Annotated in this window: 55 protein-coding genes and 1 riboswitch (1 of these 56 running past the window's edge); of the genes, 34 read left to right on the top strand and 21 right to left on the bottom strand. The window is 68.2% G+C overall.

The genetic code is table 11. The features are described from left to right. A protein-coding gene (locus ACFFN1_RS16135; protein WP_376841963.1) for an amino-acid N-acetyltransferase crosses the window boundary here: on the top strand, positions 1-88 show its 3' end. 413 nt of this gene lie to the left of the window's left edge; only the last 88 of its 501 coding nucleotides appear in the window; its start codon lies beyond the left edge, outside the window; it ends in the stop codon at positions 86-88. Positions 89-118: 30 nt separating this feature from the next. On the opposite strand, the gene ACFFN1_RS16130 is transcribed toward ACFFN1_RS16135, so the two are convergent. Beyond that, entirely contained in the window at positions 119-1,123 is a 1,005-nt protein-coding gene (locus ACFFN1_RS16130; RefSeq protein ID WP_376841916.1) for an iron-sulfur binding domain-containing protein, read from the bottom strand. Positions 1,124-1,160: 37 nt separating this feature from the next. On the opposite strand from ACFFN1_RS16130, the gene ACFFN1_RS16125 reads away from it, so the two are divergent. Continuing rightward, entirely contained in the window at positions 1,161-1,886 is a 726-nt protein-coding gene (locus ACFFN1_RS16125; protein ID WP_376841915.1) for a hypothetical protein, read from the top strand. Positions 1,887-1,892: 6 nt separating this feature from the next. Here ACFFN1_RS16125 and disA read toward each other — a convergent pair whose 3' ends face one another. Further along, positions 1,893-2,996 carry a DNA integrity scanning diadenylate cyclase DisA gene (gene disA / locus ACFFN1_RS16120; protein WP_376841914.1) on the bottom strand — a complete coding sequence of 368 codons (1,104 nt, stop codon included), beginning with the start codon at positions 2,994-2,996 and terminating at the stop codon, positions 1,893-1,895. Between the two features lie 219 nt (positions 2,997-3,215). Continuing rightward, positions 3,216-4,607, bottom strand: coding sequence for a DNA repair protein RadA (radA, locus tag ACFFN1_RS16115; protein WP_376841913.1), 1,392 nt, complete (start codon positions 4,605-4,607; stop codon positions 3,216-3,218). A 331-nt stretch (positions 4,608-4,938) separates the two neighbouring features. On the opposite strand from radA, the gene ACFFN1_RS16110 reads away from it, so the two are divergent. Continuing rightward, the gene (locus tag ACFFN1_RS16110; protein WP_376841912.1) at positions 4,939-7,161 is read left to right on the top strand and encodes an HNH endonuclease signature motif containing protein; all 2,223 of its coding nucleotides are present in this window, start codon (positions 4,939-4,941) and stop codon (positions 7,159-7,161) included. Positions 7,162-7,261: 100 nt separating this feature from the next. Here the strand turns inward: ACFFN1_RS16110 and amaB are convergent, their stop codons facing one another. Both amaB and ACFFN1_RS16100 read right to left on the bottom strand, forming a co-directional pair. Beyond that, the gene (gene amaB, locus ACFFN1_RS16105; RefSeq protein WP_376841911.1) at positions 7,262-8,794 is read right to left on the bottom strand and encodes an L-piperidine-6-carboxylate dehydrogenase; all 1,533 of its coding nucleotides are present in this window, start codon (positions 8,792-8,794) and stop codon (positions 7,262-7,264) included. Between the two features lie 128 nt (positions 8,795-8,922). Next, a complete protein-coding gene (locus ACFFN1_RS16100; RefSeq protein WP_376841910.1) occupies positions 8,923-10,080 on the bottom strand; it encodes an NAD(P)/FAD-dependent oxidoreductase in 1,158 nt (385 codons plus the stop codon). Between the two features lie 243 nt (positions 10,081-10,323). Here ACFFN1_RS16100 and ACFFN1_RS16095 point away from each other — a divergent pair, with 243 nt between their 5' ends. Beyond that, the gene (locus tag ACFFN1_RS16095; protein ID WP_376841909.1) at positions 10,324-11,214 is read left to right on the top strand and encodes a LysR family transcriptional regulator; all 891 of its coding nucleotides are present in this window, start codon (positions 10,324-10,326) and stop codon (positions 11,212-11,214) included. A 4-nt stretch (positions 11,215-11,218) separates the two neighbouring features. Beyond that, positions 11,219-11,818, top strand: coding sequence for a class I SAM-dependent DNA methyltransferase (locus tag ACFFN1_RS16090; RefSeq protein ID WP_376841908.1), 600 nt, complete (start codon positions 11,219-11,221; stop codon positions 11,816-11,818). 12 nt (positions 11,819-11,830) lie between these two features. Here ACFFN1_RS16090 and ACFFN1_RS16085 read toward each other — a convergent pair whose 3' ends face one another. From ACFFN1_RS16085 to ACFFN1_RS16070, 4 genes are all read right to left on the bottom strand, one after another. Beyond that, positions 11,831-12,634: an energy-coupling factor transporter transmembrane component T family protein gene (locus ACFFN1_RS16085; protein WP_376841907.1), complete on the bottom strand. Its 804-nt coding sequence runs from the start codon at positions 12,632-12,634 to the stop codon at positions 11,831-11,833. Continuing rightward, entirely contained in the window at positions 12,631-14,115 is a 1,485-nt protein-coding gene (locus ACFFN1_RS16080; protein WP_376841906.1) for an ABC transporter ATP-binding protein, read from the bottom strand. The genes ACFFN1_RS16085 and ACFFN1_RS16080 overlap by 4 nt, the downstream gene beginning before the upstream one ends. Beyond that, positions 14,115-14,756: an ECF transporter S component gene (locus tag ACFFN1_RS16075; RefSeq protein ID WP_376841904.1), complete on the bottom strand. Its 642-nt coding sequence runs from the start codon at positions 14,754-14,756 to the stop codon at positions 14,115-14,117. Before ACFFN1_RS16075 ends, ACFFN1_RS16080 begins: the two co-directional genes overlap by 1 nt. Positions 14,757-14,785: 29 nt before the next feature. Beyond that, positions 14,786-14,891, bottom strand: a riboswitch (TPP riboswitch). Beyond that, the gene (locus tag ACFFN1_RS16070) at positions 14,892-15,431 is read right to left on the bottom strand and encodes a DUF4916 domain-containing protein (RefSeq protein WP_102161330.1); all 540 of its coding nucleotides are present in this window, start codon (positions 15,429-15,431) and stop codon (positions 14,892-14,894) included. It abuts the riboswitch before it with no gap. Positions 15,432-15,531: 100 nt separating this feature from the next. Here ACFFN1_RS16070 and ACFFN1_RS16065 point away from each other — a divergent pair, with 100 nt between their 5' ends. The 13 genes from ACFFN1_RS16065 to proC all read left to right on the top strand — a co-directional run bounded on the left by ACFFN1_RS16065 (position 15,532) and on the right by proC (position 27,993). After that, positions 15,532-16,473, top strand: coding sequence for a hypothetical protein (locus ACFFN1_RS16065; RefSeq protein WP_376841903.1), 942 nt, complete (start codon positions 15,532-15,534; stop codon positions 16,471-16,473). A gap of 271 nt (positions 16,474-16,744) precedes the next feature. Beyond that, on the top strand, positions 16,745-18,241 hold the full coding sequence (locus tag ACFFN1_RS16060; RefSeq protein ID WP_376841902.1) for an MmgE/PrpD family protein: 1,497 nt from the start codon (positions 16,745-16,747) through the stop codon (positions 18,239-18,241). Then, positions 18,241-19,146: a methylisocitrate lyase gene (gene prpB / locus ACFFN1_RS16055; RefSeq protein ID WP_376841901.1), complete on the top strand. Its 906-nt coding sequence runs from the start codon at positions 18,241-18,243 to the stop codon at positions 19,144-19,146. Before ACFFN1_RS16060 ends, prpB begins: the two co-directional genes overlap by 1 nt. Further along, the gene (locus ACFFN1_RS16050) at positions 19,143-20,267 is read left to right on the top strand and encodes a bifunctional 2-methylcitrate synthase/citrate synthase (protein ID WP_376841900.1); all 1,125 of its coding nucleotides are present in this window, start codon (positions 19,143-19,145) and stop codon (positions 20,265-20,267) included. The genes prpB and ACFFN1_RS16050 overlap by 4 nt, the downstream gene beginning before the upstream one ends. Before the next feature lies 1 nt (position 20,268). Further along, positions 20,269-21,060, top strand: coding sequence for an enoyl-CoA hydratase/isomerase family protein (locus tag ACFFN1_RS16045; protein ID WP_376841899.1), 792 nt, complete (start codon positions 20,269-20,271; stop codon positions 21,058-21,060). Between the two features lie 126 nt (positions 21,061-21,186). Further along, positions 21,187-21,561 carry a GntR family transcriptional regulator gene (locus ACFFN1_RS16040; RefSeq protein WP_376841898.1) on the top strand — a complete coding sequence of 125 codons (375 nt, stop codon included), beginning with the start codon at positions 21,187-21,189 and terminating at the stop codon, positions 21,559-21,561. Then, a complete protein-coding gene (locus tag ACFFN1_RS16035; protein ID WP_376841897.1) occupies positions 21,558-22,481 on the top strand; it encodes an ABC transporter ATP-binding protein in 924 nt (307 codons plus the stop codon). Before ACFFN1_RS16040 ends, ACFFN1_RS16035 begins: the two co-directional genes overlap by 4 nt. Then, complete coding sequence (locus ACFFN1_RS16030; RefSeq protein WP_376841896.1) at positions 22,478-23,173, top strand: hypothetical protein; 696 nt, start codon at positions 22,478-22,480, stop codon at positions 23,171-23,173. The genes ACFFN1_RS16035 and ACFFN1_RS16030 overlap by 4 nt, the downstream gene beginning before the upstream one ends. A gap of 107 nt (positions 23,174-23,280) precedes the next feature. After that, the gene (locus ACFFN1_RS16025) at positions 23,281-24,423 is read left to right on the top strand and encodes an AAA family ATPase (RefSeq protein WP_376841895.1); all 1,143 of its coding nucleotides are present in this window, start codon (positions 23,281-23,283) and stop codon (positions 24,421-24,423) included. Beyond that, entirely contained in the window at positions 24,401-25,090 is a 690-nt protein-coding gene (locus tag ACFFN1_RS16020) for a DUF4276 family protein (RefSeq protein WP_376841894.1), read from the top strand. The genes ACFFN1_RS16025 and ACFFN1_RS16020 overlap by 23 nt, the downstream gene beginning before the upstream one ends. A gap of 99 nt (positions 25,091-25,189) precedes the next feature. Then, positions 25,190-26,167 carry a Ppx/GppA phosphatase family protein gene (locus ACFFN1_RS16015; protein ID WP_376841893.1) on the top strand — a complete coding sequence of 326 codons (978 nt, stop codon included), beginning with the start codon at positions 25,190-25,192 and terminating at the stop codon, positions 26,165-26,167. 38 nt (positions 26,168-26,205) lie between these two features. Next, positions 26,206-27,135 (top strand): sugar phosphate isomerase/epimerase family protein, encoded by a 930-nt coding sequence (locus ACFFN1_RS16010; protein WP_376841892.1) that lies wholly within the window; start codon positions 26,206-26,208, stop codon positions 27,133-27,135. Between the two features lie 42 nt (positions 27,136-27,177). Continuing rightward, positions 27,178-27,993 (top strand): pyrroline-5-carboxylate reductase, encoded by an 816-nt coding sequence (proC, locus tag ACFFN1_RS16005; RefSeq protein ID WP_376841891.1) that lies wholly within the window; start codon positions 27,178-27,180, stop codon positions 27,991-27,993. A gap of 4 nt (positions 27,994-27,997) precedes the next feature. Here proC and ACFFN1_RS16000 read toward each other — a convergent pair whose 3' ends face one another. Together ACFFN1_RS16000 and ACFFN1_RS15995 are read right to left on the bottom strand one after the other, a co-directional pair. After that, a complete protein-coding gene (locus tag ACFFN1_RS16000; protein WP_376841890.1) occupies positions 27,998-28,675 on the bottom strand; it encodes a potassium channel family protein in 678 nt (225 codons plus the stop codon). Continuing rightward, positions 28,668-30,065: a TrkH family potassium uptake protein gene (locus tag ACFFN1_RS15995; protein WP_376841889.1), complete on the bottom strand. Its 1,398-nt coding sequence runs from the start codon at positions 30,063-30,065 to the stop codon at positions 28,668-28,670. Before ACFFN1_RS15995 ends, ACFFN1_RS16000 begins: the two co-directional genes overlap by 8 nt. A 62-nt stretch (positions 30,066-30,127) precedes the next feature. On the opposite strand from ACFFN1_RS15995, the gene ACFFN1_RS15990 reads away from it, so the two are divergent. The 14 genes from ACFFN1_RS15990 (at position 30,128) to ccsB (ending at position 44,460) form a co-directional block, all read left to right on the top strand. Further along, the gene (locus tag ACFFN1_RS15990; protein WP_376841888.1) at positions 30,128-31,330 is read left to right on the top strand and encodes an acetoin utilization protein AcuC; all 1,203 of its coding nucleotides are present in this window, start codon (positions 30,128-30,130) and stop codon (positions 31,328-31,330) included. 143 nt (positions 31,331-31,473) lie between these two features. Further along, positions 31,474-31,572 carry a 30S ribosomal protein bS22 gene (locus tag ACFFN1_RS15985; RefSeq protein ID WP_005504750.1) on the top strand — a complete coding sequence of 33 codons (99 nt, stop codon included), beginning with the start codon at positions 31,474-31,476 and terminating at the stop codon, positions 31,570-31,572. Positions 31,573-31,662: 90 nt separating this feature from the next. Continuing rightward, on the top strand, positions 31,663-31,929 hold the full coding sequence (locus ACFFN1_RS15980) for a glutaredoxin family protein (protein ID WP_175293095.1): 267 nt from the start codon (positions 31,663-31,665) through the stop codon (positions 31,927-31,929). A 61-nt stretch (positions 31,930-31,990) separates the two neighbouring features. Continuing rightward, positions 31,991-32,704, top strand: coding sequence for a redox-sensing transcriptional repressor Rex (locus ACFFN1_RS15975; protein ID WP_376841887.1), 714 nt, complete (start codon positions 31,991-31,993; stop codon positions 32,702-32,704). Beyond that, positions 32,701-35,202: a glutamyl-tRNA reductase gene (hemA, locus tag ACFFN1_RS15970; protein WP_376841886.1), complete on the top strand. Its 2,502-nt coding sequence runs from the start codon at positions 32,701-32,703 to the stop codon at positions 35,200-35,202. The genes ACFFN1_RS15975 and hemA overlap by 4 nt, the downstream gene beginning before the upstream one ends. Beyond that, the gene (locus ACFFN1_RS15965) at positions 35,199-36,803 is read left to right on the top strand and encodes a bifunctional uroporphyrinogen-III C-methyltransferase/uroporphyrinogen-III synthase (protein WP_376841885.1); all 1,605 of its coding nucleotides are present in this window, start codon (positions 35,199-35,201) and stop codon (positions 36,801-36,803) included. The genes hemA and ACFFN1_RS15965 overlap by 4 nt, the downstream gene beginning before the upstream one ends. 17 nt (positions 36,804-36,820) lie before the next feature. Beyond that, positions 36,821-37,867 (top strand): porphobilinogen synthase, encoded by a 1,047-nt coding sequence (gene hemB / locus ACFFN1_RS15960; RefSeq protein WP_376841962.1) that lies wholly within the window; start codon positions 36,821-36,823, stop codon positions 37,865-37,867. After that, complete coding sequence (locus tag ACFFN1_RS15955) at positions 37,864-38,394, top strand: MarR family winged helix-turn-helix transcriptional regulator (protein WP_376841884.1); 531 nt, start codon at positions 37,864-37,866, stop codon at positions 38,392-38,394. The genes hemB and ACFFN1_RS15955 overlap by 4 nt, the downstream gene beginning before the upstream one ends. A 65-nt stretch (positions 38,395-38,459) precedes the next feature. Further along, positions 38,460-39,815, top strand: a complete 1,356-nt coding sequence (gene hemL, locus ACFFN1_RS15950; protein WP_376841883.1) for a glutamate-1-semialdehyde 2,1-aminomutase — start codon at positions 38,460-38,462, stop codon at positions 39,813-39,815. Further along, complete coding sequence (locus tag ACFFN1_RS15945) at positions 39,812-40,483, top strand: histidine phosphatase family protein (protein WP_376841882.1); 672 nt, start codon at positions 39,812-39,814, stop codon at positions 40,481-40,483. Before hemL ends, ACFFN1_RS15945 begins: the two co-directional genes overlap by 4 nt. Next, positions 40,480-41,085: a TlpA family protein disulfide reductase gene (locus tag ACFFN1_RS15940; RefSeq protein WP_376841881.1), complete on the top strand. Its 606-nt coding sequence runs from the start codon at positions 40,480-40,482 to the stop codon at positions 41,083-41,085. The genes ACFFN1_RS15945 and ACFFN1_RS15940 overlap by 4 nt, the downstream gene beginning before the upstream one ends. Then, complete coding sequence (locus ACFFN1_RS15935) at positions 41,082-41,846, top strand: cytochrome c biogenesis CcdA family protein (protein ID WP_376841880.1); 765 nt, start codon at positions 41,082-41,084, stop codon at positions 41,844-41,846. Before ACFFN1_RS15940 ends, ACFFN1_RS15935 begins: the two co-directional genes overlap by 4 nt. Positions 41,847-41,879: 33 nt before the next feature. Then, on the top strand, positions 41,880-43,433 hold the full coding sequence (resB, locus tag ACFFN1_RS15930; protein WP_376841879.1) for a cytochrome c biogenesis protein ResB: 1,554 nt from the start codon (positions 41,880-41,882) through the stop codon (positions 43,431-43,433). A gap of 4 nt (positions 43,434-43,437) precedes the next feature. Further along, positions 43,438-44,460, top strand: coding sequence for a c-type cytochrome biogenesis protein CcsB (gene ccsB, locus ACFFN1_RS15925; protein WP_376841878.1), 1,023 nt, complete (start codon positions 43,438-43,440; stop codon positions 44,458-44,460). Positions 44,461-44,497: 37 nt separating this feature from the next. Here the strand turns inward: ccsB and ACFFN1_RS15920 are convergent, their stop codons facing one another. The 6 genes from ACFFN1_RS15920 to ACFFN1_RS15895 all read right to left on the bottom strand — a co-directional run bounded on the left by ACFFN1_RS15920 (position 44,498) and on the right by ACFFN1_RS15895 (position 49,762). Further along, positions 44,498-45,076, bottom strand: a complete 579-nt coding sequence (locus tag ACFFN1_RS15920) for a PLD nuclease N-terminal domain-containing protein (RefSeq protein ID WP_376841877.1) — start codon at positions 45,074-45,076, stop codon at positions 44,498-44,500. Positions 45,077-45,213: 137 nt separating this feature from the next. Then, positions 45,214-46,398, bottom strand: coding sequence for an ABC transporter permease (locus ACFFN1_RS15915; RefSeq protein ID WP_376841876.1), 1,185 nt, complete (start codon positions 46,396-46,398; stop codon positions 45,214-45,216). Next, complete coding sequence (locus ACFFN1_RS15910) at positions 46,395-47,081, bottom strand: ABC transporter ATP-binding protein (protein ID WP_376841875.1); 687 nt, start codon at positions 47,079-47,081, stop codon at positions 46,395-46,397. Before ACFFN1_RS15910 ends, ACFFN1_RS15915 begins: the two co-directional genes overlap by 4 nt. Beyond that, positions 47,062-48,261 (bottom strand): hypothetical protein, encoded by a 1,200-nt coding sequence (locus ACFFN1_RS15905; protein ID WP_376841874.1) that lies wholly within the window; start codon positions 48,259-48,261, stop codon positions 47,062-47,064. The genes ACFFN1_RS15910 and ACFFN1_RS15905 overlap by 20 nt, the downstream gene beginning before the upstream one ends. A 59-nt stretch (positions 48,262-48,320) precedes the next feature. Continuing rightward, positions 48,321-49,019 (bottom strand): hypothetical protein, encoded by a 699-nt coding sequence (locus ACFFN1_RS15900; RefSeq protein WP_376841873.1) that lies wholly within the window; start codon positions 49,017-49,019, stop codon positions 48,321-48,323. A 170-nt stretch (positions 49,020-49,189) separates the two neighbouring features. Continuing rightward, complete coding sequence (locus tag ACFFN1_RS15895; protein WP_376841872.1) at positions 49,190-49,762, bottom strand: peptidase inhibitor family I36 protein; 573 nt, start codon at positions 49,760-49,762, stop codon at positions 49,190-49,192. A gap of 99 nt (positions 49,763-49,861) precedes the next feature. Between ACFFN1_RS15895 and ACFFN1_RS15890 the strand changes: the two genes are divergently transcribed. Beyond that, positions 49,862-50,143, top strand: coding sequence for a DUF4229 domain-containing protein (locus tag ACFFN1_RS15890; RefSeq protein WP_376841871.1), 282 nt, complete (start codon positions 49,862-49,864; stop codon positions 50,141-50,143). Between the two features lie 45 nt (positions 50,144-50,188). Here ACFFN1_RS15890 and ACFFN1_RS15885 read toward each other — a convergent pair whose 3' ends face one another. The 3 genes from ACFFN1_RS15885 to ACFFN1_RS15875 all read right to left on the bottom strand — a co-directional run bounded on the left by ACFFN1_RS15885 (position 50,189) and on the right by ACFFN1_RS15875 (position 53,445). Beyond that, a complete protein-coding gene (locus ACFFN1_RS15885) occupies positions 50,189-51,124 on the bottom strand; it encodes a 1,4-dihydroxy-2-naphthoate polyprenyltransferase (protein ID WP_376841870.1) in 936 nt (311 codons plus the stop codon). A gap of 133 nt (positions 51,125-51,257) precedes the next feature. Then, entirely contained in the window at positions 51,258-52,508 is a 1,251-nt protein-coding gene (locus ACFFN1_RS15880) for an AMP-binding protein (RefSeq protein WP_376841869.1), read from the bottom strand. Between the two features lie 19 nt (positions 52,509-52,527). After that, positions 52,528-53,445 (bottom strand): 1,4-dihydroxy-2-naphthoyl-CoA synthase, encoded by a 918-nt coding sequence (locus tag ACFFN1_RS15875; RefSeq protein WP_376841868.1) that lies wholly within the window; start codon positions 53,443-53,445, stop codon positions 52,528-52,530. Positions 53,446-53,504: 59 nt separating this feature from the next. On the opposite strand from ACFFN1_RS15875, the gene ACFFN1_RS15870 reads away from it, so the two are divergent. Next, a complete protein-coding gene (locus ACFFN1_RS15870) occupies positions 53,505-54,590 on the top strand; it encodes an o-succinylbenzoate synthase (RefSeq protein WP_376841867.1) in 1,086 nt (361 codons plus the stop codon). A 9-nt stretch (positions 54,591-54,599) separates the two neighbouring features. On the opposite strand, the gene ACFFN1_RS15865 is transcribed toward ACFFN1_RS15870, so the two are convergent. Then, complete coding sequence (locus ACFFN1_RS15865) at positions 54,600-55,850, bottom strand: MFS transporter (protein WP_376841866.1); 1,251 nt, start codon at positions 55,848-55,850, stop codon at positions 54,600-54,602. Positions 55,851-56,225 lie beyond the last annotated feature (375 nt).

Here is a 56,225-nt window from a genome sequence, read left to right as displayed (position 1 = left end):
CCATGATGAGAACGTCGCTGAGTTCCTCGACCTGGCCCGCGTCAAGCCCAATACGCTCGGCAACACGCGCATGATGAAGCACTTCTGAGGCCGCGTCGGGCGGCGCCGCCCGGCCGTTTCAGTGCGGCAGGTGCAGCCTGCCCTCGGTTTCGGCGGCGAGCCCGTCGGCGATGAGAGCATCGACGAGCCGGCCGATCCGCTGCCCGTCGCCGAGCTCGCGCACCCGCAGGATCGCCGCCTCCACCGTCCCAGCGGCGAACCCCGGGTCGAACCACGGGTCGGACTCCGGGTCGAACTCCGCCGCCGAGGCGGTGAGCAGCTCGCGGGCGACCGGCGCCTCGGCGGCCTTGAGGACGGCCATGATCGCCCCGCGCAGCTGCCGGTCGGTGCCGTGCCACGCCTGGGTCTTGGGCTTGCGGGCCGGGTCGTCTCCTGCCGGGCGGCCGGCGGCCAGCCAGCGGCACTGCGCGGCGAGCGGGCAGACCTCGCACGCCGGGCTGCGCGAGGTGCACACGAGCGCGCCGAGCTCCATGACCCCGGCATTCCACGCCACGTGGCGGGCACCCGGGGCATCCGGTCCGGCGGGCACGAACTCGGCGGCCCAGGCGGTCTCGGACTTCGTCAGCGCACCCTTGGGGTGGGCGTGGCCGTCGAAGGCGCGCGCGAGCACCCGGCGGATGTTGACGTCGAGGACCGTCGTGCGCTGTCCGCACGCAAAGGAGGCGACCGCCGCGGCGGTGTAGGCGCCGATCCCCGGCAGCGTCAGCAGGGTCTCCTCATCACACGGCACCTGGTCGCTGTGCTCGGAGGCGATGACGGCCGCGCACTCCTTCAGCCGCAGGGCGCGGCGCGGGTAGCCGAGCGAATCCCAGGCGCGCAGCGCCTCGGCGGTGGGCGCGGCGGCGAGGTCGGACGGCGCCGGCCAGCGGGCCATCCAGTCCCGCCAGCGGGGCGCAACCCGGGCGACCGGGGTCTGCTGGGACATGATCTCGGAGACGAGCACCGCCCACGCCGAGGTGCCCGGCGCCCGCCACGGCAGGTCGCGGGCGTGGGCGTCGAACCAGGTGAGGACCGCCTCGTGCGCGGCGGCGAGGTCGGTTTCGGCAGGTGTCCGGTGTGTCATCGTCGTCGCTTCAGCTGCAGCCCGTAGGCTTCAGATGATGTCTCCTTCTGCGCGTGGTCAGAGTTCCCAGCGGCGCCGCCCCGGTGGCGGCGATCCCGGTGGCGGCGGTCCGCGCCGCCCCGGCCCTGCAGTCTACCGCCGCCGGCGCATCGTCGTCGGCGTGCTCGCGCTCATCGTCGTGTGCCTGCTCGTGCTCGGCGTCGTGCTCATGGTCAAGGCGGTGCAGAAGGTGCGCCAGGATTCCCGCGACAAGGCCGCAGCCGAGGCGGCAGCCGCCCAGTCGCCGGAGCCCACCCTCCCGGCCCCGACCGGGGACGAAGCCTCGGGCGCCTGCCCGGCTGATGCGGTGGAGATCATCGCCGGGACCGATGCGGATTCCTACGATCCCGGCGCCTCGGCGACTCTGGAGCTGACGGTCAAGAACAACAACGACGTCGCCTGTGCGATCTCGGTGGGCCCGGAGCATCAGGTCTTCGAGATCCGCCAGGACGGCAAGACGCAGTGGTCCTCGGAGTATTGCACGCCGGATGAGAAGGCGGCCGATGAGGATGTGCGCGTCTTCGCGCCGGGCACCGAGCGCAAGTCGACGCTCAAGTGGCAGATGATCCCGACGGACAAGAACTGCAACCGCACCGCCGACTCGTTCTCAGCCGGCGACTACGAGCTGGTGACGAAGCTCGGTGAGGTCGAGAGCAAGCCGGCGAAGTTCTCGGTGAAGGAGCCGGAGCCGGAGAAGTCGGAGAAGCCCGAAGACGAGGGCTGAGGCCCGTCAGTTCTCGTGGATCTCCTCTTCGATGCGGTTGAGGCCCTCGCGTACGATCCGCGCGCGGTGCTCGCCGACGCCCTCGACGGATTCGAGCTCTGAGAGCTCAGCAGCCAGCAGCTCGGTGAAGCGGCCGAAGTGCTCGGCGAGCCGGTCGACGACCACCGGGGGCACACGGCGGATCGTCGACAGCAGCCGGTAGCCGAGCGGGTAGACATAGCGGTCGAGGGATTCGCTGGCCGCCGAGGAACCGATCGTCTGGGCGACTTTGTCGATGTCGATGAGGTCGTGGCCGGGCAGCGCGGCGAGGTTCTGCAGCACATCGTCGATCGTGTCGTGCTCGGGCAGCGCGTCGATGTAGTCGCGCAGCAGGTTGTACTGGCTGTCGCTGCCGGGGCTGACGAGCTCATCGTGCTGCAGGGTGATGAGGCGGGCGTCTTCGCCGAGTTCGAGGATGTAGGTCTGGATCTCCTTCGAGATCCGGCGCATCATCTCCTGCCGCTGCAGGACGACGAGCATATCGGCCAGAGTCGCGCGGTCGACGATCTCCAGATAGGTGAGATTCGCCGTCACCTCATCGAGCCGGTGCTTATAGCGCTCCAGGGTGTCGAGCGCCTGGTTGGCGCGGGCCAGGATCCGGTCGGAGGTATCCAGGACGTGCCGGATGTTGTGGACGTAGACCTGGATGATCTGCATCGACTGGCTGACGGAGATGACCGGGAAGCCGGTCTGCTTGGCGACGCGTTCGGCGGTGCGGTGGCGGGTGCCTGACTCCTGGGTGTCGATCGAGGGATCCGGCAGCAGCTGCACGCCGGCAGTGTGGATGTGGGAGGCATCGCGGCTGAGCACGATCGCGCCGTCGAGCTTGGCGAGTTCGCGCAGGCGCGTGGCGGAGAAGTCGATGTCGATGGTGAACCCGCCGGTGGAGATGGAGTCGACCGCTTTCGAGTGGCCGAGCACGATGAGCGCGCCGGTGCGCCCGCGCAGAATCCGTTCGAGGCCGTCGCGCAGTTCGGTGCCCGGGGCGACGGCGGCCAGCGTGGAGAGAACCAGGTCGTAGCTGGTCTGATCAACCTCGCGCTGGTAGTCGAGGAAGAGGGGATTCGTCACCGCGCGCACCTGGCTCTCCGATCGATGTGGGCTGTACTTCCAGTAGGCTAGCGAAACTCATGGCGTCCTGTTGCGGATTCCGGTTGCGAATGGGCAACAGTTGTGTTGCTGATCTGCCGCAAAGCGTTCCGGCAAGACGCATTGCGGTTCCGGCGGTCGCGCGCCCCCTCGGGAACGGGACCCCGCCTCGGGAACGGGACCCCGCCTCGGGAACGGGGCTCACCGGGAGCGGCTGGTGAGCTCTAGACCCATCGCCGCCTCGACCGCCTGTCGGATGCTCTCGCACTGGGTGACGTGCATGCCGCGCGGGACGGTGACGCTCGTGAGGCCGCCGGCGGCGACGATCGCATGGGTCACGCCCTGCCGGTACGCCTCCTCCAGCCGCTGCTCGATGCCCGGGACATTGCGGATCTCGCCGGACAGGCTGATCTCGCCGATGCCGATGACGCGGTTCTCCAGCGCCCGGAACTGCCAGGCCGACTCCAGCGCCAGCGCGAGGGCGAGATCGGCCGCCGGCTCGATGACCTTCGCGCCGCCGACGGTGGAGGCGTAGACATCGCAGTCGGCGAATCCGTGGAGCATCGGCTCCGTGTTCAGCACTGCGAGCGTCATCGCCAGCCGGTTCGCGTCGAGGCCGCTGACCGTGCGCCGCGGCGCCCCCTTCGTCGACTTGTCCACCAGGGTCTGGATCTCGACGAGCAGATGCCGCTTGCCCTCCTGCACCACCGTCAGACACGACCCGGGTGCATGCCCGCTGCCGCGCGAGAGGAACAGCCCGGTGGGATCCGGGACCGACTGGATGCCGAGCTCCGTCATGTCGAAGCAGCCCACCTCGTCAGTAGGGCCGTAGCGGTTCTTCACCGCGCGCAGCAGGCGCAGGCGGGAGTGCTTATCGCCTTCGAACTCGCAGACGACGTCGACGAGATGCTCCAGCAGGCGCGGGCCGGCGACGGTGCCGTCCTTGGTGATGTGCCCGACGAGCACTGTGGGCACATTGAGCGACTTCGCCGCCCGGATGATCGCCGCCGCCACCTCGCGCACCTGCGTCACGCCGCCAGGCACGCCCTGCACGTCGGCGGAGGCCAGCGTCTGTACGGAGTCGATGATGAGCAGTTCGGGCTTGACCTCGACGATCATCCCGAGGACGGTCGCCAGATCGGACTCCGCCGCGAGCAGCAGGTCCGGATGCAGCGCGCCGGTACGCTCAGCGCGCAGCCGCACCTGCCCGGCCGATTCCTCGCCGGTGATGTAGAGGGCCTGCCGATCCTCGCCTGATTCGCGCGAAGCGCGCCCGGCCACATCGAGCAGCAGCGTCGACTTGCCGACTCCCGGCTCGCCGGCCAGCAGGATGACCGCGCCCGGGACGATGCCGCCGCCGAGGACCCGGTCCAGTTCCGAGACGCCGGTGCGGAAGGCCCGCGTGCGAGTGCCGTCGATCTCGGTGATCGGCTTGGCACCCCTGCCCGCCGGGACCTCTTTGGCCTGGGTCTTGATCGCTGTGGCGCTGTTGGGCGTGCCCGTCTCCTCGAGCGTTCCCCACTCGCCGCAGCGGGTGCATCTGCCGAGCCACTTGATGCTGCTGTAGCCGCATTCCGTACAGGTGTAAGACATGTTCCCAAGCATGGCACGACGCATGGACATCGCTCGTGCGAGTGTGGATTGTCGCAGGTCAGGAAGTGATGTCAGTGCCTCCGTCTAGTGTGGGAAGCACCTCATCGGATCGGCCTGGGGGCCGGGCTCGGCGCCGGGCTCGGTTTCCACGGCAGTGGCGGCGCCGGTGGGGGAGGGGATCTGGGTTCGCGAAGAATCCAGGGGTTCGCGAAGAATCCAGGGGTTCGCGAAGTATCCACAGATTGCCTCTGGACAACGGGCAGATATGCGAATATAATAGAAGCAACAAGCGGAAGAAGTCGCTTGATTGGCACCAAAGGAGGTGGAAGCCATGGATGAGACACAGCCTGAACAGCCGCGGTCTGGCGCTGAGGCGGCCTTCAGCGCGCACATGGCCCCCTTCGTTGCTGTCAATCCAGGTCGGTCGCTCACCGGCCGCCGCAACGCGCGCGAGGCGGTGCGCGGCACGCTCGATGACCGACTCAACCGGCTCCACGCCAGCCGTGTCGCCCAGGGGCTGCTCAAGGTGCACGAGTACGAGGATGTACTCGCCTTCTACAGCGCTCGCCTCGACCGTGAGCCCAAGCATCGGGATCTGGCAGAGCTGATCGACCGCGCCATCGCGTACCGGCCGGCGCGCCTCTACGGCCGCCCGCTCCCCGCGGTCCTGCCTCCGGCCAAGGCGGGCTCCGCGCTGCGGCCCCTCAAGGTCAGCGTCTCCCCGGAGTTCCGCGCTTATGAGGTGGAGTTCAACTGGGACAAGGGCCTTCCGAAAATGGACGATTCCTTCAGCGTGCACGCGCGCCTCGTCGATCAGAAGCGCCTCGGCGAGGATGCTTCGGACGCGCGGCCCGACCACCTCATGGGGCACAGCGCCCACGGCCGGTACTCGCGCGTCGGCGCCGTCTGCGCACACGATCGTGCCCACACGCGCCGGCCCAACCGCGAGGGCTTTCAGTCGGTCGGCGAGTTCGTCGACCCCGACTGCGCGAAGCAGTGGGCTGGTGCCCTCGCCGAGGTGGAGGACACCTTCTGTGCCGCGTTCCTCCTTGGCATCTCCGAACTCTACGACTGCACGACCCAGACTGCGGTGAACAAGGTCAGGCGGGCGGCTCGCGCGGTGCTGGGAATGCCGCGCATGCTCTCGATGGTGCGCGCCGGCGAGCTGTCCTTCGATCGGCTCGAATACGCTGTGCGGGCCTCCTGCAAGCTGCGGCCGGAGCTGATGCCGACCTTCGATGAGAAGATCGCCGCGTGCCGCGCCTCGAAGATGGTGTACTTCCGGCGCGCGGTCAACGAACTCATTGCCGCGCTCATGACCGATGAGGAGCGGAACGAGGATGCCTTCAGCCGCCGCCGCGTCGTCACCCACCACAACGCCAACGGCACGAGTGAGCTGACGCTCGTCGGGCCCACGCATGCGATCGCGCTGCTCGAAGCGCGCCTCGACGGCATGGCCAAGGCAATCCGCAAGGGTCAGCTGTCCGGCTTCGACGAGCAGCTGCCCAAGGACCATGTCCTGCTCGACGCGCGCACCCTCGAACAGCTGAAGTTCGATCTCATGGTGGGTGCCCTCATCGGGACTGAGTCGCCCTGCGCTCCCGCCGCCGAGGTGGGCGGCGAGTTCCTGCCGGGCGAGGAGCCCGGGCGCACGAGCGTCCGCTTCACGTGCCCGACCGATGCCGAATGGCTGCGTCGCCAGGCGCGCGTGAATATCACTGTGCCGATGATGACCCTTCTGTCTGAGGACGCCGACGTTCCCGGCAGCATCAACGGCATCCCGATCAATCCTGAAGCCGCACGCCGCATCGTCGGATCCGGCCCGAAGACCGCCTACCGGATCCTCACGGATCCGGAGACCGGTGCTGTGCGTGACTCGCAGGCGCAGAACTACACGATTCCCGAGCCGATGCGGGTGGCACTCGTCGAGAAATGGCAGTACTGCACTGCTCCCGGCTGTCACCAGCCGGCGCGGAAGGCTGAACTCGACCACCAGCGGCCCTTCGACCACAAGCATCCGGCAGCCGGTGGGCTCACGACGATGAAGAACCTCCACCCGCTGTGCAAGCTGCATCATCAGCTCAAGACAGAAGGGGTGCTGAGGCTCGCCACCAGTGGCCGCAGTGATCTGATCCTCTGGGAGATGGAGGGGCGCGAATGTGCGCCGGTCACGGTGCCTGAGAGTCTGTTCGGGGTCCTCAACGCTGAACACTTTGCGGCGATGGCGGAGGGCAGACTGCCCAATCCCAGTCCCGAACCGGTGCGGCGCATCCCCGATCGCTCCGATGGCACTGACCGCTCCAGCGGGGATGACGATCCCGACGATCAACGCACCAGTCTGCTCGCCGATCGGCCCACCCCTCCTGCTCCAGCGACCCCTCCGTCAGCTGGTAGTCCGGTGACCCCAGAACTGGAAGCGGCCACGAAACCGGAGCTGGAAACGCCTACGAAACCGGAGCCCCGGCCGGAGGCAGGACCGTCGAACATCTTCGACATGCTCGGCGGCGAACCCGAGGACGGCTGGCAGAACTCCGCTGACCCACCGCCGTTCTGATCGCCCCACGCGAATCGCCCCGGCCCGAGCACAATGCTCGAACCGGGGCGATATCGGACCGGCCAGCGGCTCCCATGAAGCCGCTGTCAGCGGATCCGGATCAGAGGAACTTCACACCCTGAGCCAGCGGCAGCTCGCCGGAGTAGTTGACGGTGTTCGTCGCCTGGCGCATGTAGGCCTGCCACGAATCAGCACCGGACTCGCGTCCGCCGCCGGTCTCCTTGGTGCCGCCGAAGGCACCGCCGATCTCCGCACCCGAGGTGCCGATGTTGACGTTGGCGATACCCGTGTCGGAACCGGCGAGGAAGCGCTCGGCCTCCGCCTGATCCTGCGTGAAGATCGCCGAGGACAAGCCCTGCGGCACGGCGTTGTTGAGCTCGATCGCATCGTCGAGGTCGGTGTACTCCATGACGTAGAGGATCGGAGCGAAGGTCTCCGCCTGCACGATCTCGGTCTGGCCCGGCATCTTCACAACGGCCGGCTCGACATAGTAGGCATCCGGTGCCTCGTCGGCGAGCACCCGGTTGCCGCCGCACAGCACCTCGCCGCCCTGGGCCTTCGCCGCCTCGAGCGCGGCCTGCATGTCATCGAAGGCCTTCTTGCCGATGAGCGGCCCCACGAGCACACCGTCGGCAGTCGGTGCACCGATGCTGAGCGTGCCGTAGGCATCGACGATCTTGCCGACGAGCTCCTCAGCGACATCCGCATGCACGATGAGGCGGCGCAGCGTCGTGCAGCGCTGACCGGCCGTTCCGGCGGCAGCGAACACCGCACCACGCAGCGACAGATCCATGTCCGCGCTCGGCGCGACGATCGCAGCATTGTTGCCGCCGAGCTCCAGCAGCAGCCGGCCGAAGCGCTGCTGCACCTTCGGTCCGACCGCACGGCCCATCGGCACCGAACCGGTCGCCGACAGCAGTGCCACGCGCTCATCCTCGACAAGCACCTCGCTGACGGTGCGATCACCGACGAGCAGCAGGTTGATGTTGTCTGGAGCGCCCTCCTCCTGCGCGGCCTGCGCCAGCAGCGCATTCGCGCCGAGAGCCGAGAGCGTCGACGCCTCCGACGGCTTCCAGATCACCGTGTCACCACAGGCGATCGCCAGCGCGGTGTTCCACGCATACGGCGCAACCGGGAAGTTGAAGGCGGTGATGATGCCGACAACTCCCAGCGGGTGCCAGGTTTCCATGAGGCGGTGCCCCGGGCGCTCACTCGGCATCGTCTTGCCGTACATCTGCCGCGACTGGCCGACCGCCAGCTCGCAGATGTCGATCATCTCCTGCACCTCGCCGGCGGCCTCCGAGGGTGTCTTGCCCGCCTCGACGGTCACCAGCTTGGCCAGTTCGTCCTTGTGCTCCTCGAGCAGGCGGCCCCAGCGCTGGACCACCTTGCCGCGCACCGGTGCCGGCACGTCCTTCCACTGACGGAACGCCTGCTGGGACTTCGCCACCGCCTCGGCGGCGGTCTCCGGGGTGTCAACGGCGATGTGGCCGAGCACCTGCCCGGTGATGGGGGAAGGCAGCGGCATCGTCTGCGCCGACTCCTCAGTCAGCAGCGCATCGAAGTCGATGCCGCAGGCAGCCAGTCCCTCGCGGGTGAGCTGAATGATGGCGTCCTGGCTGGGAAAGGTCATGGATGCTCCTTTTCGTGTGTGAGGGTGTGATCAGGATTGGGATGTGATCAGGATCGGGAACTGGTCAGGGTCGCGATGTGGTCAGGGTAACGCTGTCGCCTGCAGTCTGTCGCCTTCGGCCTCCGGGCTCAGACGACATTCATCTCCACGCGCAGCTCCTCCCGGTCGAAGCGCTCGACGCTCAGGCCGCTGACGTCGACGAACGGCTCGCGCCCGAGGCACAGGTCGCGCACCACCTCACCGACGGCCGGCCCCTGCAGGAACCCGTGGCCGGAGAACCCGGTCGCGTAGACGAAGCCGGGCAGCTGGGCGGCGGTGCCGATGATCGCATTGTGGTCCGGGGTGCATTCGTACAGGCCGGCCCAGCCCTTGCCGATCCCCACATCGCCGAGCGCCGGCGCGCGGTGTTCGATGAGCTCGGCCAGCCGGTTGAGCCAGCCCGGATCGGTGTGCAGATTGAAGTCGCGCACGTCCTCGGCCTCCGGCGCGCCCATGAGCAGCCCCTTGCCCTCGGAGTGGAAGTAGAACGAGGTGGAGAAGTCGATGGTGAACGGCAGCTTCGTCGCGTCGAAGCCGACCGGCTCAGTCACCGCCACATGCCGCCGCAGCGGAGTCACCGGCAGCTGCACGCCGGCCATCTCGCCCACCGCCTGCGACCATGCCCCGGCCGCGCACACCACGCGCGGGGCGGCGATGTCGCCCTTCGTCGTCGTCACCCCCTGGATCTCATCGCCGCTGGTGACGATGTCGGTGACCGCACAGCGCTGCACGAACGTCACCCCGAGCTTCCGGGCGGCAGAGGCGAACCCGGCCACCGCCGCCTCGGGCGTGCAGTGCGCGTCATCAGGGTTGAAAGCCGCAGCCACCAGGCCCGAGGGGTCGATGACCGGCGAGAGCTCCTGGGCTTCCGCGACGGTCAGCATCCGCGAGTTCTGGCCCAGCGACCGCTGCAGCTCGACATTGCGCTCGAAGGCCGCAGCATCGGCCTCATCGTCGATGAGGAACAGATAGCCGCTCGTGACGAGATCGAGGTCGGTGTTGAAATCGGTCTTGAACCGGCGGAATGTCTCCAGGCTGCGGGCGCCGAGCATGATGTTGGTCTCGTCGGAGAACTGAGTGCGCAGACCGCCGGCGGCCTTGCACGTCGACCCGGAGCCGAGCTGGTCGCGTTCGATGACGACGATGTCCTCGACGCCGGCCTCGGCCAGGTAGTACGCGGCTGCCACGCCCATGATGCCGCCGCCGATGATGACGATCGAGGCGCTCGGGGGCAGGGGAACAGTCATGGTGAACCTCCTCCTCTTCAGTCCGGCGCGGCCTGCCGGGACCGTGTGGGTCCGCCAGTCTGCGCCGGGAGCACAGGCCCGACGACTGTGTCGGGTCTCACAACTGCGTGTGCTTTCATCTTCCGCCAGCCAACCGGCTCCAGGCAACGTCCTGACAGCGATGAACTGTGAATGCAGCGTTTAGTATTACTGAAAGGTGGCCGGTGCGGCCGATGGAGAATGTGGCAGAACGGGGGAGTGCCGATGGCGATGAACTGGACGCTCGTGCAGCTGCGCGCCTTCGTCGCCGTCGCCGAGTTCGGCAGCATGAGCGCCGCTGCCCGCGCCCTCGGCTACACCCCCGGGGCGATCAGCCAGCATATGTCCAGCCTCCGCCGCATCGTCGGCACCGACCTGCTCGTCGCCGCCGGCCGCGGCTTCACCCTCACCGAGGCCGGCCGCACCCTGCTCGAACGGGCGCGGGCGGTCATCGCCGCTGAGGAGCAGGCCGCCGAGGCGGTGCGCGGCCAGGACTTCGGCCGCTTCGGCGCTGTGACGCTGGGAGTATTCGGCTCGGCCTCGGTCGTCGCCTTCGCCGCCGCGGCCAGCCGGTTGACCGGCTCGGGCGTGCAGGCCCGTGAGATCGATGTCGAGCACATGCCCGAGGCGGTGCTCGCCGGCCGCATCGACGTCGGCATCGGCATCGACTATCCGGCCGCCCCGCTCGCTCCGCAGCGCGGGCTGCGGGTCAAGCGCGTGCACAGCGAGGAGTTCTCCGTCGTCGCCCCGGGCGGTCAGGCGCCCACCCACGAGGCGCTCGCCGGGGCCAGCTGGATCCTGCCGCCCAGCCGCTCCCTGCAGGGCCGGGCAGTCCGCTTCGCGATCGCCGGCCTCGGGTTCGCCCCGCGCGAGACCCACATCATCACCGACACCACCGTTGCGCTGGCGATGGTGCGGTCCGGTCTCGGCTTCACGCTCGGCACCCCGATCATGATGGCGCTCGCCCCGGACGGGCTGCACCTCGTGCCCGGCACCGAGGCCGGCGGCCGGCACATCGTCGTCATCAGCCGCGAGGAGCTCGCCGACCGGCCCGACATCACCGCCGTCACCGATGTGCTCACCGAGGTCTTCACTTCCGGTGCGGGGATACGATGAGCCCATGAGCTACCAGCACCAGTGGGCGCAGATGATCGCCAAGGATCCCGAGCACTCGCACCGCTACGCCGAGCGCTGGCGCAGCCTCGCCGCCGCCGGCCACGACCTCGACGGCGAGGCCCGGCTCATCGACGCGATGGCCGAACGCGGAAGCCGCATCCTCGACGCCGGCTGCGGCACCGGCCGAGTCGGCGCATACCTGGCTGAGCGCGGCCACAGCATTGTCGGCATCGACCTCGACGAGGTGCTCATCAGCGAGGCGCGCGAGACCTGCCCGGCAGGCGAATGGCACGTCGGCGACCTCGCCGAGACCGGCCCCGAGCAGCTCGGCGACGGCTTCGACATCGCCGCCAGCGCCGGCAACGTCATGACCTTCCTCGACCCCGCCTCCCGCTCAGCCGTCATCGCGAACCTCGCCTCCGTGCTCGCCCCCGGCGGTCGGCTCATCACCGGCTTCGGCGCCGGCCGCGGCTACGACTTCGACGAATACGCCGACGACCTCATGCAGGCCGGCCTGCGCATCGAGCACCGCTTCGCGACCTGGACGCTGCAGCCGTTCGCAGCCGGCAGCGACTTCCTCGTCTGCGTCTCCGTCCGGGCCTGAACACGGCGGGTGTCACGACCCGATCGTGAAGATGAAGTTCCAGGTCCCAGCCGCCACCGCCGCACCGATCGTGACGGCAGCGGCGATGATCGCACCGGCGACGAGGGCTCCGTCGCGGGGATGGAATGTCGAGACCCGCGCCCACGTGCGGTTCTGCGCACCGAAGCCGCGGCCCTCCATCGCCATCGCCAGCCGGGTGCCGCGCCGGATCGCCTGCACGAGCAGTGCGAACGAGGTCTGGAAGAACCCGCCGATCCGGGCGAACACGTTCCCGCCGGCCACACCTCGGGCCCGGCGCGCCTGCGCAAGCGTCTGCCATTCGGCGATGAACAGGGTCACGAGCCGGGCGGCGGCGAGTGCCGCGAGCACGAAGGTCGCCGGCAGCCGCAGGTGCTGGATGAGGCTGTCGGCCAAGTCGGTCGGGTCGATCGTCGCGATGAGCATGACCGCCGGCAGCGCGAGCGCGAGCGCGCGCAGCGCCACCGCAGCACCCATCGTCAGCGAGTCGCTGGTGAGCAGCAGAGGGCCGGCATCGACGATGACGGTGCCGGTCTTCTGCGACAGCAGCGCGGTGCCCCAGCCGGCCATGAGCGCGGCCAGCGGCAGGAACCACAGCCGCTTGACGAGCACGGCCAGGTCGAGGCCGGTGAGCGGCAGCATGAGGATGACGAGTCCGAGCATGACCGCGGCGGAGACGACGTCGATGCTGAGCACGACCGCGATGGCGAGCACTGCACCGGCGGCGAGCTTGGCGACTGGATTGCAGCGCACGAGCGGGGTCTCCCGGAGGACGGGGACGAGGAGGTCGGCGTTCATGCGCGCACCGCCTGCCCGCGGCCGAAGAGCATCCGCTCAGCGGCGATCGCCTGGAGGAACTCCGCATCATGGCTGACGGTCAGCAGCGCGGTGCCGGCGTCGAGCAGCTCGCAGCTGAGCGCCGCAAGCTCCCGCCACGTGTTGGCATCCTGGCCGAAGGTCGGCTCGTCGATGATGAGCACCGGCGGGCGGGTCGCCATCATGCACGCCACCGACAGCCGCCGCTTCTCCCCACCGGAGAGCGTGTGCGGATGCGCATGCGCCAGCCGGGTCAGCCGGAGGCGTTCGAGCAGCTCGGCCACCCGCGCCTCGGTCTCGGCCTGCGGGCAGCCGGCCTGGCGCGGGCCCAGTCGCAGCTCATCGGCGACCGTGGTGGTGAGGAACTGATGCTCCGGCTCCTGGAACACCGTGCCGATCCGGGCGACGAGGTCGGCCGCCGGCCACCGGTGCGGGTCGCTGCGGCGGGGCGCACCGCGCCCGAGGTCGAGCAGCCGGTCCGTGGCCCTCACCCTCCCAGCGCGGGCAGGCAGCAGCCCGCCGAGGGTGAGCGCGGTCGTCGACTTGCCGGCGCCGTTGTGCCCGACGAGTGCGAGCGCCTGGCCTTCGGCGAGGTCGATGCTCAGGTCGCTGACGGCGACCGGACCGCGGCGGGCCCGGGCGACGGCGAGCTTCTCGGCCTCCAGCAGCACCGCACCCGCCGGCCGCGGGACGCGCGGCTGGGGGAGTGCGGCACCAGGCAGCCAGACCCCAGCGCCAGCCAGGGTGCCGCGCAGCGCCGGGTCGTGCAGCACCGCAGCCGGCGAGCCGTCGGCGACCAGCCCGGACTCGCCGAGCACGATGATCCGGTCGACGTGATCGGCCCAGATGTCGACCCGGTGTTCGACGATGAGCAGGGTCGCACCAGAGGCGGCCTGCGCGTCGAGAACCGCCTGGCACATCTCGGGAACGGCGGCCGGATCGATGTTGGCCGTCGGCTCGTCGAGGACCATGAGGCCAGGCGCCATGGCGAGCACGCCGGCCAGGGCGAGACGCTGCTTCTGCCCGCCGGACAGTGCTGAGGTCGGATGGTCCCACGGCAGGTCGAGGCCGACGGTGGCCAGCGCCTTGCGGGCGCGGGCGGGCATCGCGGCCGGGTCGACGCCGGTGTTCTCCATGCCGAAGCACACATCGTCGCCGAGCCGGGCGAGCACCACCTGCGCGTCCGGGTCCTGCAGGACGAGCCCAGTGGTGCCCGAGGTGGGATCCGGTGGGCGGCCGTCGACGAGCAGCTCGCCGGTCCGGTACCCGGATTCGGCCGGCAGGACTCCTGCGATCGCATGCAGCAGCGTCGACTTCCCGGCGCCCGAGGAGCCGAGCAGCAGGACGCGCTCACCGGCCTCGATGCGCAGGTCGATGTCGCTGACGGCGGCGCGCTTGCGGCCGGAGTGCCGCCAGCCGAAACCGCGGGCCAGGACGTCGACGCCGCGGGTCGCGGCTGCCATCAGACTTCTCGCGCGCTGCGTCCGGAGGCGAAGGCGCCCAACGCACCGGTGCGGGCGATCGCCTTGAGTGCGAACCACGACACGAGGCCGGCCAGGACCACGCCGGAGATGCCGGCGAAGACGGTGTAGAGCGCCTTGTGCTCAAACGTCCACGCAGCGTTGTAGAGGATGTTCTCGCCGATCGCCAGCGACAGCCCGGCACCCAGGCCGGCGAGCAGCGTGGCGATGAAGGTGTAGCGGCGGTAGCGCAGTGCGGCGAAGATGATCTCAGCGCCGAAGCCCTGGATGAGCCCGGTGACGATGACCATGAGCCCGAAGTAGTTGCCCGGCACCGCCGAGACGATCGCCGCGAGGACCTCGACGTACAGTGCCGCGCCGGGCTTGCGGATGATGAGCCCGCCGAGCACTCCGCCGAGCACCCACACGCCGGTCAGCAGGCCCTTGGTGGGCGGGTAGAGGGCCTGGAACGGGGCGCTGATCGTCTCCCAGGAGTTCGACCAGGCCCAGAACACGATGCCGATCGCGACGGCGAGCACCGAGGCGACGACGATGTCGACGACCCTCCAGCGCATCGTGGCCGGCACGCCGGCCGGAGTGGGGTTGGGTTCGGAATCGGTGTGGCGGGTCTGGACGTCAGACATCGCAAATCCTCCTTCAATCAGGCAAGGAGGGGTGAAGAGACTCGACTTCCTCCGGCGGTATGAACCGCGTCAGGTTCGAGGGTCTGCAACTGTGCACTCTCAGCGCTCCTCGTGAGCGCTCCCCTGTCGTCGCGTCTACGGTAGCAGACCCATGTACGCCAGGGCGGCTTTGACGATGTGCTCCTGTCCGTGGTTCATCTCCGCCACGATGTCCTCGCGCAGTGCTTCGTCAGGAGTGAGCCAGTCGAGGCTGAGCGCATCCTGGCGCGGTGTGCACTCACCCTGCACCGGCAGGATGTAGCACAGGGCGATCGCATGCTGGCGCGGATCGTGAAGCTTGGAGGCGCCCTCGGTCGGGAAGTACTCGGCGACGTGGAACGGGTTGAGCGAGCTCGGCAGCGACGGAAACGCCAGCGGCCCGAGGTCCTTCTCGGCATGGCGCATGAGCGCATCGCGCAGGGTCTCGTGGAAGCGCACCCGCCCGCCGATCACCTCGCGCACGAGCGAGCCGTCATCGCCGGTGCGCAACAGCAGCCCGACCTTCTCCGGCACACCGTGGTCGTCGAGCAGCACCGGCACCGCATTGATGTAGGCCATCGGCAGGCGTCTGCGCAGCCGGGCCAGCTCATCGGGTTCGAGCCAGTTCTCATCGAAAGCCAAAGCGGTGCGTGTCATAGTCCCATGGTTCCACACGGGCTCTGGTCAGGCCAGACTCCAGGCGCATGTCCCCAGGAGCGGGAGGCGTGAACCACCGGGGCTGCGATAGGTTCGGGGCATGAGCGATGACATGAACGAGCAGCACACCGGTCAGGATCAGCATCTCGCCGACGAGATCAACGCCCACTACCACCCGATCGCCATGACCCTCTTCGGCCTCCTGGACGCCGAGGATCAGATCGACCAGCCCGAATCCCAGGCCGTCGACGCCGCCCAGATCGCCGAGGTGTCGGTCGTGGCCGCCGCGCTGCGGATCTGGCACTGGGTCGCCTCCGGTCCGAACGCGCAGCGCCCGGCCGCCGAGACCGGCGAGCTGAGCGGTGAGGAGCTCGCCGCTGTCGCCGAACTCGCCGGACTCGAAGAGGCCGGTGGCGCCAAGACGCTGGCTGAGCTGCCGCTGACCGAGCGGGCCTGGGCGACGCTGCTGCTGACCGGCATGTTCGAACAGGCCGGGCCTGAGTCGGTGACGGTTGGTCTGCCTGAACTGTTCGGCCCCGTCGCCGAGGCGGTGGCTGCCGGCCGTGCGATCGAGCTCAGTGACGAGCAGGCTGGGGCGCTCGCCCGCTGGCTCAGCGTGTGGGCGCTCGCCGCGGCGAACCACTGGCAGCAGGTCAACACCCAGGTCACCGGTGCCGGTGACCTCGATATCCCGCTGTTCTCGACCCTGGCGATGTACCTCGGTGCCGGCGGGCGGGTGAGCCTGCCCGAATCCGAGCAGATCCACGCTGTGCTCGAGACCGACGAGCGGCTCAAGGCCCACACCGCCGAGTTCTTCCGGCTCCTCGGCTACGCCCCGGAGACGATCTCCGGGGAGAGCTTCGCCCATGCCGTGCTCGCCGGCACGTCTGAGACCCTGCTGCGGATCCTCGGCGACTGGCGCTCCGGCGGCGTGCTCACCGATGCCGGCGACGGCAAGCTCCGGGCGCATCCGGGAGCCCGGCTGTCGCTCATCACCCTCGTCTCGACCATCCAGGGCACCGGGCAGCCGGCAGAGGACTGAGCGAACAGGGGCATTAGCGCAGGCCAGCGGGCTGGCCGCGCAGCTGGGACGGGACCCGGTGAGCGAGGCCACATGTGCGCGTGGCATCCTAGAGAACGTACGGCGTTTGTGCTGCCCCTGCTCATGTTTTATCTTGATATCAAGATAAAGTGTGGCGTGGTGCTCAGCCCGTGCCGCTCATACAGTTGAATGCAGCCCGTGAGACGCTCGGGCACTGACGGTCAGCGTCGACGACCCATCGACGGCAGACGTCGAGACAAGGAGAATCTCCATGATCAACCATGAAGTCCGCACCTATAAGAGCTCGGAAGACCTCCCCCGCGAAGATCAGCTGGCCTGGAAGATCGCAGAAGTCGCATCCGATCCCGTCGCCGTCGACGCCGATGTGACGGACATGGTCATCAACCGCATCATCGACAACGCCGCCGTCGCCGCCGCCTCGGTCCGCCGCGCCGCCCCGACCCACGCACGCGAGCAGGCGCTGCCGCACAAGGCCGCCCCGGGCGCCACCGTCTTCGGCCAGCCGCTCGACGACACCGTCTCCCCGGAATGGGCTGCCTGGGCCAACGGCGTGGCCGTGCGCGAACTCGACTTCCACGACACCTTCCTCGCCAAGGACTATTCGCACCCCGGTGACAACATCCCGGCGATCCTCGCGGTCGCCCAGCACCTCGGCGTCGACGGCAAGGACCTCGTCAACGGCATCGCCACCGGCTACGAGATCCAGGTCGACCTCGTCAAGGGCATCTGCCTGCACGAGCACAAGATCGACCACGTCGCCCACCTCGGCCCCTCGGCGGCAGCCGGCATCGGTGCGATGCTGCACCTGCCCACCGAGGTGACCTTCCAGGCTGTGCAGCAGGCGCTGCACGTCACCACCGCCACCCGCCAGTCCCGCAAGGGCGAGATCTCCTCGTGGAAGGCCCACGCGCCGGCATTCGCCGGCAAGATGGCTGTCGAGGCCGTCGACCGTGCGATGCGCGGCGAAGGTGCGCCGAGCCCCATCTACGAAGGCGAAGACGGCTTCATCGCCTGGATCCTCTCCGGTCCCGAGGCCCGCTACACCGTGCCGCTGCCGGCCAAGGGCGAGGCCAAGCGCGCGATCCTCGACACCTACACCAAGGAGCACTCGGCTGAGTACCAGGCGCAGGCACTCATCGACCTCGCCCGCAAGATGGGCAGGGAGATCGACGATCTGACCGCGATCAAGAAGATCGTCATCCACACCTCGCACCACACCCACAACGTCATCGGCACCGGCGCCAACGACCCGCAGAAGATGGATCCGAAGGCCTCCCGCGAGACGCTGGACCACTCGATCATGTACATCTTCGCCGTCGCCATGGAGGACCAGGGCTGGCACCACGAGGACTCCTACGCCCCTGAGCGCGCCTCCCGCCCGGAGACCGTCGAACTGTGGCACAAGATCGAGACGACCGAAGATCCCGAGTGGACCCGCCGGTACCACTCGACCGATCCGGACGAGATGGCCTTCGGTGGCCGCGTCGAGATCGAATTTGAGGACGGCTCGACGATGGTCGACGAGATCGCCGTCGCCGACGCCCACCCGAATGGTGCGCGCCCGTTCGTCCGCGAGAACTACGTCGAGAAGTTCCGCACCCTCGCCAAGGGCATCATCGCCGAGGAGGAGCAGGACCGCTTCCTCGACCTCGTCCAGCGCCTGCCGGAGCTGTCCGCCGATGAGATCCGCGAACTGTCCTTCGTCGTCGAGGGCCTCGAGCACTCCGGCTCGAAGGGGATCTTCTGATGCTCGGCGCGACCACACCAGCAGCCCAGCGGCGCAAGCGGTTCCGCGAACTGCTCGCCGGCAGCGAGATCGTGCAGTTCCCGGGCGCGATCAACCCGATCAACGCCCAGATCATCGAGCAGCTCGGCTTCGAAGGCGTCTACATCTCCGGCGGTGCGTTCTCCGCAGCGCAGGGGCTGCCCGACATCGGGCTCACGACGCTCACCGAGGTCGTCGCCCACGGCCGGAACATCTCCCGGGTGACGAACCTGCCGACCTTCATCGACGCCGACACCGGCTGGGGTGAGGCGATGAATGTCGCCCGCACCGTCCAGGAGTTCGAGGACGCAGGCCTGGCGGGCATGCACCTGGAGGACCAGGTCAACCCCAAGCGCTGCGGCCACCTCGACGGCAAGGAGGTCGTCTCGACCGCCGAGATGGTCAAGCGGATCTCCGCGGCCGTCAAGGGCCGCCGGGATGAGAACTTCGTCATCTGCGCCCGCACCGACGCCCGCGCCGGAGAGGGCCTTGATGCCGCGATCGACCGGGCGAAGGCCTACGCCGATGCCGGGGCGGATCTCATCTTCCCCGAGGCCATGCGGGACCTGTCGGAGTTCGAGACCTTCGCCTCGGAGCTGGACGTGCCGATCCTGGCGAACATGACCGAATTCGGCAAGAGCGAGCTGTTCACCACCGAGCAGCTCGCCGGTGTCGGGGTGCGGCTCGTCATCTACCCGGTGACGACCCTGCGCATCGCGATGGGCGCGATCAAGCGCGGACTCGAGACGATCCGCGCCGAAGGCACCCAGGAAAGCATCGTCGAGGGCATGCAGACGCGCGCCGATCTGTACGAGACCATCGACTACGGTGCGTACAACGACTTCGATGCAGACATCTTCAACTTCTCACAGGAGGGTCACCAGTGACCGAGACCGACATCAAGAAGGGCCTGGCAGGCGTCGTCGTCGACACCACGGCTGTCTCCAAGGTCGTCCAGGAGACCAACTCGCTCACCTACCGCGGCTACCCCGTCCAGGAGCTCGCCGCGAACTGCAGCTTCGAGGAGGTCGCCTACCTCATCTGGAACGGCGAGCTGCCGAGTGCTGCCCAGCTGGAGGAGTTCACCGCCCGTGAGCGCAGCCAGCGCGCCATCGACGACACCCTCGTCGACCTCATCCTCGGCCTGCCGAAGGACTGCCACCCGATGCACGTCGTGCAGACCGCCGTCGCCTACCTCGGCGCCGTCGATCCCGAGGCCGATGTCGAGGGCGAGGAGGCCAACCGTGCGAAGGCCGAGCGGCTGTACGCACAGCTGCCGACGATCGTCGCGATCGACCACCGACGCCGCCACGGCCTCGACCCGGTCGCCCCGACGACCGATCTGTCGTATGCCGCGAACTTCTTCAAGATGGTCTTCGACGAGGTGCCGGCCGAGGAGGTCGTGCGCTGCTTCGACATCTCGATGATCCTCTACGCCGAGCACTCCTTCAACGCCTCGACGTTCACCGCCCGCGTCATCACCTCGACGACCTCGGACCTGTACTCGGCCGTCGCCGGTGCCGTCGGCGCCCTCAAGGGACCGCTGCACGGCGGTGCCAACGAGGCCGTCATGGCGATGCTCGAAGAGGTCGGCACCGCTGACAAAGCGGAGGCCTGGATCGACGATGCACTGGCCAACAAGCAGAAGATCATGGGCTTCGGCCACCGCGTCTACAAGAACGGCGACTCGCGCGTGCCCACCATGCGCGCCGCCTTCGAGGACATGGTCAAGGTCAAGGGAGCAGACGAGCTGCTCGCACTCTACAACACCTTCGAAGAGGACTTCGTGTCCCGCAAGGGCATCTACCCGAACCTCGACTACCCCTCAGGTCCGGCCTACCACCTCATGGGCTTCGACACCGAGCAGTTCACGCCGATCTTCGTGATGAGCCGCATCACCGGCTGGACCGCCCACATCATGGAGCAGCAGGCGTCCAACGCACTCATCCGCCCGCTCTCGGCCTACGACGGCGAAGAGCAGCGCGAAGTCCCGGCTGACCGCGGCTGACATGAGCACGCTGGACCAGCTGCGCCGGTCCATCGAGAGCATCGAGGGTTTCGGCTTCACCATCACCGGTGGAGTCGGAACCCTCGTCTTCGATCGACCGGCCAAGCGCAACGCCCTGTCCCGTCAGATGTGGCAGGCCCTGCCGGGGATCCTTGCGAGCATCGACGCCGCTGAGGAGCTGTCCGTGCTCATCCTCACCGGCGCCGGCGGGCACTTCTCTGCCGGCTCCGACATCCACGACCTCAACGTGCCGCTCGCGGACTTCTGGGAGACGAACTCCGCCGCCGAGGCGGCACTCGCCTCGGTCTCGATTCCCACCATTGCCGCGATCGAGGGCAACTGCGTGGGCGGCGGCACCGAGCTGGCGGCTGCCTGCGATGTGCGGGTCGCCGCGCCGAACACCATCTACGGGGTGACGGCTGCCAAGCTCGGCCTCGTCTACCCGCCGGGGCCGACGAAGCGGCTGGCGACGATCATCGGCGATGCGTGGGCGAAGTACTTCCTGCTCACCGCCGAGATCATCGACTTCGACCAGGCGCTCAACCTCGGCTTCATCCACACCGTCAGCGACACCCCGCTGGAGAAGGCGCACGAGATCGCCGGGACGATCGCCAGCCGCTCCCCGCTGTCCCAGACCGGAGCCAAGCAGATCCTTTCAGGCGCGGTGCCTGATGTCTCCGCCGGGTCCTGGCTGGCTGAGGCGTATGCCACCGAGATCGTCGAGGGGCAGGAGGCGTTCTTCGCCAAGCGCCGGCCCGACTTCTCCTTCACCCGCCGCGACTGGCAGGACTGAGCTGCCCCCGAGGCGTTTCTTGCCTCCCAGCGCACTGACGGCCCCGCATTTGTGCGGGGGCGTTCTTGCATCCCCCTGCGTTGAATGGTTTACTACTTTAGTAAGTAACCAAGGAGGGAGAGATCCGTGATCGAAGAAGAACGTGCGCTGTTCCTGCAGATCGCAGAGAGCATCGAGAACAGCATCGTCGACGGCTCACTGGCCGAGGAGTCCCGGGCACCGTCGACGAACGAGCTCGCCGCGTTCCACCGCGTCAACCCGGCCACCGCCGCCAAGGGGCTGACGATGCTCGCCGACAAGGGCCTGCTGACCAAGAAGCGGGGGATCGGCATGTTCGTCACCGCCGGCGCCCGCGAGAAGCTGCGCGCTGAGCGCCGCGCAGTCTTCGCCGCTCGCTTCGTCGAGCCGCTCATGGTCGAGGCCGCCACCATCGGGCTCAACGCCGGAGAGGTCATCGCCATGGTCAAGGACCGTGCCACGGCAGTCGGAGCGCAGTCATGAACCCCGTCGTCAGCGTCCGCGACCTCGTCAAGGCCTACCCGGCGGGCAATGCGCTCGACGGCGTGGGCTTCGATCTGGAGGCGAACACCATCTACGGCTTCCTCGGCCGCAACGGCGCCGGCAAGTCGACGACCATGTCGATCATCACCAGCCAGCTCTTCGCCACCTCGGGAACGGTGCGCGTCTTCGGCGAGGACCCCTACGAGAACCCGCGCGTGCTCGGCCGGATGTGCTTCGTGCGCGAGAACCAGAAGTATCCCGAATCGATGACCGCCGCGCACGCCCTGCGCGCAGCCAGCCTGTTCTACCCCGGCTGGGACCATGACGTCGCCGAGCAGCTCGTGGCCGACTTCCGGCTGCCGCTGAAGACGAAGGTCAAGAAGCTCTCACGCGGTCAGCTCTCGGCCGTCGGCGTCATCATCGGGCTGTGCTCGCGGGCCGAGATCACCTTCTTCGACGAGCCCTACCTCGGACTCGACGCGGTGGCCCGGCAGATCTTCTACGACTGGCTCATCGCCGACTACGCCGAGCACCCGCGCACCATCCTCATGTCCTCGCACCTCATCGACGAGATCGCCGACCTCATCGAGCGCGTCCTCGTCATCGACGGTGGCCGCATCATCATGGACGAGACCGTCGAGGAGGCGACCTCGGCGCTCACCCGAGCGACCGGACCCACCGCCGCACTCGACCGGCTGGCCCGCGGCCACCGGGTGCTCGAGCGCAGGACCATGGGCAGTGCCGGTGCTCTCGTCTTCCACGGCATCCCCAGTGCGGCCGAATCCGAGACCGCCTCCCATGCCGGCGTGCGCCTCGAGTCCGTCGGACTGCAGGAGTCGATCGTCCACCGCACTGCGGCCGCCGCGACGGCGACCGGCCCCGAGCTGTCCCCCTCGAGCATGGAAGGAGCACTGTCATGAGCCAGACTGCGCGCATCGCCAACGTCATCCGCCTGCAGTTCGTCAACCGGCATCCGTTCCTGTGGGTGCCGCTCCTCGTCTTCGGTCTCGCGGTTGCGCTGTCCCTCATGATCTACGCGATGATCCCCGAGTCCGGACCCAAGTACGGCGGCGCGGCTCAGGCGCCGATGTGGACCTTCCTGTTCGTCGGCGTATCCGCGATGACCCTGACCTTCCCGTTCTCCCAATCGGTGGGCCTGGCGCGCTGGGAGTTCTACCTCGGCAGCCTCGCCGCGGCAGCCGTCGGTGCTGCCGCGCTGGCCAGCGCGTTCATCGTCCAGGGATTCATCGAACAGGCCACCGACGGCTACGGCATGAACGGCTACGTCGCCCACCTGCCGTGGCTGTGGGAGTCGGGCTGGTGGGCTGCGTGGCTGACGTTCTTCGTCTTCACCCTCATGGCCTTCGTGCTCGGATTCTGGAGTGCGACCGTGTTCAAGCGCTGGGGCATGACGGTGCTCGTCGCTGTCCTCGGCGCCCTCGGTCTCGTGCTCGCCGGTGCGCTGCTCGTCGTCTCCCGCCGCGAAGCCTGGGGTGAGGTGATCGCCTGGTTCGCCACCGCCGGCTCCCTGCAGCTGACCGGCTGGCTCGCACTTCTGACCGCCGTGCTCGCCGGACTGTCCTACCTCACGCTGCGCCGCGCGGTGCCCTGAGCTGGTGTGTTGCATTGGGGGCCGCGCCCGAGGCGGTGGTGCCGGTAGACTCGGATCATGAGTCTTCTCCGTGGTCAGGGAACTACGACAGTCGTCTGGAGTCTGTGATGACGGCTGCACTGAGTTCGGTTCGCATTCAGGGGTTCAGGTCGATCGGCGATCTCACCCTTCCTCTGTCGAGCCCGGTAACCCTGCTCATCGGCGCGAACGGCTCGGGGAAGAGCAATATCGTCGACGCGTTCGAGCTGCTGGGATCGACGATCGATCAGAAGCTCCGAGGATACGTGCTCCGGTCCGGCGGATTCAGCGGCATGGTTCATCGCGGCTACGGTGCGCTGGCGGCAGAAGAGATCTCCCTCGAAGCATGGGGCCAGTGGTCGGGTCCACCTGAGGATGCCAGCAGGGTCCGGAACGGATACCGGATGCGTCTGCGGCCTGGGCCTGACGACACTGCCATGCTCAGCGAATGGACGTACACTCACAAAGCTCGGTTCGAGACTCCGTACGATGTGCCGCTGGGCGAATCGCGCGAGAGCAGTCTCGCCGCACGCCGCGATGAGCATCGGGCCCACGGTTACTTGCTCGACGTTCTGACCGGCTGCCGTGTCTTCCATTTCGACGACACCAGCAGCGACGCGCCCCCGCTTCGACGCACAGATATTGCAGACAGCGCTTCGCTTCACAGCGACGGGCGAAATCTCGCTGCCGTCCTGTACGCGTTGAAGGAGCGTGACCCCGAGCGGTACGGGAGGATCGTGCGGTCGGTGCGGACCGTTGCTCCGTTCTTCGACGATTTTGCCTTCGACCAGCACGGTGACACCGTGCTGCTGCAGTGGCAGGAGCGGCAGATCGACGGAACGTTCTCCGGTTCTGCGCTGAGCTCAGGAACGCTGCGCTTCATCTGCCTGGCAACTCTGTTCCTACAGCCGCATCCACCGGCGACGATCGTGCTCGATGAGCCTGAGCTCGGCTTGCACCCGGTCGCTGTGGAGCATCTGACCGAGCTGATGCGTTCGGCCTCCCGGGACTGCCGGATTCTCGCGGCGACGCAGTCGGTGGGCCTCCTGTCGCGGTTCGAGCTTGACGAGGTGGCCGTGGTCGAGCGAGTGAAGGGCGCCACCGTCGTCGACCGGCCGGATAGGGAACGGCTTGCGCAGTGGCTGGACGACTACTCGCTCGGCGAGCTCTGGGAGATGAATCTCCTGGGCGGCAGGCCACGCCCATCCGATGCTCCGCGGCGGAGCTGGTGACGAGGCGTCTGTTCTCATGCGCTTGGTGGCGATCATGGTCGAAGGCAGAACTGAGGAGCGGTTCGTCGAGGAGATTCTGCAGGGCTTCGTGGGTGACGATGTGTGGCTCAGACCGATCGTGGGCCACACGAAGCGAGTTTCTGGGCAGAAGGCGAAGCGAGGCGGGGCGGCCTGGAAGCACTACCGCAGCCATCTCCGGAATCTCTGCTCCCAACCGCAGTGGTCGGCAGTGACGACGCTCATCGACCTCTACGGCTTCCCCGCTGACATCCGGTTGGCTGAGCCATTGGCCACCAGCGGCGGGCACGCTGCAGCAGCGCAGCTGTGCGAGGTGATGACACGCGAGGTCGATGATGCGCGCTTCATCCCGTTCGCCATGGTGCATGAGTTCGAGGCTCTCGTCATCGCTGCCGGTGCCCACCTCCCATCGGTCTTCGGTCAGGCCCGTGCTGCGCACGAGTTCCAGAAGCTGCTGGCAGAGCACGATGGCAACGCCGAACTCATCGACAGTCACCCTCATTCCTCGCCCGCCGCACGGGTGGAGGGAATCATCGCGGAGTATTCGAAAGTCCGCGACGGCATCGACATTATCGAGCAGGCTGGCCTGCGCAGCTGCCTCCACGCCTGCCCCCAGCTGGCCGCGTGGATCCAGCGGCTTCGCGGCTGAGGCCGGCCCCGAGGCGGTGGGTGCCTGCGCAGATGGGCAGGCCGCCTTGTGCGACGGGCACCGGATGAGCGGAGGACCATGTGACGGTAGGATGAATCCGTGCGTCTTGCAGTTCTCGATATCGGATCCAACAGCATCCACCTCCTCGTCGTGGATGCACACGTCGGCGCCCCGCCGCTGCCGGCGACCTCCCACAAAGAGGTCCTGCGCTTAGCCGAGCACCTCAAGGACGACGGATCGATCACCTCCTACGGCCAGCAGCGCCTCGTCGACTTCTGCAGGGAGTCGATCACGATCGCCGAAGAGCAGGGCTCCGAGCAGATCCTCGCCTTCGCCACCTCGGCGATCCGCAGCGCCCCCAACGGCGACGAGACGATCGAGCGCATCCACCGGGAATCCGGGCTCACCCTCAACGTCATGAGCGGGGAGGAGGAGGCCCGCATCACCTTCCTCGCCGCCCGCCGCTGGTTCGGCTGGTCGGCCGGCAATATCCTGCTCCTCGACATCGGCGGCGGCTCCCTGGAGATCGCCGCCGGCCGGGACGAGTACCCCGACATCGCCCTGTCCCTGCCGCTGGGCGCCGGGCGCATGCACAGCCGGTTCCTCTCCGCCGACCAGCCCAGCGAGGACGACATCGCCGCCCTGCGCCACCTGGCCCGCAAGGAGATCGGCCGGATCGCCGGAGACGTCAACCGCGTCGGCAAGCCGGAGAAGATCGTCGGCTCGTCGAAGACCTTCCGGTCGCTGGCGCGCATCGCCGGGGCTGCGCCGAGCGGTGACGGCATCTACGTGCCGCGCAAGCTGCAGCGCAAGGACATGCCCGGCATCATCGACACCCTGCTCTCGCGCACTCCCGCGCAGCGCGCCGAGCTGCCCGGCGTCTCCGCGGCCCGCTCCGGGCAGGTGCTCGCCGGCGCGATCGTCGCGGATGTCGCCTTCACGATCTTCGGCATCGAATCGATGAAAATCAGCCCGTGGGCGCTGCGCGAGGGCATCATCATGCGCAAGCTCGACCTGCTCGACTCCTCGGAGTCCGTGTCCATCCCGCGCGGCCGCCCGCTCGCCCTCGACCTGTAGGCCTGCCGGCTGGGAGCCCGCGTACTAGACTGTTCGGTGTGACACCGAGAGCATCGCGACCCCGACGGACGTTCCGCAAGGCGCTGACGACGCCGAACTCCGCGCGCGCGAACTCCCGCCGGCACCGCGAGTACTTCGAGCGCGTCCCGGTCTACGAACACGGTGTCCGGCACGTCTCCGACAACCAGATCCGGCTGGGGCTCTCGACCTCCTCGGTCTATCCGATGACGGTCACCACCTGCTTCGACACCGCCGCCCGCCTCGGCTACGAGGGCGTCGAGATCATGATCACCAACAGCGCCGAGACTCAGGACGTCGACTTCATCCGCTCCGAAGTGCAGCGCACCGGCCTGCCCGTGCTGTCCCTGCACGCCCCGACCCTGCTGTTCATGCCGCGGGTGATGACGAGCGACCACTGGGAGAAGCTGCGCATCACCTGCCGGATCGCCGCCGAGGTGGGGGCCCGGACGGTCGTCCTCCACCCGCCGTTCCGCTGGCAGGGCGACTACGCCCGCAACTTCGTCACCGGGGTGCGTGAGATCAGCGAGGAGACCGGCATCACCCTGGCGGTGGAGAACATGTATCCGTGGCGGGCCGGCATCCGGGAAGTCCAGGTCTACCTGCCGGACTGGAACCCGATCGGCTACGACTACGACGCCGTCACCTTCGACTTCTCACACGCCGCGACCGCCGGGATGAACGCACTCGAAGCGGTCCAGGAGCTGTTCGGCCGGCTGCACCACATCCACCTGACCGACGGAGCCGGATCACTCAAGGACGAACACCTCGTGCCCGGTCGCGGCCATATGCCCGTCGCCGAGGTGCTGCAGTACCTGGCCAAGGAGAACTGGTCCGGCGATGTCGTCGTCGAGGTCAACACCCGCTTCACCACCAGCTCCCGCAAGCGCGAGGAGATGCTCATCGAATCGCTCGAATTCGCCAAACGCCATCTGGGCATGCACGACTGAGCCCGCACCGGCGCGCACGGATCGGACTAGGAGGATACGACCATGAGACTCGCCTTCATCGGCACCGGATCGATGGGCTCAGCCCTGCTCGCCGGCGTCATCGCCGGCGGCTGCGATCCCGCCGACATCATCGCCACCACCCACTCGGCCGCATCCGCCCGGGCACTCGCCGCCGAGCACGGCATCCGGACCATCGCCGTCGCCGAGGATTCGGCTGCCAACCGGCGTGCCGCCTCGGGCGCGGATTACGTCTTCCTGGGCGTCAAGCCCTGGGCGATCAAGGACACCGCCGCCGAGGTGGGGGCCGAGCTGGGTGCCGAAGCCGTGCTCGTGTCGATGGCCGCCGGGATCACCCTGGAGCAGCTGGCCGCCTCCGCCGGGCACGAGGCGGTGGTGCGGATCATGCCGAACACGCCGAGCCGGATCGGCTGCGGGGTCATCTCGGTCTCCCCAGCCGAGGCGGTCGCCGCCGCGCAGGTCGCGCCGCTCACCGCGCTGCTCGCCGGGGCCGGGCAGGTGTTCGAGCTCGACGAAGAGCTCATCCCCGCGATGACGGGGATCTCCGGCTCCGGAGTCGCCTACTTCTTCCTGCTTGCCGAGGAGATGGTGCGTGCTGGCACCGCCATGGGCCTCGACGCCGAGACTGCCGCTGCGATGGTCGTGAAGACCGCGGAGGGCGCCGGCCGGCTGCTCGCCGCCGACCCCGATCCCGCGGCGCTGCGCCAGGCGGTCACGAGCAAGGGCGGCACAACGCATGCCGCGATCACGACCTTCCAGGACGCCGGCTTCGCCGCGCTCGTCGAACGCGCCGCGCAGGCCGCCGGACAGCGGGCGATCGCGATGGCCGAGGAGTACTGAGCTGTCAGGGCCGGCCGGCGAAGCGGCCGAGCAGCTCGACGTGCCCGGCGACGATGAGCACATCCTGGCTGCCGACGCGTGAGGACGGTTCGGCGTAGGTGAAGTCGCGGCCGGGGCTCTTGATGCCGACGACGGTGACGCCGTAGGTGTCGCGGATGCCGGATTCGGCCAGCGTGAAGCCCTGCACCTCCTTGGGCGGGCGCATCTTCACGACCGCGAAGTGGCCGTCGTCGAACTCGATGTAGTCGAGCATCTGCGAGGACACGAGATGGGCGACGCGCGCGCCGGCCTCCGATTCGGGGAACAGCACATGCTCGGCGCCGATGCGGCGCAGGATCTTGCCGTGCGAGTTCGAGATCGCCTTCGCCCACACCTGGTCGATGCCGAGATCGACGAGATTCGCCGTCGTCAGCACGCTCGCCTCGATCGAGGTGCCGATGCCGACGACCGCGGTGGAGAAGTCCTGCACGCCGAGCTGGCGCAGCGCCTCGATGTTGGTGGCATCGGCTTCGACGACATGGGTGAGCCGGCCGGACCACTCCTGGACCATATCCGGATTGCGTTCGACGGCCATCACCTCGCGGCCGAGCTTCGTGAGGTTCTCCGCCGTTGAGGCGCCGAACCGGCCGAGGCCGATGACGAGGATCGCATCGTGGGCGGGCTTTCCCGACTGCTTAGCCAATGATCGGCCTCTCCTCCGGATAGCGGAACAAGCGTTGCTGGTGGCTGGTCGACAGCGAGGCAGCCAAGGTAATCGTACCGAGCCGGCCGAGGAACATGAGCGCACTGAGCACATAGAGTCCGGCAGCGGGGGACTGCTCGGTCACCCCGGAGGACATTCCGCAGGTGGCGAAGGCGGAGATGGCGTCGAAGAGCACCGCATCGAGCGGCATCCGGGTGATGTGCAGCAGCGCGAGCGTGCCGGCGAGCACGAGCCCGGTGCCGGCCAGCGTGATCGAGATCGCCACCCGCACGGTCGCCGGGTCGATGCGCCGGTGGAACACGGTGACGTCCTTGAGTCCGCGCGCCTCGGCCAGCGCAGCGAGCACGAGCACCGCGATCGTCGTGACCTTGATGCCGCCGGCCGTCGAGGACGAGCCGCCGCCGATGAACATGAGCACGTCGATGAGCAGATGGCTGGTGCCGTGCATATCGGAGACATCGACCGAGGCCATCCCGCCGGAGCGCGGCATCGCGGCCATGAACAGAGTGTTCGTGATCCCGTGGCCGAAGCTCATCCCGCCGATCGTGCGCTCATTGCTCGACTCGAAGAGGTACAGCAGCGCAAAGGACAGCACGAAGAGGATGCCCGTCGTCGCCAGGGTCAGCTTCGTATGCAGATCCCAGCCGCGCGGGCGGTTCCACGTCACCGCGACCATGAGCACGACCGGGAAGCCGAGCGAGCCGATGAGCATCGAGATCATGACGACCATGAGGATCCACGGATCCTCCGAGAAGAACACGGCACCGCCGGAGTGGAGGGTGAACCCGGCGTTGTTGAAGGAGCTGACGGCGTAGAAGATGCTGTGCCACAGCGCATCGCCGAAGCTGTCGCCACGCTGCAGGAAGCGCGGCAGCAGCAGCGCCATGATGACGGCCTCGACGGAGAGGCTCGTGATGATGACCGCCCGCATGAGCGTGCCGACCTGCCCGACCTGGAAGGTGTTCGTCGCCTGCGCGGCGATGAGCCGCTGGCGCACGCCCAGCCGCTTCGACACCGCCATGCCCAGCAGCGAGGCCAGGGTGAGGATGCCGAGACCGCCCACCTGCATCGAGGCGACCATCACCCAGTGGCCGAAGGTTGTCCAGTACTCCTCGGTCACGACCGGCGACAGGCCGGTGACGCAGATCGTCGAGACCGCGACGAAGAGGCTGTTGGCGAAGGAGTGCTCGCCGGGGTTCTGATGCGCGATCGGCAGGGACAGCAGCACGGTGAAGACCGCGGTCGCGACGATGAAGGAGGCCATCGCCAGCCGGGCGGGGGATGCCTCGGCGACATCGTCGAGGACATCACGCAGGCGCCGGCCCGGGTGCAGAACCCGGTCGGTGAAACTCCGCGGCTGTGATGTCACCTCGACAGTGTAGCCCGCCCTGCGTGTTTCCCAGCTCACAGTGAGCGGTTAGAGTTGTGGCCATGGCCAAGCGAGAGACCGAGGTCTTCGTCATCTGGGACGAATCCTTCACGCAGTACAACTTCGGACCGACCCATCCGATGAATCCGCTGCGCCTGGATCTGACCGCCAGACTCGCCACCGAGTTCGGCCTCTTCGACCACCCCCGGATCCACATCTCTGGCGTCGGCGGCATCGACGAGGAGGCGCTGGCCGCACTGCACACACAGGAGTTCATCGACGCGGTCAAGCGCGCCGAGACGACCACGGACATCCCGGCCGAGGACGCCGCGGCCTTCGGCGTCGGCACCGAGGACGTGCCGCGCTTCGACCGGATCCACGAAGCCTCCGGCCGGATCTTCCAGGGCAGCCTCGAAGCGGCCCGGGCCATCACCTCGGGACGTTATGAGCGCGCCGTCAACTTCTGCGGCGGCATGCACCATGCGATGCCCGGCCGGGCCGCCGGGTTCTGCGTCTACAACGACCTGGCCGCGGCCATCCAGCACTTCCTCGACAGCGGCTATGAGCGCATCTGCTACATCGACCTCGACGCCCACCACGGCGACGGCACGGAGCGCTTCTACTGGGACGACCCGCGGGTGCTGACGATCTCCGTGCATGAGAACGGCCGCTTCCTGTTCCCGGGCACCGGCTTCGCCAACGACGTCGGCGGACTCGACGCCGCCGCCTCGGCGGTCAACATCGCCCTGCCCCCGCGCACCGACGACCACGACTGGCTGCGCGCCCTCGACGCCGTCGTGCCGGCGGTCATCCGGGAGTTCTCCCCGCAGGTCATCGTCAGTCAGCACGGCTGCGACGGCCACTCCGCCGATCCGCTCACCCACCTGCGGCTCAGCGTCGATGCGATGCGGGTGGCCACCCAGTGGGTGCGCGATCTCGCCGACGACTACACCGAGGGCCGCTGGCTGGCCACCGGCGGAGGCGGCTACGCGCTCGTCGAGGTGGTGCCGCGGGCGTGGACGAACCTCGTGGCGATCGCCGCCGGAGCCGATATCGACCCCACGCGCGAGCTGCCCGAACGCTGGCGCACCTATGTCGAGGACGTCACCCGGATCACCGCCCCGTACATGATGACCGACGGCCACGACGGCACCTTCGACCCCTGGGCCAACGGCTACGACCCCGAATCCGACCTCGACCGCACCGTCATGTCGACGCGGAAGAACATCTTCCCCTTCTACGGTCTCGACGCCCATTTCGACTGACATCCGACCCGCCGCGCAGGCGGCCTCCTTGACTCGAGTGAGCAGTTTTGGAATAGCTCGAGGCAACGATAGAATTAAGCGGTTACGTCTGACAGGCGAACGAACAGTGTTCGCCCCGATCTCCTACCCGTGAGGATTTATCTATGGGCTCAGTCATCAAGAAGCGCCGCAAGCGGATGTCGAAGAAGAAGCACCGGAAGCTTCTGCGCAAGACCCGCCACCAGCGCCGCAACAAGAAGTAAGCGGCTGCGTGCGTCCCCGTCGTTTCGAGCGGCGGGGTTTCGTGCTGATATGGCCCCGGCACGCAGGCCGACAGCGAGGAGGATGACCGGATGAGCGTCGAGCTGACGTTCCTCACCCGCCCCGGATGCGGGCTGTGCGTCACCGCCATGGACGTCATCGAGGACACCCTCGGCGAGCACATCGCCGCAGGCGACGTCACGGTCACCGCCGTCGACATCGAAACCGACGCCGACCTTCTCGCCCAGCACGAATGGGACATCCCCGTCGTGCTGCTCAACGGCCGCAGGCACGCCAAGCACCGCATCGACGGGACCCGGCTGAGGCGCACCGTCGAGACACTGCTCGCCCGCGGCTGAGGCCGCCCGGCGGGCCACACACCATACGGCATCGTGACACAGACAGGGGGTGAGGTCGTTGGTGAGCACCGCTTCGCAATCCGGCGGCACCGGACTGACCTCCGTGCCTGCCCCGGTCGTCGCCCGCATGCCCGGCTACCTGCAGGCCCTTGACGAACTCGCCGCCGCCGGTCAGCAGACCGTCTCCAGCGAGGAGCTCGCCGGCCGCTGCTCCGTCGGCTCGGCGATCCTGCGCCGCGACCTGTCCCACCTCGACTTCGCCGGCCGCCGCGGCGTCGGCTACGACACCGTCGCACTCGGTACCGCGGTGCGCCGCTTCCTCGGCCTCGACCGCACCCGCCGCATCGCCATCGCCGGTGCCGGCCGCCTCGGCTCGGCGATCGCCGACTACGCCGCCGTGCGCTTCAGCGGATTCGAGCTGACCGCCGTGTTCGACACCGCGCCCGAGGTGGTGGGCACCACCGTGGGCGGCGCACCTGTGCTGCCGATCGAGCAGCTGCCCGCTGCCGCGGCCGAGGACGGCATCGAGATGCTCATCATCGCCGTACCCGCCCCGGCCGCCCAGACCGTCGCCGAGGCGGCCGTCGCCGCCGGCATCACCGGCCTGCTGAACTTCGCCCCCACCATGGTCACCGTGCCCGAGGGCGTGCACGTGCGCCATGTCGACCTCGCCTCCGAGCTGCGGGTGCTCGCGCACTACACCGCGCCGGCCCAACCGGCCGGAATCGACTCGACCGACCTCCGCAACACACGTCCTAGGGAGCATGCACTGTGACCATCCTCGTGCTCGGGATCTCACATCGGTCCGCACCGATGTCCGTCCTCGATGCCATCGCCCTCGACTCACACGGAGTCGAGGCATTGGCCTCCGGGGTGCGCGCCGGTGACTACGTCGACGGCGCCTGCGTGCTCTCGACCTGCAACCGGCTCGAGGTCATCGCCGACGCCTCGGCCTTCCACGGCGGCCTGGCCGATATCGGCTCCGCGCTCGTCGACGCCACCGGCCTCGACTGGACCGAGCTGTCCGAGCACGTCTACGTCTACTACGACGAGAAGGCCGTCGAGCACCTGCTGACGCTCGCCTGCGGACTCGACTCGATGGCCGTCGGCGAGGCTCAGATCCTCGGCCAGCTGCGCAGCGCCTATGTCGAGGCGCAGCAGGCCGGTCAGCTGACGAAGGAACTCGGCATCGTGCTGCAGCAGGCGCTGCGGGTCGGCAAGCGGGCGCATGCCGAAACCGAACTCGACTCCGTCTCCCAGTCCCTGCTCGACAAGGCGCTCACCTCCGCCGAAGCGCACATCGGCAGCCTGGAGCGGGCCCGCGCTCTCGTCGTCGGCGCCGGGGCGATGTCCGGGCTCACCGTCGCGACCCTGCACCGGGCAGGCGTCGCCCGCATCACCGTGATGAACCGGACGGTGGAGAAGGCCGAACGGCTCGTCGCCCCGGTCGGCGGCCGTGCCGTCGAGCTGACCTCGGAGAAGCTCATCACCGAGATCGCTGATGCCGATCTCATCGTCTCCGTCACCGGGTCGCGCGGCACCGTGCTCACCCGCGAGGACATCATCACCGGCATGCAGGCCGACTTCGACCAGCAGCCCAACAAGTTCCTCGTCGACCTGGCACTCCCGCATGACATCGACCCGAGCGTGCGGGAACTGCCCCACATCCGGCTCATCGGCCTCGCAGAGCTCTCAGAGATGTTCGCCGAATCCGATCTGCGCAGCCCGTCCGGTGTCGTCGAGATCGTCGCGGAAGTCCGCAGCATCATCCGCGACGAGCTCGCCGCCTACCGCGCCGAGCACAAGGCCCGCTCGGTCGCACCGACCGTCACCGCGCTGCGCTCGCATGCCGAGACCACTGTGGCCGGCGAGTTCGAGCGGCTGAGCCGCAAGATCGGCGCGAAGGTCGACGCTGAGGTCCTCGACGAGATCCGCACCGCGCTCAAACGCACCGCCGACAAGCTCGTCCACACCCCGACGGTGCGGGTCAAGCAGCTGTCGGTGCAGGACTCCGACGTCGACTACGCCGCCGCCCTGACTCAGCTGTTCGACCTGAGTGCGACCTCCGGCCGCCGCACCGAGCCCCAGCGCATCGACCGCTCGAAGGTCTCCGTCACCGCCCCCGGGGTCGCGCCGGTCACCGCGCGCGGCGACCACCATGTCGAAGCCGATGGCCTGCGCCCGGTCGCCGACCACACTCTCGACGTCGTCGAACCGGCCCACTTCACCGGCCGCACCGTCAGACTCGGCACCCGCCGCTCCCGGCTCGCCCGCTCCCAGTCGACGGCCGTCGCCCAGCAGATCGCCGCCCAGACCGGCTGGCGGGTCGAGATCGTCGAGGTCGTCACCGAAGGCGATGTGAATATGAGCCCGCTCGCCTCGATGGGCGGCTCCGGGGTCTTCGTCTCCGCGGTGCGCACTGCGCTGCTGACCGGGAAGATCGACATCGCCGTCCACTCGCTCAAGGACCTGCCGACCGCCCCGGCCGCCGGCATCGACCTCGTCGCCGTGCCCCCGCGCGTCGACCCCTCCGATGTGCTCATCGCCCGCGACGGCATGACGCTCGCCGAGCTGCCCGCCGGCTCCGTGCTCGGCACCGGATCGCCGCGGCGCGCCGCCCAGCTGCGCGCCGCCCGCCCCGATATCGAGGTCCGCGGCGTGCGCGGCAATGTCGACACCCGCATCAAGCACGTCACCGAGGGCCGCCTCGACGGCGTCGTCCTCGCCGCCGCCGGTGTGCGCCGGATCGGCCGGCTGGCCGAAGTCACCGATGTGCTCGACGCCGCGATCATGCTCCCGGCCCCCGGTCAGGGAGCGCTCGCCGTCGAATGCCGGTCCGCGAATGCCGATGTCGGCGAGTTCGACGATGAGCTGCGGGCGGCACTCTGCGGTATCCACGACTCGGACACCGGTCTGACCTGCGAAGCCGAGCGCGCGATCCTCGCCCATGCCGAGGCCGGCTGCTCCGCGCCGATCGGCGCCCTCGCGACGATCAGCGGCAATGCCCTCACCCTCACCGGCGTCATGGCCGATGACTCCGGCCGCCTGCAGCGGGCGACCCGCACGGCGGACCTGGCCGCCGCCTCGGCGCCGGAGCAGCGCCCGGTCATCGCCAAGGAGCTCGGCAGCCGGATCGCCGAGGAACTGCTCGACATCCTCGGCGTCGTCCCCGACACCGTCACCGGCGCCAATGCGCCGCGCGAGCACATCGACCCGCGCAGTGAGCACACTGCGGCAGCAGACCGGCAGTCCGTGAGCGAGGTGAGCCGATGAGCCGGGATTCCTGTCCCGAGGCGCAGGCCGCCGCCCGCCCGATCGTCCACTTCCTCGGCGCCGGACCCGGCGATCCGGGCCTCATGACGTACCGGGGCGCTGAGCTGCTCGAACGCGCCACCCTCGTCGTCTACGACGCCGGCGAGCACGATGCCATCGTCGACGTCTACGTGCCGGAGAGCGCCACCCGCATCGACGCCGCCGAACTCGGCGTCGCCGCCACCACCCGCGGCCGCAAGCTCGCCCAGCTCGCCCGCGAACACACCCGCGTCGTGCGGATCGTCCCGCATGACGGCGTGCTGTTCTCCACCACCACCGATGAGGCCGCCGGCTGCAAGCGCAACGGCGTCGACTTCGAGATCGTGCCCGGGGTCGGACTCACCTCCTCGACCTCGGCCTACACCGGCACCCCGATCACGACGAACCGGGTGCGCTCGGTGCGCTTCATCGAAGCGAGCGCGCAGACCTATGTCGATGTCGCCCGCCACCGCAACACCGGCCATGTCATCACCGGCAGCGTCGATGACGTCTCCGCTGCCGTGGCCGGGCTGCTCGGCGACGACTGGGAGCCGGAGACCCCGATCCTCATGACGATCGAGGTCTCGACCCTGCAGCAGGTCTCCGTCGAGACGACGCTGGCCGAGGCCGATGCCCACCTCGCGCGCGCCGGCCGCAACCAGCGGGTCATCATGCTCATGGGCCAGGGCATCGAGATGCGCAAGGAGCTGTCCTGGTTCGAGACGAAGCCGCTGTTCGGCTGGAAGGTGCTCATCCCGCGCACCCGCGAACAGGCCGCCGCCACCCAGGAGCTGCTGGCCGAATACGGGGCCGAGGGCACGATCGTGCCGACGATCGCGATCCAGCCACCGCGCACCCCCAACCAGATGGAGAAGGCGATCCGCGCGCTCGTCGACGGCGACTACCAGTGGGTCGGCTTCACCTCCGTCAATGCGGTCGCCGTCGTGCGCACCTGGCTCGAAGACCTCGGCCTCGACGCCCGCTGCCTGGCCGGGGTGCGGGTCGCCGCGGTCGGCGATCAGACCGCCGCCTGCCTGCAGGAATGGGGCGTCATCCCGGACCTCGTGCCCTCCGGTGAGCAGTCCGCCCGCGGGATGCTCGACGACTGGCCGCCGTTCGACGACAGCCACGACGCGATGAACCGGGTGCTCCTGCCGCGCGCCGATATCGCCGGTGAGGTGCTCGTCACCGGGCTGCGCGAAGAGGGCTGGGACGTCGACGATGTCACCGCCTACCGGACTGTGCGCGCCTCGCCGCCGCCGGCGCCTGTGCGCGAGGCGATCAAGCGCGGCGACTTCGATGCGGTGCTCTTCACCTCCTCGTCGACGGTGCGCAATCTCGTCGGCATCGCCGGCAAGCCCTTCCACACCACCGTCGTCGCCTGTATCGGCCCGGCCACCGCGCAGACTGCTGCAGACCACGGCCTGCGTGTCGACGTCCAGGCCCCGGAGGCCAGCCTCGGCTCGCTCGTCTCCGCGCTCGTCGAGTTCGCTCGGGAGCGCCGGGATGAGATGCTCAATGCAGGCACCACCCCGCTGCGTCCCTCGCAGATCCGCCGCCGCAGCGCTCGCCGCAGGAAGTGAGGATGCCCATGACGCCGATGCCCATGAACTCAGAGAATCAGCATGCGCCCGCGGCTGCCACGGCGCCGGGCATGATCCGCCCGCGCCGCCTGCGCAGCACCCCGGCCCTGCGCCGCCTCGTCGCCGAACACCGCCTCGATCCCGCTCAGCTCATCCTGCCGATGTTCGTCAAGGAGACCCTGGACGCCCCGGCTGAGCTGCAGGGCATGCCCGGCGTCGTGCAGCACACCCTCGACTCCCTCGTCGCAGCCGCCCGCGAGGCGGTGGCGGCCGGCGTCGGCGGGCTCATGCTCTTCGGCATCCCCGCCGAACGCGATCCCGAGGGCAGCCAGGCCTGGGCCCCGGATGGGATCCTCAACCGGGCGATCGCCGCCCTCGCCGAGGCGGTCGGCACCGAGACCGTCATCATGGCCGATCTGTGCCTCGATGAGTTCACCTCCCACGGCCACTGCGGTGTGCTCGCCGCCGACGGCAGCGTCGACAATGACGCCACCCTCGCCCGCTACGCCCAGATGGCGCTCGCGCAGGCCCGGGCAGGGGCGCATGTGCTCGGACTCTCGGGCATGATGGACGGCCAGGTCGCGGCCGTGCGCGCCACCCTCGACGCCGCCGGATTCACCGATGTCGTGGTGCTCGGCTACACCGCCAAATACTCCTCGGCCTTCTACGGGCCCTTCCGCGAAGCCGTGGAATCCCAGCTCGAGGGCGACCGCCGCACCTACCAGCAGGACCCGGCCAACGGCCGCGAGGCGATGCGCGAACTCGAACTCGACTTGGCCGAAGGCGCCGACATCGTCATGGTCAAGCCCGGCCTGCCCTATCTCGACGTCCTCGCCCAGGTCGCCGAGGCCTCCCCGGTGCCGGTGTGGGCCTACCAGATCTCCGGCGAATACGCGATGGTCGAATTCGCTGCCCGCGCAGGGGCCATCGACCGGATGCCGGCGATCCTCGAAAGCCTCACCTGCTTCGTGCGCGCCGGCGCCGATGCGGTGCTCACCTACTGGGCGACCGAGGTCGCCGAGCACCTCAACGCCGCGGCCGCCGGCAGGGCGGGCAGGCGATGATGATGGAACGCGACCGGCTGCGCGACAGCGAGCGGGTGCCGCACATCTCACCGGTGACCGAGGCGCCGGCTGAGCCGCGCTGGCTCAGCGAGGACCAGCAGGTCGCCTGGCGCAGCTTCCTCATCGCCCACCAGCTGCTCATGAGCCAGCTCGACAAGGAGCTGCGCCAGACCCACGGCATCGGGCTGCCCGAATACGAAGTCCTCGTCCACCTCTCCGAACAGGCGGGCCGCTGCATGCGCATGGCGCTGCTCGCCGACGACATGGGCATGAGCCGGTCCCGGCTGACCCACATCGTGTCCCGGATGGAAAAGCGCGGACTCGTCGGGCGCACCGCGATCGCCGAGGACGGCCGCGGCATCAACTGCTCCCTCACCGACGACGGCTGGACGCTGCTCAAGCGCTCGGCCCCGCTGCACGTCGAAGGCGTGCGCCAGCACCTCATCGACCTGCTCGATGACAGCGAGATCAAGACGATGCGCTCGATCTTCCTCAAAGTGAATTCCCATATGCGTGACGTACCGTAAGTGCCGCGTGCGCCCTGGCCAGCGGCCGGGAACCTGACTGTGACGAACTGCCGAAAAGGAGCTCCATGACCACGCAGAACCTGACAGCCTCCCAGCAGCTCTTCGACCGGGCGCTGGCCGTCACCCCCGGCGGCGTCAACTCCCCGGTCAGGGCCTTCGGAGCTGTCGGCGGCACCCCGCGCTTCATCGACTCGGCACAGGGTGCGACGCTGCGCGATGTCGACGGCAACGACTACATCGACCTCATCGGCTCCTGGGGGCCGATGATCCTCGGCCACGCCCACCCTCAGGTGCTCGCCGCCGTCACCGAGGCCGCGCAGAAGGGCTTCTCCTTCGGCACCCCCTCGGCCAACGAGGTGGCACTGGCTGAGGAGATCGTCGCGCGCGTCGAACCGGTCGACGAGGCCCGCCTCGTGTCCTCCGGCACCGAGGCGACGATGTCGGCGATCCGCCTGGCCCGCGGTTACACCGGCCGGGCGAAGGTCGTGAAGTTCGCCGGCTGCTACCACGGGCACGTCGACGCGCTGCTCGCCGCCGCCGGCTCCGGACTGGCGACCTTCTCCCTGCCCGACACCCCCGGCGTCACCGGTGCGAGTGCCGCCGACACGATCGTGCTGCCCTACAACGACCCAGACGCCCTGGCTGCCGCCTTCGCCGAACACGGCGCCGACATCGCCTGCGTCATCACCGAAGCCAGCCCCGGCAACATGGGTGTGGTGCCGCCGCGTGACGGCTTCACCCAGACGATCCGGTCGCTGACCCGCCAGCACGGGGCGCTCATGATCTCCGATGAGGTCATGACCGGCTTCCGCGTCTCGGCCGCCGGCTGGTACGGCTACGAATCGGCCACCGCCGGCTACCCGGAGGGCCCGGCCGACCTGTTCACCTTCGGCAAGGTGATGGGCGGCGGCTTCCCGGCTGCGGCCTTCGGCGGGCGTGCGGAGATCATGCAGCACCTCGCTCCGGCCGGACCTGTCTACCAGGCCGGCACCCTGTCCGGTAACCCGGTCGCCACCGCCGCCGGTGTCACCACGCTGAAGCTCACGACCGAACTCGACGTCTACTCCCACCTCGAACGCGCCGCCGACATCCTCCGCCCGGCGATCGGCGAAGCGCTCAGCGCCGCCGGTGTCCCGCACCGGATCCAGAGCGCGAACTCGATGTTCTCGGTGTTCTTCACCGAGCACGAGGTGCGCAGCTACGATGATGCGCGGGCGCAGGACTCCGGCGCCTACGGCGCCTTCTTCACGAGCATGCTCGAATCCGGCGTCCACCTGCCGCCGAGCGCCTTCGAAGCCTGGTTCCTGTCGCTCGCCCACACCGACGAGGTGCTCGAGCGGATCATCGCCGCGCTGCCGGCCGCCGCCTCGGCTGCGGCTGCCCACCAGCAGCGCGCCGCGCACGAGGGAGGCGAGGCGTGACCCAGCTGCGCATCCACCTCACCCGGCACGGTGAGGTCCACAATCCGGAGGGCCTGCTCTACGGCCGGCTGCCCGGCTACGGGCTTTCGGAGCGCGGCCATGAGATGGCCGCCCGGCTGGCCGAGCACTTCACCAGCGGCGACTACCGCGTCGCTGCGCTCGTCGCCTCACCGCTGCAGCGGGCGCAGGAGACGATCGCCCCGCTGGCCGCGGCCCTGGAGATGACCCCGCAGACCGATGAGCGCGTGATCGAAGCCGCCAACCGCTTCGAAGGCGCGGTCCTCAACCGCGACTACCTCACCCAGCCGCGCAACCTCGTGCGCCTGTACAATCCGCTGCGCCCCTCCTGGGGTGAGCCGTACACGGCACAGGTCGTGCGGATGCGGGCCGCGATCGCGAGCCTGCGCCGCCGGCTCGAACCGCTCGCCGGCGAGGCTGCCGAGGAAGCCGGCGAGGCGGTCGACGGTGTCATCGTCTCCCATCAGCTGCCGATCTGGGTGACCCGCCGGGCGGCCGAGGGCCACCGCCTGTGGCACGACCCGCGCGACCGCGAATGCGCGCTCGCCTCCGTCACCACCTTCACCTACGCCGGCGGTGCGCTCACCGACATCGCCTACACCGATGTGTGCGCTGATCTGCAGGCGCAGAAGGCGGTGCCCGGAGCATGAGCGATGAGATCGAGACCCGCGGCCTGACCCGGCGGGGCCTGCTGAGCCTGGCCGCCTCGGCCGGGGCGCTCGCGCTGGCCGGCTGCTCCCGGGAGAACGATGAGCTCGCCCAGCAGGCCGGCAGCGACCAGGGCTATGTCTCCGGCTCCGGCGTCATCACCCAGGTGGCCCCGGCCGACCGCGGCGCACCGCTCGAACTCGACTTCGAGACCCTCGACGGTGAGACCCTGTCCCTGGCCGAGCTGCGCCCCACGCTCGTCGTCATCAACCTGTGGTACGCCGCCTGCCCGCCGTGCCGCAAGGAGGCTCCGGACCTCATCTCCGTCTCCGAGGAGTTCAGCGAGGACGCCGTGTTCATCGGCGCCAATGTCCGCGACCAGGCCGGTGCCGCTGAGGCGTTCATCTCGAACTTCGAGGTGCCGTACCCCAATATGCTCGACACCGACGGGGCGATGGTCGCTCTGCTGTCCGACATCCTGCCGCCGCAGGCGACCCCCTCGACCGTCATCCTCGACGCTGAGGGCCGCGCCGCCGCCCGAGTCGTCGGCGCGGTCGACGCCTCGACCCTGCGCGGGATGATCGAAGACGTGCGAGACGAATGAGCGATATCGGCCAGACCTTCGCGCAGGCGATCCTCGACGGTCCGCTCATCATCGCGATGCTCGTGGCAGCCCTGGCCGGAGCGGTGTCCTTCGCCTCCCCGTGCGTGCTGCCGCTCGTGCCCGGCTACATCGGCTATGTCACCGGCCTGACCGGCACCGCGATCGAGGAGAAGCGCGGCTCCCATGTGCTCGGGGGAGTGGCGCTCTTCGTCCTCGGCTTCGCCGTCGTCTTCGTCGCCATCGGCACCGTCTTCTCCGGGCTTGGCGCAGCAGCAGGGGAGTGGATCGGCCTGCTCACCCGGATCATGGGCGCGGTCGTCATCATCGCCGGCATCGTCTTCATGGGCGGCATCCCCGGGCTGCAGCGCGACCGCCGCATGCAGATCAAACCCAAGGCCGGCCTGTGGGGCGCCCCCGTGCTCGGGGCGACCTTCGCGCTCGGCTGGGCGCCGTGCGTCGGCCCCACCCTGGCTGCCGTGCTCGCGCTGTCGACCGGCTTCGGCGCCGATGGGCAGGTGTGGCGCGGCACCCTGCTCACCTTCGTCTACTGCCTCGGCCTCGGCATCCCGTTCCTCATCGTCGCCTTCCTGCTTCACCGCGGCGCCGGCCGGCTGGCCTGGGTGCGCCGCCACCAGCAGACGATCGTGCGGATCGGCGGCATCATGCTCATCCTGCTCGGACTGCTGCTCGTGACCGGCGTGTGGAACGCCTGGATCCAGCAGCTGCAGGGCACCATCAACGGCTTCGACCTGCTGATCTGACGGCCCCGACCATCTGCCACACTTGACGAGGATATGAGTACCACGACTGCGAAAAAAGCCCCGGCCGACATCGGCTTCATCGGCATGCTCCGCTGGGCCTGGCGCCAGCTCACGACGATGCGCAGCGCCCTCATCCTGCTGCTCATCCTCGCCCTCGCAGCGATCCCCGGCTCCCTGCTGCCCCAACGCATCCAGGACCCGGCCAAGGTCACCCAGTTCATCGAGGACAATCCCGGCATCGGCCCGGTGCTCGACGCCGTGCAGCTCTTCGACGTCTACGCCTCGGTGTGGTTCGCCGCGATCTACATCCTGCTCATGATCTCCCTCGTCGGCTGCATCGTGCCGCGCAGCAGGCAGCACTGGAAAGCGATGCGCCAGGCCCCGCCCCGGGCTCCCAGACGCATGACCCGGCTGCCGGGGTACCAGGCCTTCACCGCCTCGGGAACGGCAGAGGACCTGCTCACCGCCGCCGAGGCGCGGCTGCGGAAGCTCGGCTACCGCACCACCCGGCACGGGAACGCGGTCGCCGCCGAGCGCGGCTACCTGCGCGAGACCGGCAACCTCCTCTTCCACCTCAGCCTGCTCGGCGTCACCGTCACGATGGCGGTGAGCGCGCTCGTCGGCTACTCCGGGCAGCGGATCCTCGTCGAAGGCGACACCTTCACGAATTCGCTCGTCGCCTATGACTCCTTCGAACCCGGCTCCTACTTCTCCGCCGACCGGCTCGACGACTACCGGCTGCGCCTCGACAGCTTCGACGCAAGCTTCGACGGGACCGCTGCAGGCAACCAGTTCGGTCAGCCGCGCTCCTTCGAAGCCGAGGTCACCACCATCCAGGGCGATGCGGAGACCGCACGCACCCTGCGCGTCAACGAGCCGATCCGCATCGACGGCTCCCGCGTCTACCTCACCGGCAACGGCTACGCCCCCGACATCACCGTGCGCGACGGCGAGGGCAATGTCACCTACTCCGGGCCGGTCGTGTTCCTGCCCCAGGACGGCGTCTACACCTCCCGCGGCGTCGTCAAGGTCCCCGATGCCGCACCAGACCAGCTCGGCTTCATCGGCATCCTGCTGCCGACCGCAGCGCAGAACTCCGAGGGCGAACTCGTCTCGCAGTTCGCCGAGCTGCGCAATCCCTACCTCGTCATGAACGTCTTCGCCGGCGACCTCGGCCTCGACTCCGGCATCGCGCAGTCCGTGTACGAGCTCGACACCGATGGGCTCGACCAGCTCGCCGCTGCTGACGGCCAGCCGCTGCAGCTCTACCTCAAGCCGGGGGAGACCGCGGAGCTGCCCGACGGCCTCGGCAGCGTCGAACTCACCGACATCAAGCGCTATGTCGCCCTCGACATCCGCCACGACCCCACGCAGGGGGTGATGCTCGTCTGCACGGTGCTGCTGCTCATCGGCCTGGGACTGTCGCTGTTCATCCCGCGCCGGCGCATGTGGGTGCGCGCAACGGATGAGGACGGCGAGGTGTCGGCCGAGGTGGGTGCGCTGGCCCGCAGCGAAGACCCGAGGGTGGCGCAGGCGGCCGAGAGCCTTGCAGTAGAATTGAACAACTCACCGAGTCGAAAGGCCTGACCCCATGGACGTCAATGTCACGCTTGCGACGTGGTCGAACCTCCTCATCTATTCGGCGATGGCCGTCTACGCGATCGCCTTCCTGCTGTACTCCAACGACCTCTTCGGCGGCCGGAAGCTCGCAGCAGAGCAGCAGACGACCGCTGCGCGGCGCTCCGCAGCGAAAGCAGGCCGTCCGGTTCGCACCTCCCGCAGCTCCGTCGCGGTCCTCGACCGCGATGACGATGACGCCTCCGAGGAGGCGGGCCCGGTGCGCGAGGCCGCTGCGCCCGGCCGGCGCACATCGGCCCGGATGGCGACGAGCCTGACGGTGCTCGCCGCCGCCCTGCACGTGGCGGCGGTGCTGACGCGGGCGATCTCGGTCATGCGCGTGCCGTGGGGCAACATGATGGAGTACGCGCTCACCGCCTCGGCGCTGGCGATGCTCGTCTACATCATCGTGCTGTACTTCTCTGACATCCGATACCTCGGCACCTTCGTCTCCGGCGGTGTGCTCATCACCCTCGGCCTGTGCATCACCGTCTTCTACACCCCGGCCGCGCAGCTCGTGCCGGCGCTGCAGTCGTACTGGATCTGGATCCACGTGCCGATCGCGATCCTCTCGACCGCGCTGCTGAGCGTCTCAGCGATCCTGGCGCTGTTCCAGATCCTCAAGGCCCGCACGGAGAAGAAGGATCTGACGACCGGCCTGTGGTCGATGTTCGCCCGCGTGCCGGCCAGCGAGGTCGTCGAGCAGCTGTCCTACCGGATCGCCGCCGTCGGCTTCATCACCTGGACCTTCACCGTCATCGCCGGTGCGATCTGGGCCGAGGTGGCCTGGGGCCGGCCGTGGGGCTGGGACTCCAAGGAGATCTGGTCCTTCGTCGTGTGGGTCGTCTACGCCGCCTATCTGCACTCGCGTGCGACCCGCGGCTGGTCGGCCACCCAGGTGGCGGTGCTCAACATCCTGGGCTTCGGCACCCTGCTGTTCAACTTCGCCGTCGTCAACGTCTACTTCGACGGCCTGCACGCCTACTCCGGGCTGTGAGCGTGGCGTGAGCTGAAGGCAGATGAGTTCTTGCGGCTTATGAGCGGCCGTTGGCGGAGTTGGCGCCGTTCTCGCCGCTCTCCGGGTGATCATCCGGAGTCTCGCGTGCCGTCTGCTCCTCGCGTTCGCGTTCGGCCAGCCAGCGCTCGAACTGCTCGTGCGGGCTCAGCTCCTCAGCAGCGGCCTCCGGCTCGGCTGCCGGTTCGGCTGCTGGTTCGTCAGCGGGCTGGGGTGTCGCCGGTGCGTCGACGTCCTCCTGCGACTGGGCCTGGGCGCCGTGCGCTGCGGCAGTGCTGCCGGTGGACCTGCGGCGGCGCTCGAGCTCCTCGCGGCGCTTGCGGCGTTCGGCCTGTTCGACCTCATCGGCGATCTTCTTTAGGTAGTCCGGATCATCATCCGGGGCGACCGGGCCGGCGGAGCGGCGCTGGCCGAAGCTGGAGCGGCCGAACAGGAACCACAGCAGCAACCCGAAGACCGGGACGAAGAGGATGACGAGCAGCCAGCCCCATCTGGGCAGGACTCGAATGTGGGCGCGGTCGCGGACGACGCAGTCGAAGAAGCTGTACAGCGTGACAGCGACGAGAATCAGTGCGGCGGCTACCAGAATCCTTGTCATATTGCCTACCAGGATAGTCGATCGGCGCAGGCTGACGGAAACGTGCCAGCGTCTCAGATGCGGCCTCCCAGCGCGGACTCAGGTGCGCCTGGGCGCCGCGGGTGCTGGTGGGTCAGCCGACCCTTGCGCTGTGGGTGTCAGTCGCTGCGCACCGCCTCTGAGGGGCGCACTCTCGACGCCCGCCATGCGGGGTACGCTGCAGCCGCGATACCGGTGAGGGCGCCGAGTGCAGGCCCGGCAGCGGCGAGCCAGATCGGGAACTGGGGAGTCCAGCCGAAGATCGTGGCGACGCCGACGGCTGCAGCGCAGCCCAGACCGATTCCACCGAGCCCGCCGAGTACACCGACGACAGTCGCTTCTGCAGTGAATTTGGCGGCGATGTCTCCGCGCGAGAATCCGAGTGCGCGTCGCAGCCCGATTTCGGGTGTCCGGCTCATGACGGTGGTCACCATCGTATTCGTGACGATCATGAGCGTGAGCAGCCACAGCATGATGCCAAGGCTGCGCAGCAGCCCGTCGAGGCTGGTCGAGACTCCGCGCCTGAGTTCGCCGAATCCTTCGGCGCCCCGGGTGGTCAGGGCGCTCGGGTTGGCAGGGGACAGGACCTTCGGGAGCACGGAGGCAACCGGTGTCGAGGCACCTGGCGTGGTGCGCACGACTACTTCAGGGCGGTTGCTCCCTGCCATCGGCGCAGCGGCCTCATAGGGGATGTAGACAGAGCGGTTGACCTCTGGGTTCGTTTTGCTGTCGGCAGTGGCAAGGACACTGTACGGATCGCTGCCGATGTGGATCGTGGCGCCGGCACCTGCGGTGACGCCGAGCTGCTCTGCAGCTGCTGTGCCGACGATGGCGACCCGTCGTGCGCTCAGTGAGCTCCAGGCGCCGGTGACATGCTGTGGAGAGAGTGTCGCATCCATGATAAAGAAGAGCGTCTCACCGGTGCCGATGACGGCGATGTCGTCGGAGATCCGGCTGTGAGCCAACCGGCGCACTGGATGGTCATCGGTCTGGACAGCGATGGTGGTCTGCGCTGCGAGCACCTGGGTGACGTCTGCTGCCGACTGCGCGGACTCCGGCGTGAGCACAGCGTGGCCTTCAGACTTCTGAGCGACCGTGACGTGTTCCAGTGCGGTGGACGCAAGCTGGTCGGTGATCTGTTTGGCTGAGGAGGCGCTCACGGCTTCGGCAGCGATGAGACTGCCGACGCTCACCGCGATCGCCACGAGCATGATCGCCAGGCGAGCGGGTTTGGCCGACAGGTCCTCAGCGACGTCGGAGATGAGGTCTCGCAGTCGGTGCAGTCGAAAGCGCGGCAGTCTCATCGTGTCTCCGTCAATGTGCCGGCTGACAACGTGAAGACTCGGTCGACCTCGGCGGCATGTCGCTTGTCGTGGGTGATCATGACAACGGCTGCTCCGCGGGCGGCTGCTCTCTGCAGCAGCTGCATGACGACCGCCGAGTTCTCGTCATCGAGGTTGCCGGTGGGCTCATCTGCCAGTACGACTGCTGGATCGGTTACGAGTGCTCGTGCAATGGCCAAACGCTGACGTTCGCCGCCGGAAAGCGATCGACCCGCGCTGTCGGCGCGGTGAGCCAGGCCCACCTCGTCGAGGGCCGCAGCGATCCGCCTGCCGCGAGAGTGGCGTGACGTTCTGCGGGCGGCGAGTGCAAGCTCGAGGTTGTCGGTGACGCGTCGTGCCGGGAGGACGTGCGCATCCTGGAAGACGAACCCAAGGACATCTGCGCGCAGCCTGTTGAGATGAGACTCCTGTGCGCCGATCGTCTCTTCACCTGCCAGACGGTAGGTTCCGCTGTCAGGCCGATCAAGCAGTCCGAGAATATTCAGCAGCGTTGACTTTCCGGCACCGGAGGGACCGAGAACGGCAGCGAACTCACCAGCGGAGATCTGCAGGGACGCGTCTGCAAGCGCAACGGCGCTGGCCGAGTAGCGGCGGCTGATGCCGTGTGCGTCGATGACAGGCCGGTCAGCTGTCGACGGCGACACGAGTTCCCTCGTCAGCACACGCTCGGTCCGGCTCGATGGCGACGACGCCGCCGGCATCCTTGCCGAGTCTGACGGCACAGCGGCGCTCGGAGTCACCTTCGAGCACGAGGAGGAAATCACCCTTTCCATCGCTGCGCACAGCGATGAGCGGCACGACAAGTGAGTCATCTTCGGCCTCGGAGGCGAACCGGGCAGTGACAGAACTGTCATCGGACACGCCGTCGATGTCATCACGGACCGCGATGGTCACATCGTATCCAGCCTTCTCCTCGCCGTCCGGCGGGGCGTCTGTGAACTCGGAGATCCCGGTGACAGCACCGGTGAGCGAGCTGCCTGCGCTATCGTCGGCAGCGTGCAGGCTGAGTGCTACCGTCTTGGATTCCTCCTGGTAGGACTTGACGGTGTCGATAGCGGCGAGGTCGACGCGCAGCTTCACGAATGGACTGCCGCTGCGCAGCTCGGCGAGGGCGTCATCGTCGCCCAGCTCGGCCCCGACTCCCTGAATTGAGGCGATTGTCGTGTCATCGCTTCGCAGCCGATAGAAGTGCTGCGGAACCGCGATCACCGAAGTCTCGTGTGCAGCGACTGATCGACCGGACTGGCCAGGTTCTCCATGAGAACGGGAATTCGCGGCTCCATCGGCAGGTCTGCCGTCGTGATCGGATCCGCCGTGGGACTCATCGGGTGACTCTTCAGCGCTCTCTTTCGGCACGGTCTGTCCGCGGTCCCGATAGAACGATGTCAGGCCGGCAGCCGTTCGATCCGTGAAAGTGCGTCCGTTCCCGGCGGCGTAACCCAGTGAACTGAGAAGCTGGTTGAGCGCCTCAACATCGTCTCCGCTGTCACCGCTGCGCATCTCGCGATAAAACGGGAACGGGATGTCGACGGCGAAGACGGGTGTGCCAGAGACGAGCGCGAGAAGAGCACCCGACGAGACTCTGTCACCGGGCTTTACCTTGGCAGCAGTCACCACCTTCTTCCCGTCACCGGGAGCCGGCACTTTCTCGACGGTCCCTGAGTGGAACGTGCCGACAGCCGTATGCTCGGCGGTCAGAGCCTGTCGGGTGACCTCGACAGTGCCGCGCGCTCTGGATTCCTCGGCTGCCGAGAGCGTTCGTTCGTCGGCTCGCATAGTGAAGCCCACAGCCCATCCGCCTGCTGCGAGAATGAGGCTGCTCACGGCCCAGAGCGCGAGCAGCCGGTGTCGTCTCAGAGACGTGAGGATCGACATGGCTGGGATTACTTCCCGAAGCTTTTGACAATTTCGTCAGCGGCACGGAGCGTGTCCGCGTGCTTGTCACGAAGCGTTGAGATCGCGCTGGCGTTCTTCTCCAGATAGTCGACCTGCTGGTCCGACACGACGGCGACCCACGTCTGGGCAAGGGAGGTCTTCTTCGCACAGGCAGCATGATCGAGCGCCACCCGAAGCTCTGCCTCCCGATCGGACGTTGCCGCCTCGGCGGGGATGACGGTGTCGTCATCTCCGCCAAAGGAGTAGCCTTCGTCGGTCATGCATGACCGAAAGTCATTCATTGCGCGATCAAGGTACTGCTGGTTGCGATCGCTGTAGGACACCTCATCCCGAGCAAGCTGGAGTTCGTCAACCGCGTGGAGGGTCGCCTCCAGCCGAGGATCTTTGCGTCCGCATTCGACGAGGCGCTGCGACTCGGCTGGAGAGTCGTCGCCAGCGATCAGAGCTTCCTTTTCGGCGGAATCTGCTGGACGTTGGTAGCCGTACGTTGCAGCCATGTCCTCAGTCCACGGCCCGATGTCGAAGAAGAGCTTCTCGTTGAGTTCCTCGCCGCGGTTGTACGGCTTCGGCTGCGGGAAGCCGCCGGACTCAAGACACTGGGTGCGCAGGATATCGCGAGCGTACCCGAGAGTTGCTTCCTCTTGCCACGTGAGAATCGCGTTGTGGGCGGCATCGGAGATCGTCATCTCCTCTGGATCAGCGTTGAAGCGATACCCATGAGACGAAGCGTAGTCGCCGGGTTGTTCATCGGCCGACGTTCCGCTCCCTGAACAACCACTGGCGACGAGAGCGAGCGATACTGCAATGCCGAAAGCAGCCGTCGCAAGGGCAGCGGTTCGGAGGATTGACACTGGTCTCACTTCTTGCAGTTGGTCCAGGAGAGGGAGCTGGCTCGATCAGACCAATTCTCCCTATTGACTGATTTTCCACCGGCGTGGGAGTAGCCGCCGCCGTTCTTCAGATATGGGTCAGCACTGATTCCGCCTTTGGCAGGTCGGTTGAAGCGAATAGCTTTGCCGCCGTGGCCAACGTGTTCCCACAGCACTGCATCGCATCGTTTTCCACGGGTTTTAAAGGAATCTGCTTTGTCGTTCACGGAAGGTCCCTTTCCCGTCGTATTGCCGTCCCAGCGCACAGTTTTGAAGTTCTTGATCGCATACGCGGAGAACATGCTTTTGCCGGAATAGTCCTTATTCTCCCATATGCACGCGTTGCCATCTTTGCATGAAGATGCGTGCGCGGAAGGGGGATTGACGAATCCACTGGCAGTGAAAGCAGCAGCCGCAATGACGGTGGCGATTACCTTATGAAGGGGGGGGCATGAAGTTGTATCTCGCTTCTGAACTAGCTGGGGTTGATGACAAGAGGATATCGCTTGTTCCCGCGACTGTTCGGCGATTGCGTTGCGGTTGAGTAACAAGATGGTCACGGGTGCGGATGAGAACCACAGTGGATGCTCTCAGCATGATTCAGGTTCCCGGATTCAGCACGCAGGCCCACATGGATCACCGGTACACTGGAGGGCATCATGCGTGACTATCTGATGTACCTCCTCGCCCGCCTCGCTGTGCTCATGGGCACGATCGTCGTCGTCTGGTGGATCGCAGGCCCCGGACTCATCTCGACGATCGCGGCGATCATCATCTCCGCTCTCATCAGCTACCTGGCGCTCAGGCCGCTGCGCGATTCGGCGACCGGTTCGCTCATCGCCTGGCAGGAGCGCCGCCGGGCCCGCAGCGGGAAGGTCAAGGCACGCACTGTGAAGAAGGGCAGCGACGAGGACCTGGAGGACCGGGAACTCGACCGCTGAGATCCTGACCGCTGACGTCTGCGGGCCCAACAGCCGTCTGCAGACCTACAGCGCCAGGCCGAGCGCCAGCAGCGCGGCATAGGCCAGTGCCGCGAGCCCCGTGTGCTTGATCGGCGGGATGAGTGCTGTGCCCTCCGAACCGGAGAGCACCACCTGCAGCGGTGAGATCGAGAGCACCAGCGACAGCGCCGCCAGCACCGCAGCCGGATGCCCGGTGAGAATCGGCACGAGCAGCAGCGCATATGGGATGAACACGAGCAGCGTATAGGCCAGCCGCGCCCGCTTCTCACCCAGCAGCACCGCCAAAGTCAGTTTGTCGGCCTGCCGGTCGGTGGGGATGTCGCGCAGGTTGTTGACCATGAGCACCGCACAGGCGAACAGCCCGATCGCGACCGCACCGGCGATCGCGGCCGCTGAGATCGTCGAGACGAGCGCATAGGTCGTCCCGAGCGTGGCGACGAGGCCGAAGAAGATGAAGACGAACAGCTCGCCCATCGCCCGGTAGCCGTAGGGCTTCGAACCGCCGGTGTAGAACCAGGCCGCCCAGATCGCGGCGGCACCGACCGGGATCAGCCACCACGCCTGGGAGATGATGACGAGGATCGCACCGGCGGCCACAGCGACACCGAAGCTGATGAACGCCGCCCGCTTCACCGCCTCGGGCGGGGCCGCCCCGGAGGCGGTCAGCCGCAGCGGCCCGACCCGCACGTCATCGGTGCCGCGCACGCCGTCGGAGTAGTCATTGGCGTAGTTCGACCCGATCTGCAGGGCCAGGGACACGATGAGTGCGAGCGCCGCCTTGAGCAGCAGGAACGACAGTGAGACATCGGGGTTCGGGGCGTCGAGCACGCTGCCGATGACGAGGGCCGACAGTCCGCCGAGCACGCCGAGCGCGGCTCCGGTTCCCAGCAGCACGGGGGCGACAGCCAGCGGCAGGGTGCGCAGCCGAGCTCCCTCGACCCACTGCTGGAAGGTTGCCATCGGAGTCCTCAATGTCATTCAGATCATGCCATGGTCAGTGCGCTGGCCAGCAGTTTCGCCGGCCTGCAGACCAGTCTAGTCTGCCACTGCGTCAGGCCGTTTCCCAGCGCGGCGCATCACAACTCGGTTGCAGTCAGGTGCGCTCGGCCAGCCCGAGACGCTCAGCCAGCCGGTGGCGCAGGGCGCGCCTGTCCGGTTTGCCCAGACCGGTGGCCGGCAGCGCATCGAGTTCGACCGCATAGACCGGCCGGTGCAGGCTCGGCAGTTCCGGCACCGAGGCGGCGAGCCGGTCGGCGAGCGCGCGTGCGGCGGCGACGGGGTCTCCGTCAGTCGTGCCGGGGCGGTCGGTGACGATCGCGCAGGCGAGCACCTCACCCCATTCGGCATCCGGCACCCCGGTGACGAGCACCTCGCGAACGCCAGTGGTTTCGAGGGCGGCAAGCAGCGTGTTCTCGACGGCCAGCGGGCTGATGTTCTCCCCACCGGAGATGACGACGTCATCGGCCCGGCCGAGGACGCTCAATACCCCGTCGGTGATCGTCCCGAGATCACTGGTGACGAACCGGCGGATCCCGTCGTCACCGGTGGTGAACCCGCTGCCGGTGACCGCCTCGGGATCGGGGAGTGCGCGCAGCTGGCCGCCGGTGACATCGACGTAGCCGTCGGCGAGCACAGCGCCGGAAAGCACCACCCGGCCGGCGTCGTTGATGCTGACGTCGACGTCTGCGAAGGGGATTCCGTCGTAGACGCAGCCCCCGCACGTCTCGCTCATCCCGTAGGTGCGCACGATGGTCAGGCCGGCTGATGCGGCGCGGGTGAGTAGGCCGGGGGAGATCGCCGCCCCGCCGAGCAGGATCGCATCGAAGGCGCGTGCGAGCTCAGCGGCGACCGGGTCGGCCATGATGCGGGTGAGCTGGGTGGGCACGAGCGCAGTGTAGAGCGGCCCGGCCGGGCCGGAGGAAGCGATCATGTGCAGGGCCGCCTCCTGCAGTGCCATGACATCGGCGGTGAAGGACTGCGCGGTGAACGGTCCGCGGGCAGCGAACGGCACCGTCTGGGCCTGCAGCGAGCGCAGCACCACCTGGGCGCCGGCGATGTGGTTGACCGGCAGGGTCAGGTACCAGCGGCCGGGCCCGCCGAGGATCGCCTCGGTCGCCGTCGCCGAGGCGGTGAGCGCCTGAGCGGAGAGCGCCACCCCTTTGGCCGGTCCGGTGGTGCCCGAGGTGTGCACGACGAGGGCTGGGGGTCTGCGGCCGGTGCCGGCGTCGTCGTAGCGGTGCGGGTCGATGACCGAGACCTGCCCGTCGCGGGTGGGCGGCAGCACGACGGTGTGTGCGCCGGCCAGCGCCCGGCGCAGCAGTTCGGCGAGTTCGGTGTGGTCCATCGAGCGGGCCCTCACCGGCTCAGTAGTACCAGGGGAAGGGCGACCAGTCCGGGTCGCGCTTCTCCAAGAACGCATCCCGGCCCTCGACGGCCTCATCGGTCATGTAGCCCAGGCGGGTGGCCTCACCGGCGAAGACCTGCTGGCCGACCAGCCCGTCGTCGACGAGGTTGAAGGCGAACTTCAGCATCCGCTGGGCGTTCGGGGACTTGCCGAGGATCTCACGCGCCATCGTCAGGGCCGCGGTTTCGAGCTCGGCATGGTCGACGACCTCGTTGACTGCGCCCATATCGGCCATCTGCTGGGCGGAGTAGGTGCGGCCGAGGAAGAAGATCTCCCGGGCCCGCTTCTGCCCGACCATCTTCGCCAGATACGCCGAGCCGTAGCCGGCGTCGTAGGAGCCGACGTCGGCGTCGGTCTGCTTGAACTTCGCATGCTCACGCGAGGCGATCGTCATATCGCACACGACGTGCAGGCTGTGCCCGCCGCCGGCCGCCCAGCCGGGCACGACGGCGATGACGATCTTGGGCATCGTGCGGATGAGCCGCTGGACTTCGAGGATGTGCAGCCGCCCAGCGCGGGCCGGGTCGACGGTCTCTGCGGTCTCGCCGGCAGCGTACTGGTAGCCGGAGCGGCCGCGGATGCGCTGGTCACCGCCGGAGCAGAACGCCCAGCCGCCGTCCTTCTCGCTCGGGCCGTTGCCGGTTAGCAGCACACAGCCGACGTCGGGGGTCTGCCGGGCGTGATCGAGGGCGCGGTAGAGCTCATCGACGGTGTGCGGACGGAGGGCATTGCGCACCTCGGGCCGGTCGAAAGCGATGCGCACACAGCCGATGTCGGCGCCCTCTGCGTCGATGGCACGGTGGTAGGTGATGTCGGTGAAGTCGAAGCCGGAGACCGCGCGCCAACGGCTGGGGTCGAAGATCTCAGAGACAGGCATGCCCTTACCTTAACGCTTGGGCCCGTCGCAGGTGCCGGTGCGCGGCGTAGTGTGGAGGCATGATCCCAGACTGGCTGGTCGAGCTCGTCACCGGCACCGAGGACCTCGATGCGCTGCTGCCTCAGCGCCGCGTCGTCGAACTGCCGATGATCACCCGCTTCCGCGGCATCACCTCCCGGCAGGCGCTCGTCTTCCGTGGGCCAGGAGGATGGTCGGAGTTCTCACCGTTCGTCGAATACGCCGCGCCCGAGGCGGCACGCTGGCTGGCCGGTGCGCTCGAGTTCGGCCACCGGCCGGCTCCTCCACCGCTGCGCGACGCCGTCCCGCTCAACGGCACCATCCCCGACTGCCCGCCACAGGCGGTGCCGGGCCTCATCACCCGCTATCCGGGTGCCGGAACCTTCAAGATCAAGATCGCCGCCCGCGGGATCACGAGCCTGGACACTGATCTTGCGCGCATCCGCGCCGTGCGCGCCCACGCTCCGGCAGCCCGGCTGCGCTTCGACGCCAACGCCGGCTACCCGCTCGCAGACGCCCAGCAGCTGTGTGCCGCCATCGCCGAGCTGCCTGAAGTGGGCGACTGGCTGGAGTACATCGAGCAGCCCGTCGCCGCGGTCGAGGATCTCGCCCGGCTGCGGGAGTGGATCGCCGCACGCGGGCTGCCCATCCGCATCGCTGCCGATGAGTCGATCCGCAAGGCCGACGACCCCTACCGGGTCGCAGCGCTTGGGGCGGCTGATGTCATCATCGTCAAGGCGCAGCCGCTCGGCGGCGCCCAGCATGCCGCAGAGGTCGTCAACGGCTGCGGGCTGCCCGCTGTCGTGTCATCAGCCCTGGAGACCGGCATCGGGCTGCGGGCAGGTGCGCTGCTGGCCGCCAGCCTGCCGGTCGACTCCGCTGCAGAGGCGATCTTCGCCGGCCCACCGGCCTGCGGACTGGGCACCGGGGCGCTGTTCGCAGGCGACATCATCGCTGGCACCACTCACTCGGATGGTGACGGCGGCCTCGGCTGCGGGCTGCTGCCTGCCGGGCGCACCGCACCGGACCAGGAGCTGCTTGACTGGTATACCGCGGACGCGGCCGCGCACGCATGGTGGGATGCCCGGGTCCGCGACTGCCTGCAGGTGCTGCGCGCCGGCTGCTGAGGGCGGGTGTCAGAGTGCGCGGACGTGGGAGGACGTCACGAGGATGAGGACGCCGGTGGCGGCAAGCACGCAGCTGAGGCTCAACACCAACCGGGAGACGTCAAGCGACACCGCGAACCCGGCGAGCAGCGGTGCGAGCGCGACGGCGAGACCGCCGATGCCTTTGAACACTGCGATGACCCGGCCTTGCATCGACAGGTCGGTGCAGGCGAAGACGTACGAGAAGATCGCGGCGTTGAGCGGCGGCGAGGGGAGCATCGCGCACATCCCGAGGAGGAAGATGGCGAGCGGAGTGTGCGGCAGTAACGTGAGCACGGCGAACATCCCCGTCATCGCACTCAGACCGACGACGGCGAGCCATCCGGTAGGGACGCGGTCGGCGGCGAAAGGCGTTGCCGCGCTGCCTAGCACGCTTCCGAGCGCGAAACCGCTGAGGGTCACACCGATGACAGTGGCTGAGTGCCCCTCTGCCCGCAGCGCGAACAGCGCCCACACGGCGAACAGCGACGCCATGATGTTGACGAGCGGGGCGGCGATGACGAACCGTGTGAGCGCAGGCACCGAGCCGATGAAGCGGAACGCCGCCCGATAGCTCTGCAGCGCTCGCCCGAGCGCAGGCAGCGGCCGCCGAGAGTCGTCGTGCGGCGCGTTCTGCTGGGCGGGGCCCAGCTCGGTGCGAATGGAGCTGAGCACCCAGACGAAGGAGGACTGGCAGAGCAGTCGGAGCAAAAACGGACACGTATGGTGCAGGGCGTACAGCAGCCCGGTGACCGGGGTGCCGACAACGGAGAACACGGAGTCGCGCGCCTGGGAGGCGCTGATCGCGCGGGTGTAGGCGTCTTGGCGGATGACCGCCTTGAGGCTGCCGTCTAGGGACGGCATCGCGAGGTTGACGAGGAGCTCGCCACCGACCAGGCACAGGATGCAGACCGACAGCACGAGTGCTGCAGGCAGCCCGAGCGGCAGCAGCAGGACCGCGACGAGCAGGAGGTTGAGCGCCGCTGCTGTCAACATGGTGCGGCGCAGGATCCGGCGTCGCGACTGCTGGTCGGCCAGACCGCCGCCAAGGATGCTGCCGCCGAGGTCGGCGAGAGTGACGATCGCAGCGACGGTGCCGGCAATGAGCGCGCTGCCGGTCAGGTCGATGAGCAACAGGTTGACGGCGATGCCGGTGGCGGTGCTCAGTGACAGTAGCGTCGTCCCCCCGAACCAGCGGCGGTAGTCGTGGACATGAAAGGGATTTCGGCTGTGGTGTGCCAAGCTTCTAGCTCGAATGCGCTTCGTCAGCGAGAGAACACTGCCAACTTATTAATTCGCAAACAATTCGGGCGCTGGAAATGCACAGGTTGGTAACACTTGAATGTGCCCATATTTCCTTCTGCAAGTCGCAGTTTGCGCTGAAGTTGGAGAAAATTTCTGAAAGCTCTTTGCAGTGTTCGTCGAGGGTTTCGAGGTTCTGGAGCTGTGCCCTGAAGTTGACTGAAATCATGGAATCGCTGGGGTAAGTTTCGTGTGCTTCTTGAAACTCTATCCTGACTTGCACAGGTTGGCGGGGTTTTCGGAGCTTTTGGTTTGTTTGTGCTGGTCAGCGAGTCGGGCTCGGTCGTGGTGGGTGACTAATATGGGGGTATGAAT

This window comes from Brevibacterium otitidis (genome assembly GCF_042429315.1).
In the GTDB taxonomy this organism is placed as follows: Bacteria; Actinomycetota; Actinomycetes; order Actinomycetales; family Brevibacteriaceae; genus Brevibacterium; species Brevibacterium otitidis.
This window is presented reverse-complemented; position numbering and strand designations above follow the sequence as displayed.

Bases quoted from the DNA above. Each gene is read 5' to 3' on its own strand.
- ACFFN1_RS15965 (WP_376841885.1), top strand. From the start codon at position 35,199: ATGAGCCGGGATTCCTGTCCCGAGGCGCAGGCCGCCGCCCGCCCGATC.
- ACFFN1_RS15885 (WP_376841870.1), bottom strand. From the start codon at position 51,124: ATGGCAACCTTCCAGCAGTGGGTCGAGGGAGCTCGGCTGCGCACCCTG.
- ACFFN1_RS15940 (WP_376841881.1), top strand. From the start codon at position 40,480: ATGAGCGATGAGATCGAGACCCGCGGCCTGACCCGGCGGGGCCTGCTG.
- hemL (WP_376841883.1), top strand. From the start codon at position 38,460: ATGACCACGCAGAACCTGACAGCCTCCCAGCAGCTCTTCGACCGGGCG.
- ACFFN1_RS16095 (WP_376841909.1), top strand. From the start codon at position 10,324: ATGGCGATGAACTGGACGCTCGTGCAGCTGCGCGCCTTCGTCGCCGTC.
- proC (WP_376841891.1), top strand. From the start codon at position 27,178: ATGAGACTCGCCTTCATCGGCACCGGATCGATGGGCTCAGCCCTGCTC.
- ACFFN1_RS16035 (WP_376841897.1), top strand. From the start codon at position 21,558: ATGAACCCCGTCGTCAGCGTCCGCGACCTCGTCAAGGCCTACCCGGCG.
- ACFFN1_RS15935 (WP_376841880.1), top strand. From the start codon at position 41,082: ATGAGCGATATCGGCCAGACCTTCGCGCAGGCGATCCTCGACGGTCCG.
- ccsB (WP_376841878.1), top strand. From the start codon at position 43,438: ATGGACGTCAATGTCACGCTTGCGACGTGGTCGAACCTCCTCATCTAT.
- ACFFN1_RS16070 (WP_102161330.1), bottom strand. From the start codon at position 15,431: ATGACACGCACCGCTTTGGCTTTCGATGAGAACTGGCTCGAACCCGAT.
- ACFFN1_RS16065 (WP_376841903.1), top strand. From the start codon at position 15,532: ATGAGCGATGACATGAACGAGCAGCACACCGGTCAGGATCAGCATCTC.
- ACFFN1_RS16090 (WP_376841908.1), top strand. From the start codon at position 11,219: ATGAGCTACCAGCACCAGTGGGCGCAGATGATCGCCAAGGATCCCGAG.
- ACFFN1_RS15985 (WP_005504750.1), top strand. From the start codon at position 31,474: ATGGGCTCAGTCATCAAGAAGCGCCGCAAGCGGATGTCGAAGAAGAAG.
- ACFFN1_RS16125 (WP_376841915.1), top strand. From the start codon at position 1,161: ATGTCTCCTTCTGCGCGTGGTCAGAGTTCCCAGCGGCGCCGCCCCGGT.
- ACFFN1_RS16075 (WP_376841904.1), bottom strand. From the start codon at position 14,756: ATGTCTGACGTCCAGACCCGCCACACCGATTCCGAACCCAACCCCACT.
- ACFFN1_RS15870 (WP_376841867.1), top strand. From the start codon at position 53,505: ATGATCCCAGACTGGCTGGTCGAGCTCGTCACCGGCACCGAGGACCTC.
- ACFFN1_RS15920 (WP_376841877.1), bottom strand. From the start codon at position 45,076: ATGACAAGGATTCTGGTAGCCGCCGCACTGATTCTCGTCGCTGTCACG.
- ACFFN1_RS16110 (WP_376841912.1), top strand. From the start codon at position 4,939: ATGGATGAGACACAGCCTGAACAGCCGCGGTCTGGCGCTGAGGCGGCC.
- ACFFN1_RS16020 (WP_376841894.1), top strand. From the start codon at position 24,401: ATGCTCCGCGGCGGAGCTGGTGACGAGGCGTCTGTTCTCATGCGCTTG.
- ACFFN1_RS16045 (WP_376841899.1), top strand. From the start codon at position 20,269: ATGAGCACGCTGGACCAGCTGCGCCGGTCCATCGAGAGCATCGAGGGT.
- ACFFN1_RS16085 (WP_376841907.1), bottom strand. From the start codon at position 12,634: ATGAACGCCGACCTCCTCGTCCCCGTCCTCCGGGAGACCCCGCTCGTG.
- hemB (WP_376841962.1), top strand. From the start codon at position 36,821: ATGCCCATGAACTCAGAGAATCAGCATGCGCCCGCGGCTGCCACGGCG.
- ACFFN1_RS15980 (WP_175293095.1), top strand. From the start codon at position 31,663: ATGAGCGTCGAGCTGACGTTCCTCACCCGCCCCGGATGCGGGCTGTGC.
- ACFFN1_RS15955 (WP_376841884.1), top strand. From the start codon at position 37,864: ATGATGATGGAACGCGACCGGCTGCGCGACAGCGAGCGGGTGCCGCAC.
- ACFFN1_RS16030 (WP_376841896.1), top strand. From the start codon at position 22,478: ATGAGCCAGACTGCGCGCATCGCCAACGTCATCCGCCTGCAGTTCGTC.
- ACFFN1_RS15875 (WP_376841868.1), bottom strand. From the start codon at position 53,445: ATGCCTGTCTCTGAGATCTTCGACCCCAGCCGTTGGCGCGCGGTCTCC.
- ACFFN1_RS15880 (WP_376841869.1), bottom strand. From the start codon at position 52,508: ATGGACCACACCGAACTCGCCGAACTGCTGCGCCGGGCGCTGGCCGGC.
- prpB (WP_376841901.1), top strand. From the start codon at position 18,241: ATGCTCGGCGCGACCACACCAGCAGCCCAGCGGCGCAAGCGGTTCCGC.
- amaB (WP_376841911.1), bottom strand. From the start codon at position 8,794: ATGACCTTTCCCAGCCAGGACGCCATCATTCAGCTCACCCGCGAGGGA.
- ACFFN1_RS16080 (WP_376841906.1), bottom strand. From the start codon at position 14,115: ATGGCAGCCGCGACCCGCGGCGTCGACGTCCTGGCCCGCGGTTTCGGC.
- ACFFN1_RS15990 (WP_376841888.1), top strand. From the start codon at position 30,128: ATGGCCAAGCGAGAGACCGAGGTCTTCGTCATCTGGGACGAATCCTTC.
- ACFFN1_RS15890 (WP_376841871.1), top strand. From the start codon at position 49,862: ATGCGTGACTATCTGATGTACCTCCTCGCCCGCCTCGCTGTGCTCATG.
- ACFFN1_RS15900 (WP_376841873.1), bottom strand. From the start codon at position 49,019: ATGACGATCTCCGATGCCGCCCACAACGCGATTCTCACGTGGCAAGAG.
- ACFFN1_RS16100 (WP_376841910.1), bottom strand. From the start codon at position 10,080: ATGACTGTTCCCCTGCCCCCGAGCGCCTCGATCGTCATCATCGGCGGC.
- ACFFN1_RS16060 (WP_376841902.1), top strand. From the start codon at position 16,745: ATGATCAACCATGAAGTCCGCACCTATAAGAGCTCGGAAGACCTCCCC.
- ACFFN1_RS16025 (WP_376841895.1), top strand. From the start codon at position 23,281: ATGACGGCTGCACTGAGTTCGGTTCGCATTCAGGGGTTCAGGTCGATC.
- radA (WP_376841913.1), bottom strand. From the start codon at position 4,607: ATGTCTTACACCTGTACGGAATGCGGCTACAGCAGCATCAAGTGGCTC.
- resB (WP_376841879.1), top strand. From the start codon at position 41,880: ATGAGTACCACGACTGCGAAAAAAGCCCCGGCCGACATCGGCTTCATC.
- ACFFN1_RS15915 (WP_376841876.1), bottom strand. From the start codon at position 46,398: ATGAGACTGCCGCGCTTTCGACTGCACCGACTGCGAGACCTCATCTCC.
- ACFFN1_RS16130 (WP_376841916.1), bottom strand. From the start codon at position 1,123: ATGACACACCGGACACCTGCCGAAACCGACCTCGCCGCCGCGCACGAG.